At 74.4% G+C, this 47,077-nt stretch carries 58 protein-coding genes; 5 read left to right on the forward strand and 53 right to left on the reverse strand.

Features of this window, described 5'->3' with window-relative positions:
- Positions 1 to 395: 395 nt before the first annotated feature.
- Positions 396 to 698 (forward strand): WhiB family transcriptional regulator, encoded by a 303-nt coding sequence (locus tag AB8M62_RS15910; protein ID WP_369055758.1) that lies wholly within the window; start codon positions 396 to 398, stop codon positions 696 to 698.
- A gap of 130 nt (positions 699 to 828) precedes the next feature.
- On the opposite strand, the gene groL is transcribed toward AB8M62_RS15910, so the two are convergent.
- A complete protein-coding gene (gene groL, locus AB8M62_RS15915) occupies positions 829 to 2,445 on the reverse strand; it encodes a chaperonin GroEL (protein WP_369055759.1) in 1,617 nt (538 codons plus the stop codon).
- 96 nt (positions 2,446 to 2,541) lie between these two features.
- On the reverse strand, positions 2,542 to 2,838 hold the full coding sequence (gene groES, locus AB8M62_RS15920; RefSeq protein WP_369055760.1) for a co-chaperone GroES: 297 nt from the start codon (positions 2,836 to 2,838) through the stop codon (positions 2,542 to 2,544).
- Positions 2,839 to 3,043: 205 nt separating this feature from the next.
- On the opposite strand from groES, the gene AB8M62_RS15925 reads away from it, so the two are divergent.
- Positions 3,044 to 4,297 (forward strand): class I SAM-dependent methyltransferase, encoded by a 1,254-nt coding sequence (locus tag AB8M62_RS15925; RefSeq protein WP_369070180.1) that lies wholly within the window; start codon positions 3,044 to 3,046, stop codon positions 4,295 to 4,297.
- On the opposite strand, the gene rimI is transcribed toward AB8M62_RS15925, so the two are convergent.
- The gene (gene rimI, locus AB8M62_RS15930) at positions 4,277 to 4,756 is read right to left on the reverse strand and encodes a ribosomal protein S18-alanine N-acetyltransferase (RefSeq protein WP_369070181.1); all 480 of its coding nucleotides are present in this window, start codon (positions 4,754 to 4,756) and stop codon (positions 4,277 to 4,279) included. The two genes, AB8M62_RS15925 and rimI, sit on opposite strands and share 21 nt — an antisense overlap.
- A 308-nt stretch (positions 4,757 to 5,064) precedes the next feature.
- Here rimI and AB8M62_RS15935 point away from each other — a divergent pair, with 308 nt between their 5' ends.
- Positions 5,065 to 5,589: a hypothetical protein gene (locus AB8M62_RS15935; RefSeq protein ID WP_369070182.1), complete on the forward strand. Its 525-nt coding sequence runs from the start codon at positions 5,065 to 5,067 to the stop codon at positions 5,587 to 5,589.
- Between the two features lie 10 nt (positions 5,590 to 5,599).
- Here the strand turns inward: AB8M62_RS15935 and AB8M62_RS15940 are convergent, their stop codons facing one another.
- Positions 5,600 to 7,162, reverse strand: a complete 1,563-nt coding sequence (locus AB8M62_RS15940) for a gluconokinase (RefSeq protein WP_369070183.1) — start codon at positions 7,160 to 7,162, stop codon at positions 5,600 to 5,602.
- Positions 7,159 to 8,637, reverse strand: a complete 1,479-nt coding sequence (locus tag AB8M62_RS15945; protein ID WP_369070184.1) for a GntP family permease — start codon at positions 8,635 to 8,637, stop codon at positions 7,159 to 7,161. The genes AB8M62_RS15940 and AB8M62_RS15945 overlap by 4 nt, the downstream gene beginning before the upstream one ends.
- Before the next feature lie 135 nt (positions 8,638 to 8,772).
- On the opposite strand from AB8M62_RS15945, the gene AB8M62_RS15950 reads away from it, so the two are divergent.
- Positions 8,773 to 9,561 (forward strand): FadR/GntR family transcriptional regulator, encoded by a 789-nt coding sequence (locus tag AB8M62_RS15950; RefSeq protein ID WP_373694973.1) that lies wholly within the window; start codon positions 8,773 to 8,775, stop codon positions 9,559 to 9,561.
- 4 nt (positions 9,562 to 9,565) lie between these two features.
- On the opposite strand, the gene tsaB is transcribed toward AB8M62_RS15950, so the two are convergent.
- From tsaB to glmS, 7 genes are all read right to left on the reverse strand, one after another.
- Entirely contained in the window at positions 9,566 to 10,288 is a 723-nt protein-coding gene (gene tsaB, locus AB8M62_RS15955; RefSeq protein ID WP_369070185.1) for a tRNA (adenosine(37)-N6)-threonylcarbamoyltransferase complex dimerization subunit type 1 TsaB, read from the reverse strand.
- A 9-nt stretch (positions 10,289 to 10,297) separates the two neighbouring features.
- Positions 10,298 to 10,855 (reverse strand): tRNA (adenosine(37)-N6)-threonylcarbamoyltransferase complex ATPase subunit type 1 TsaE, encoded by a 558-nt coding sequence (gene tsaE / locus AB8M62_RS15960; protein ID WP_369070187.1) that lies wholly within the window; start codon positions 10,853 to 10,855, stop codon positions 10,298 to 10,300.
- Entirely contained in the window at positions 10,852 to 12,090 is a 1,239-nt protein-coding gene (locus tag AB8M62_RS15965; RefSeq protein WP_369070189.1) for an alpha/beta fold hydrolase, read from the reverse strand. The genes tsaE and AB8M62_RS15965 overlap by 4 nt, the downstream gene beginning before the upstream one ends.
- On the reverse strand, positions 12,087 to 13,361 hold the full coding sequence (gene alr / locus AB8M62_RS15970; protein WP_369070190.1) for an alanine racemase: 1,275 nt from the start codon (positions 13,359 to 13,361) through the stop codon (positions 12,087 to 12,089). The genes AB8M62_RS15965 and alr overlap by 4 nt, the downstream gene beginning before the upstream one ends.
- Before the next feature lie 19 nt (positions 13,362 to 13,380).
- Positions 13,381 to 14,865, reverse strand: coding sequence for an NAD(P)H-hydrate epimerase (locus tag AB8M62_RS15975; RefSeq protein WP_369070191.1), 1,485 nt, complete (start codon positions 14,863 to 14,865; stop codon positions 13,381 to 13,383).
- Complete coding sequence (locus tag AB8M62_RS15980; RefSeq protein WP_369055770.1) at positions 14,862 to 15,221, reverse strand: holo-ACP synthase; 360 nt, start codon at positions 15,219 to 15,221, stop codon at positions 14,862 to 14,864. The genes AB8M62_RS15975 and AB8M62_RS15980 overlap by 4 nt, the downstream gene beginning before the upstream one ends.
- Before the next feature lie 95 nt (positions 15,222 to 15,316).
- Complete coding sequence (gene glmS / locus AB8M62_RS15985) at positions 15,317 to 17,224, reverse strand: glutamine--fructose-6-phosphate transaminase (isomerizing) (protein ID WP_369070192.1); 1,908 nt, start codon at positions 17,222 to 17,224, stop codon at positions 15,317 to 15,319.
- A 220-nt stretch (positions 17,225 to 17,444) separates the two neighbouring features.
- Here glmS and coaA point away from each other — a divergent pair, with 220 nt between their 5' ends.
- The gene (gene coaA / locus AB8M62_RS15990) at positions 17,445 to 18,359 is read left to right on the forward strand and encodes a type I pantothenate kinase (RefSeq protein ID WP_369055812.1); all 915 of its coding nucleotides are present in this window, start codon (positions 17,445 to 17,447) and stop codon (positions 18,357 to 18,359) included.
- Between the two features lie 12 nt (positions 18,360 to 18,371).
- Here coaA and AB8M62_RS15995 read toward each other — a convergent pair whose 3' ends face one another.
- From AB8M62_RS15995 to rpsL, 41 genes are all read right to left on the reverse strand, one after another.
- Positions 18,372 to 19,502 carry a GNAT family N-acetyltransferase gene (locus tag AB8M62_RS15995; protein WP_369070193.1) on the reverse strand — a complete coding sequence of 377 codons (1,131 nt, stop codon included), beginning with the start codon at positions 19,500 to 19,502 and terminating at the stop codon, positions 18,372 to 18,374.
- A gap of 52 nt (positions 19,503 to 19,554) precedes the next feature.
- Positions 19,555 to 20,907, reverse strand: coding sequence for a phosphoglucosamine mutase (gene glmM / locus AB8M62_RS16000; protein ID WP_369070194.1), 1,353 nt, complete (start codon positions 20,905 to 20,907; stop codon positions 19,555 to 19,557).
- A 110-nt stretch (positions 20,908 to 21,017) separates the two neighbouring features.
- Positions 21,018 to 21,515: a 30S ribosomal protein S9 gene (gene rpsI / locus AB8M62_RS16005; protein ID WP_369055774.1), complete on the reverse strand. Its 498-nt coding sequence runs from the start codon at positions 21,513 to 21,515 to the stop codon at positions 21,018 to 21,020.
- A 51-nt stretch (positions 21,516 to 21,566) separates the two neighbouring features.
- Positions 21,567 to 22,010: a 50S ribosomal protein L13 gene (gene rplM / locus AB8M62_RS16010; protein ID WP_369055775.1), complete on the reverse strand. Its 444-nt coding sequence runs from the start codon at positions 22,008 to 22,010 to the stop codon at positions 21,567 to 21,569.
- A gap of 229 nt (positions 22,011 to 22,239) precedes the next feature.
- A complete protein-coding gene (locus AB8M62_RS16015; RefSeq protein WP_369070195.1) occupies positions 22,240 to 23,922 on the reverse strand; it encodes an ATP-binding cassette domain-containing protein in 1,683 nt (560 codons plus the stop codon).
- A 62-nt stretch (positions 23,923 to 23,984) separates the two neighbouring features.
- Positions 23,985 to 24,515, reverse strand: coding sequence for a SixA phosphatase family protein (locus tag AB8M62_RS16020; RefSeq protein WP_369055777.1), 531 nt, complete (start codon positions 24,513 to 24,515; stop codon positions 23,985 to 23,987).
- Between the two features lie 67 nt (positions 24,516 to 24,582).
- Positions 24,583 to 25,524, reverse strand: a complete 942-nt coding sequence (locus tag AB8M62_RS16025) for a tRNA pseudouridine synthase A (RefSeq protein WP_369070196.1) — start codon at positions 25,522 to 25,524, stop codon at positions 24,583 to 24,585.
- Between the two features lie 92 nt (positions 25,525 to 25,616).
- The gene (rplQ, locus tag AB8M62_RS16030; RefSeq protein WP_369070197.1) at positions 25,617 to 26,237 is read right to left on the reverse strand and encodes a 50S ribosomal protein L17; all 621 of its coding nucleotides are present in this window, start codon (positions 26,235 to 26,237) and stop codon (positions 25,617 to 25,619) included.
- Between the two features lie 60 nt (positions 26,238 to 26,297).
- Positions 26,298 to 27,311 carry a DNA-directed RNA polymerase subunit alpha gene (locus AB8M62_RS16035; RefSeq protein WP_369055780.1) on the reverse strand — a complete coding sequence of 338 codons (1,014 nt, stop codon included), beginning with the start codon at positions 27,309 to 27,311 and terminating at the stop codon, positions 26,298 to 26,300.
- Positions 27,312 to 27,468: 157 nt separating this feature from the next.
- Positions 27,469 to 27,876, reverse strand: coding sequence for a 30S ribosomal protein S11 (rpsK, locus tag AB8M62_RS16040; RefSeq protein ID WP_369055781.1), 408 nt, complete (start codon positions 27,874 to 27,876; stop codon positions 27,469 to 27,471).
- Positions 27,877 to 27,967: 91 nt separating this feature from the next.
- The gene (rpsM, locus tag AB8M62_RS16045; RefSeq protein WP_369055782.1) at positions 27,968 to 28,348 is read right to left on the reverse strand and encodes a 30S ribosomal protein S13; all 381 of its coding nucleotides are present in this window, start codon (positions 28,346 to 28,348) and stop codon (positions 27,968 to 27,970) included.
- A gap of 178 nt (positions 28,349 to 28,526) precedes the next feature.
- Positions 28,527 to 28,640: a 50S ribosomal protein L36 gene (gene rpmJ, locus AB8M62_RS16050; RefSeq protein WP_003956441.1), complete on the reverse strand. Its 114-nt coding sequence runs from the start codon at positions 28,638 to 28,640 to the stop codon at positions 28,527 to 28,529.
- A 70-nt stretch (positions 28,641 to 28,710) separates the two neighbouring features.
- The gene (gene infA, locus AB8M62_RS16055; protein WP_166605559.1) at positions 28,711 to 28,932 is read right to left on the reverse strand and encodes a translation initiation factor IF-1; all 222 of its coding nucleotides are present in this window, start codon (positions 28,930 to 28,932) and stop codon (positions 28,711 to 28,713) included.
- A gap of 216 nt (positions 28,933 to 29,148) precedes the next feature.
- Positions 29,149 to 29,961, reverse strand: coding sequence for a type I methionyl aminopeptidase (gene map / locus AB8M62_RS16060; RefSeq protein ID WP_369070198.1), 813 nt, complete (start codon positions 29,959 to 29,961; stop codon positions 29,149 to 29,151).
- 9 nt (positions 29,962 to 29,970) lie between these two features.
- On the reverse strand, positions 29,971 to 30,549 hold the full coding sequence (locus AB8M62_RS16065) for an adenylate kinase (protein ID WP_369055784.1): 579 nt from the start codon (positions 30,547 to 30,549) through the stop codon (positions 29,971 to 29,973).
- Positions 30,546 to 31,847 (reverse strand): preprotein translocase subunit SecY, encoded by a 1,302-nt coding sequence (gene secY, locus AB8M62_RS16070; RefSeq protein ID WP_369055785.1) that lies wholly within the window; start codon positions 31,845 to 31,847, stop codon positions 30,546 to 30,548. Before secY ends, AB8M62_RS16065 begins: the two co-directional genes overlap by 4 nt.
- Before the next feature lie 225 nt (positions 31,848 to 32,072).
- On the reverse strand, positions 32,073 to 32,534 hold the full coding sequence (rplO, locus tag AB8M62_RS16075; RefSeq protein ID WP_369070200.1) for a 50S ribosomal protein L15: 462 nt from the start codon (positions 32,532 to 32,534) through the stop codon (positions 32,073 to 32,075).
- 1 nt (position 32,535) lies between these two features.
- A complete protein-coding gene (gene rpmD / locus AB8M62_RS16080; protein WP_369055787.1) occupies positions 32,536 to 32,718 on the reverse strand; it encodes a 50S ribosomal protein L30 in 183 nt (60 codons plus the stop codon).
- Positions 32,718 to 33,362: a 30S ribosomal protein S5 gene (rpsE, locus tag AB8M62_RS16085; RefSeq protein ID WP_369055788.1), complete on the reverse strand. Its 645-nt coding sequence runs from the start codon at positions 33,360 to 33,362 to the stop codon at positions 32,718 to 32,720. Before rpsE ends, rpmD begins: the two co-directional genes overlap by 1 nt.
- Positions 33,363 to 33,408: 46 nt before the next feature.
- Positions 33,409 to 33,786, reverse strand: a complete 378-nt coding sequence (rplR, locus tag AB8M62_RS16090; protein ID WP_369055789.1) for a 50S ribosomal protein L18 — start codon at positions 33,784 to 33,786, stop codon at positions 33,409 to 33,411.
- On the reverse strand, positions 33,786 to 34,325 hold the full coding sequence (rplF, locus tag AB8M62_RS16095; RefSeq protein WP_369055790.1) for a 50S ribosomal protein L6: 540 nt from the start codon (positions 34,323 to 34,325) through the stop codon (positions 33,786 to 33,788). The genes rplR and rplF overlap by 1 nt, the downstream gene beginning before the upstream one ends.
- Positions 34,326 to 34,338: 13 nt before the next feature.
- The gene (gene rpsH / locus AB8M62_RS16100; protein WP_369055791.1) at positions 34,339 to 34,737 is read right to left on the reverse strand and encodes a 30S ribosomal protein S8; all 399 of its coding nucleotides are present in this window, start codon (positions 34,735 to 34,737) and stop codon (positions 34,339 to 34,341) included.
- Positions 34,738 to 34,819: 82 nt separating this feature from the next.
- Complete coding sequence (locus AB8M62_RS16105) at positions 34,820 to 35,005, reverse strand: type Z 30S ribosomal protein S14 (RefSeq protein ID WP_369055792.1); 186 nt, start codon at positions 35,003 to 35,005, stop codon at positions 34,820 to 34,822.
- Between the two features lie 2 nt (positions 35,006 to 35,007).
- Positions 35,008 to 35,577 carry a 50S ribosomal protein L5 gene (gene rplE, locus AB8M62_RS16110; protein ID WP_369055793.1) on the reverse strand — a complete coding sequence of 190 codons (570 nt, stop codon included), beginning with the start codon at positions 35,575 to 35,577 and terminating at the stop codon, positions 35,008 to 35,010.
- A complete protein-coding gene (gene rplX / locus AB8M62_RS16115) occupies positions 35,577 to 35,948 on the reverse strand; it encodes a 50S ribosomal protein L24 (RefSeq protein ID WP_369055794.1) in 372 nt (123 codons plus the stop codon). Before rplX ends, rplE begins: the two co-directional genes overlap by 1 nt.
- A 2-nt stretch (positions 35,949 to 35,950) precedes the next feature.
- Entirely contained in the window at positions 35,951 to 36,322 is a 372-nt protein-coding gene (rplN, locus tag AB8M62_RS16120; RefSeq protein WP_242126750.1) for a 50S ribosomal protein L14, read from the reverse strand.
- 109 nt (positions 36,323 to 36,431) lie between these two features.
- Entirely contained in the window at positions 36,432 to 36,722 is a 291-nt protein-coding gene (gene rpsQ, locus AB8M62_RS16125; protein ID WP_369055795.1) for a 30S ribosomal protein S17, read from the reverse strand.
- Positions 36,719 to 36,967, reverse strand: a complete 249-nt coding sequence (gene rpmC / locus AB8M62_RS16130) for a 50S ribosomal protein L29 (protein ID WP_369055796.1) — start codon at positions 36,965 to 36,967, stop codon at positions 36,719 to 36,721. Before rpmC ends, rpsQ begins: the two co-directional genes overlap by 4 nt.
- Complete coding sequence (gene rplP / locus AB8M62_RS16135; RefSeq protein WP_369055797.1) at positions 36,967 to 37,383, reverse strand: 50S ribosomal protein L16; 417 nt, start codon at positions 37,381 to 37,383, stop codon at positions 36,967 to 36,969. The genes rpmC and rplP overlap by 1 nt, the downstream gene beginning before the upstream one ends.
- Positions 37,384 to 37,386: 3 nt before the next feature.
- Complete coding sequence (rpsC, locus tag AB8M62_RS16140) at positions 37,387 to 38,235, reverse strand: 30S ribosomal protein S3 (RefSeq protein WP_369055798.1); 849 nt, start codon at positions 38,233 to 38,235, stop codon at positions 37,387 to 37,389.
- Positions 38,235 to 38,615 carry a 50S ribosomal protein L22 gene (gene rplV / locus AB8M62_RS16145; protein WP_369055799.1) on the reverse strand — a complete coding sequence of 127 codons (381 nt, stop codon included), beginning with the start codon at positions 38,613 to 38,615 and terminating at the stop codon, positions 38,235 to 38,237. The genes rpsC and rplV overlap by 1 nt, the downstream gene beginning before the upstream one ends.
- 61 nt (positions 38,616 to 38,676) lie before the next feature.
- Positions 38,677 to 38,958: a 30S ribosomal protein S19 gene (gene rpsS, locus AB8M62_RS16150; RefSeq protein WP_369055800.1), complete on the reverse strand. Its 282-nt coding sequence runs from the start codon at positions 38,956 to 38,958 to the stop codon at positions 38,677 to 38,679.
- Between the two features lie 17 nt (positions 38,959 to 38,975).
- A complete protein-coding gene (rplB, locus tag AB8M62_RS16155; RefSeq protein WP_369055801.1) occupies positions 38,976 to 39,812 on the reverse strand; it encodes a 50S ribosomal protein L2 in 837 nt (278 codons plus the stop codon).
- Between the two features lie 54 nt (positions 39,813 to 39,866).
- Positions 39,867 to 40,178, reverse strand: coding sequence for a 50S ribosomal protein L23 (gene rplW, locus AB8M62_RS16160; RefSeq protein WP_373694974.1), 312 nt, complete (start codon positions 40,176 to 40,178; stop codon positions 39,867 to 39,869).
- Positions 40,175 to 40,879 (reverse strand): 50S ribosomal protein L4, encoded by a 705-nt coding sequence (gene rplD, locus AB8M62_RS16165; RefSeq protein WP_369055802.1) that lies wholly within the window; start codon positions 40,877 to 40,879, stop codon positions 40,175 to 40,177. The genes rplW and rplD overlap by 4 nt, the downstream gene beginning before the upstream one ends.
- 1 nt (position 40,880) lies before the next feature.
- Positions 40,881 to 41,540, reverse strand: coding sequence for a 50S ribosomal protein L3 (rplC, locus tag AB8M62_RS16170; protein ID WP_369055803.1), 660 nt, complete (start codon positions 41,538 to 41,540; stop codon positions 40,881 to 40,883).
- Positions 41,541 to 41,554: 14 nt separating this feature from the next.
- Positions 41,555 to 41,863 carry a 30S ribosomal protein S10 gene (rpsJ, locus tag AB8M62_RS16175; protein WP_012084982.1) on the reverse strand — a complete coding sequence of 103 codons (309 nt, stop codon included), beginning with the start codon at positions 41,861 to 41,863 and terminating at the stop codon, positions 41,555 to 41,557.
- A gap of 458 nt (positions 41,864 to 42,321) precedes the next feature.
- Complete coding sequence (gene tuf, locus AB8M62_RS16180) at positions 42,322 to 43,515, reverse strand: elongation factor Tu (RefSeq protein ID WP_369055804.1); 1,194 nt, start codon at positions 43,513 to 43,515, stop codon at positions 42,322 to 42,324.
- Between the two features lie 135 nt (positions 43,516 to 43,650).
- Positions 43,651 to 45,753 carry an elongation factor G gene (gene fusA / locus AB8M62_RS16185; protein WP_369070202.1) on the reverse strand — a complete coding sequence of 701 codons (2,103 nt, stop codon included), beginning with the start codon at positions 45,751 to 45,753 and terminating at the stop codon, positions 43,651 to 43,653.
- A gap of 56 nt (positions 45,754 to 45,809) precedes the next feature.
- Positions 45,810 to 46,280, reverse strand: a complete 471-nt coding sequence (rpsG, locus tag AB8M62_RS16190; protein WP_369055806.1) for a 30S ribosomal protein S7 — start codon at positions 46,278 to 46,280, stop codon at positions 45,810 to 45,812.
- Positions 46,280 to 46,654, reverse strand: a complete 375-nt coding sequence (gene rpsL, locus AB8M62_RS16195; RefSeq protein WP_012084987.1) for a 30S ribosomal protein S12 — start codon at positions 46,652 to 46,654, stop codon at positions 46,280 to 46,282. The genes rpsG and rpsL overlap by 1 nt, the downstream gene beginning before the upstream one ends.
- Between the last annotated feature and the right edge of the window lie 423 nt (positions 46,655 to 47,077).

Raw genomic sequence — 47,077 nt, forward strand, 5'->3', positions numbered from 1 at the left:
CGGCGGCCCGGCGGCCGCGCCGGGCGCGGCGGCGGCGGCCCCCGCGGCCGCGCCCCCCCCCCCCCCCCCCCCCCCCCCCCCCCCCCCCCCCCCCCCCCCCCCCGCGGCAGCGAAACGCTTCACGAACCGGTCACGCCCCGGTCACCGGTCGTCGCCGCGGGTACCGGCCGGTCACCGGTCGGCCAGGGGCTGTTCACGCCTTCGCCACCGCAGGTCAGCGGCGCCGCACCGACCGGCCGCACCGGCGGCGCCGGCCGGGTGGGACCGCCCCCGTGTGGCGCAGATCGCTCCAGACAGGGCCTTGAACAACTTCTGGCGCGGTTGTAGGTTCATCCACGTCCTCGTGACCACCGCAACCGCGGTGGGAGCACCGCCCCCTCGAAGAGGAGCGCACCATGGCTGAGATCTCCCGCCTCCCCGGTCCCGTCGCCGACATCTGGGAGTGGCAGCTCGACGGCTCCTGCCGCGAGGCGGACCCCAACCTCTTCTTCCACCCCGAGGGCGAGCGCGGGCCGGCCCGCCGCAACCGCGACGCCGCCGCGCAGGCCGTGTGCGCCGCCTGCCCCGTCATCCAGCAGTGCAAGCAGCACGCCCTGAAGGTGCGCGAGCCCTACGGCGTGTGGGGCGGCCTGACCGAGGACGACCGCGAGGCCATCTACGCGGCGGAGCGCCGCCGCACGCTGCGCATCGCCAGCTGACACCCACCCGCTCCGCCCGCGCGCGCGGTGGTGCGGCGCACGGCGCGGAGCGCGCCGGTCCCGCCGGGACCGACGCGAAGAGGCCCGGCCCCCTCGGGGGGACCGGGCCTCTCGCACGTGCGGGGCGGTGTCAGTGGCCGTGCCCGTGGCCGTGCCCGGCGGCCGCCGGCTCCTCCTCCTTCTTGTCCACCACCAGCGTGTCCGTGGTGAGGACCATGGAGGCGATCGAGGCCGCGTTGCGCAGCGCCGAGCGCGTCACCTTCACGGGGTCGATGACGCCCGCGGCGACCAGGTCGACGTACTCGCCGGTCGCGGCGTTCAGGCCGTGGCCCGGCTGCAGGCCGCGGACCTTCTCCACGACGACGTAGCCCTCCTCGCCGGCGTTCTCGGCGATCCAGCGCAGCGGCTCGGTGGCGGCGCGGTGCACCAGCTTGACGCCGGTCGCCTCGTCGCCGGTCAGGCCCAGGCCGTCCTCCAGGACGGACACCGCGTGGGTCAGGGCGCTGCCGCCGCCGGCGACGATGCCCTCCTCGATCGCGGCGCGCGTGGCGGAGACGGCGTCCTCGATGCGGTGCTTCTTCTCCTTCAGCTCCACCTCGGTGTGCGCGCCGACCTTGATGACGACGACACCGCCGGCGAGCTTGGCCAGGCGCTCCTGCAGCTTCTCGCGGTCCCAGTCGGAGTCGGTGCGCTCGATCTCGGCCTTGATCTGGGCGACGCGGCCCGCGACCTCGTCGGACGAGCCGGCGCCGTCGACGATGGTCGTGTCGTCCTTGGTGACCGTGATGCGGCGGGCGGTGCCCAGCACGTCGAGGTCCACCTGGTCCAGCTGCAGGCCGACCTCCTCCGCGACGACCTGCGCGCCCGTGAGGGTGGCGATGTCGCCGAGGATCGCCTTGCGGCGGTCGCCGAAGCCGGGGGCCTTGACGGCCACCGCGTTGAAGGTGCCGCGGATCTTGTTGACCACCAGGGTCGACAGGGCCTCGCCCTCGACGTCCTCGGCGATGATCAGCAGCGGCTTGGAGGCCTGCAGGACCTTCTCCAGCAGCGGCAGCAGCTGCTGCACCGTGGAGATCTTGCCCTGGTGCACGAGCACGTAGGCGTCCTCCAGGACGGCCTCCTGGCGCTCGGCGTCGGTGACGAAGTAGGGCGAGACGTAGCCCTTGTCGAACTGCATGCCCTCGGTGAAGTCCAGCTCCAGCGCCGTGGTGGAGGCCTCCTCCACGGTGATGACGCCGTCCTTGCCAACCTTGTCGAAGGCGTCGGCCAGCAGCTCGCCGACCGTGGCGTCCTGGGCGGAGATGGTCGCGACGTGGGCGATGTCGCCCTTGCCGTCGACGTCGCGGGCCAGCTCGAGCAGCTTGTCGTTGACCGCCTCGACGGCCTTGTCGATGCCGCGCTTGAGGCCGGACGGCGCCGCGCCCGCGGCCACGTTGCGCAGGCCCTCCTTGACCAGGGCCTGGGCCAGGACGGTCGCCGTGGTCGTGCCGTCGCCGGCGACGTCGTTGGTCTTGGTGGCGACCTCCTTGGCGAGCTGGGCGCCGAGGTTCTCGTAGGCGTCCTCCAGCTCCACCTCGCGGGCGATGGTCACGCCGTCGTTGGTGATGGTGGGGGCGCCCCACTTCTTGTCGATGACGACGTTGCGGCCGCGGGGGCCGAGCGTCACCTTGACGGCGTTCGCGAGCGCGTCGACGCCGCGCTCCAGGGACTTGCGGGCGGAGTCGTCGAACGCGAGCTGCTTGGCCATGTCGTTCCTTCCTCGGGGTCTTCCGGCTGTGCTGCGGAACGCGGGACGCCCCGGGCCCGGGTCACGGGCGCCGGGGCGTCGGGGTGCTGCCGCTGCTTACTTGGCGACCTTGGCGAGCACGTCGCGGGCCGAGAGGATCAGCAGCTCGTCGCCGCCGTACTTGACCTCGGTGCCGCCGTACTTGGAGTAGATGACCTTGTCGCCGACGGTGACGTCGACCGGCACGCGGTTGCCGTTGTCGTCCACGCGGCCGGGGCCGACCGCCAGGACCTCGCCCTCCTGGGGCTTCTCCTTGGCGGTGTCCGGGATGACGAGACCGGAGGCGGTCGTCTGCTCCGCGTCGAGCGGCTTGACGACGATGCGGTCCTCGAGCGGAGTGATGGAGACCGACACTGAGCGGCCCTCCCCTTCTGCTGTCGCGAACTCTGTACGGGGTGGTCGGTGGACGGGGTGGTGCGCGACCGTCGTCGCGGGTGCCGGCGGCACCGCCCCGCCGTTGGCACTCCCTGGTGCGGAGTGCCACCCGACGCTGGGCGTGACGCTAGCACTCCCGCCCCCTGAGTGCCAGGCGCCCTCCCCCGGGCGGCGCTGCGGCAGCATGGGCGCGGTGGAGACCGTCGAGGACGTGCGGGAGCTGACGTCGCCCGCCGGCCGGGCGCTGCTCGCGCTGCTGGCCGGCGACGCCGCCGCGGGGCCCGGCGGCGACCCGCTGGCCCTGGGGCAGCGGCTGCGCCGCGAGGGGCACGAGCCGCGCCTGGTGGCCCTGGCGATGACCCAGGACCGGCTGCGGCGCAAGGCCGTCGCCAAGCTCGGCCCGCGCGGGCGCGAGCTGCTGCTGACCCCCGCCGGCGTCGAGCAGGCCACCCGCGCCGCCGTCGCCGCCGCCCACGCCGCCCGGTACGCGGGCGCCGGGGTGCGCCGGGTGGCCGACCTCGGCTGCGGGATCGGCGCCGACGCGCTGGCGCTGGCCGACGCCGGCCTGGACGTGCTGGCCGTGGACGCCGACCCCCTCACCGCCGCCGTCGCCACCGCCAACCTCGCCGGCGCGGGCCCCGGGCGCGCGAGCGTGCGCTGCGCGGACCTCACCGCCGGCGTCGTCGACGAGCTCGGCCCCGGCGACGGCGCCTGGTTCGACCCGGCCCGGCGCACCGCCCGCGGCAGGCGCCTGTTCGACCCCGAGGCCACCAGCCCGCCGCTGTCCTTCGTCCTGGCCACCGCGGGGCGGGTGCCCGCCACGGGCGCCAAGCTCGCGCCGGGCCTGCCGCACGAGCTGGTGCCCGCCGGCGCCGAGGCCCAGTGGACGTCCGTGGCCGGCGACGTCGTCGAGTGCGCGCTGTGGTGCGGGCCGCTGGCCCGGCCGGGGGTGCGGCGCAGCGCCCGGCTGCTGGCCGCGGACGGCGCCGCGCACGAGGTCGACGACCGCGACAGCCCGCCCGCCGCGGTCGGGGGGGTGGGCGCGTGGCTGCACGAGCCCGACGGGGCCGTCGTGCGCGCCGGGCTCGTCGGCGCCGTCGCGGAGCGGGTCGGCGGCCGGCTGGTCGACGAGACCATCGCCTACGTCACCACCGACGAGCCCGCGACCACCCCGCTGGCGAGCGCCTTCGCCGTCCACGACATCCTGCCGTTCGGCCTCAAGCCGCTGCGCGCGTACCTGCGCGCCCGGGACGTGGGCCCGCTGACGGTGAAGAAGCGCGGCACGGCCGTGGACCCCGACGAGCTGCGGCGGCGGCTGGGCCTGCGCGGCTCGCGGGCGGCGACGCTCGTGCTGACGCGGGTGGCCGGGCGCCAGAGCGTCCTCGTGGTCTCCCCCGCCGGGACCGCGGCGGGGTCCTCAGCGCCCGCCGCCGGCTGAGCCGCGCAGGTCCGCGCGCAGGACCAGCGCGTCGACGTCGCCGGGCTGGTAGTAGCGGGCGCGGCGGGCGATGCGCCGGAAGCCCTCCGCCAGGTAGAGCGCCTGCGCGGGCTCGTTGTCGGCGCGCACCTCCAGCAGCAGGTGGGTGGCGCCGCCGTCGCGGGCCGCGGTCACCAGCCGCCGCAGCAGCGTCCGGCCCAGGCCCCGCCGCTGGGCGCCCGGGGCGACGCCGAGGGTCTGCACGTCGGCGTCCGCACCGGGCACGACGACCCCGCCGTAGCCCAGCAGCTCCTCCGGGCCCCCGTCCGCGGCGGGCTCCACCGCGACGAGGTAGGTGCGGCCCGGGTGGGCCAGCTCGCCCCAGAAGGTCTCCGCCGACCAGGCCGTGGGGCCGAACAGCTCCTGCTCCAGCCGGTGCACGGCGGCCACGTCCCACCACCGCATCGCCCGGACCTCCACGCCCGCGAGGCTACGCGGCGGGGCGCCGGGGCGGCCGGGGCGGCCGTCCCGGGCTGCGCGCGAGGCCCACCGCGGCGACCACCCGTGCACGGCGCCCGCACCGACCGCGACGACCGTCCGGCCGCCACGGCCACCCCCGGCGCGACCGGCGGTCCCGCCGTCGAGGTGCCCGAAGTGGCGCCCGTGGAGGTCGCCACCACCGACGACGTCGAGACGTCCGGCGACCCGCTGGCCCGCTGGGCCGCCGAGACGGACGCCGAGCCGGTGACGGTCGTCTCCAGCGTGGACAGCGCCGCGCAGGACGTGCTGTGGCAGCCGCCCGCCGAGGAGGGCGCGCCGCTGCTGGTGGCGGTGCACTCCTGGAGCAGCGACTGGACGCAGGAGAACGGCATCCCTACGCGCAGTGGGCCCGGCGCGCCGGGTGGGGCTTCGTGCACCCGGACTTCCGCGGCGTCGACGAGCGCCCCGAGGCGACCGGCTCGACGCTGGCCACGTCCGACGTGGTGGACGCCGTCGACTTCGCCGGGGCGGTCTCCTGGGTGCCGATCGACGACCTGACCCGCTGGTACGCGTACAACCGCGACGAGCGGCCGGAGGAGGACTACGCCGACCAGGTCGCCGCCTCCTGCGGGGGCGACCCGACGGCCAGCGGCGAGGCGGCCGCCTCGTGCGCCGGGCGCGACGAGGCGGACGCCCGCTTCGGCGAGGGCGACCCGCCCTTGCTGGCGACCCTGGCGTCGGCCGCCGTCACCGCGGTGGTCTTCGACGACGGCCACGCCGTGGTCCACGACCCGGGGCTGCGCTGGCTGCTGGAGCTGGACGCGGCGCGCTGAGCGGACGCGCTCAGCCCGCCGGCTCCCGGTCCAGCGGCAGCGACGGCGCCAGCCGCCGCAGCGTGCGGTAGGTGGGCACCAGCGCCTCGTACAGCTCGGCGAACACCGGCCGCAGCGAGGCGTAGACGGCGGCGTCGGCCGGGTCGGGGCGCAGCCGCGACTCGACCTCGACGAGGTCGGCGGCCACCTCGACGCCGGGCACCAGCCCCAGGGCCTGCATGCCCAGCAGGGCCGCGCCGAAGCTGGAGCCCTCGTAGCCGCCCGCGAAGCCGATCTCCGTGCCGAGGGCGTCGGCGAGCATCTGCCGCCACAGGGGGCTGCGGGCGAACCCGCCGGTGGCGCGCAGCTCGGTGATCTCCAGCCCCGCGGCGCGCAGGGACTGCAGCACCGTGGCCAGCTGCAGGCACACCCCCTCCACCGCGGCGCGCACCAGGTGCTCGCGCCGGTGGGCGCGGGTCAGGCCGACGTAGGCGCCGCGCGGCAGGGAGCTCCAGTGCGGCGCCCGCTCGCTGAGCAGGTACGGCAGCATCAGCAGCCCGCCGGAACCGGCCGGCACGCTGCCGGCCAGCTCCATCAGCGCCTCCTGCGGCTCCTCGCCCAGGTCGGGCGCGAGGGTGTCCCCCGCCCAGCCGAGGACGACGCCGCCGTTGTTGATCGCCCCGCCCACGACCCACAGGCCCGGGGTCAGGGCGTAGCAGAACACCTGCCCCAGCGGGTCGACGACGGGACGGTCCACGACCACCCGCAGCGCCCCGCTGGTGCCGATCGAGCAGGCCGCGACGCCGGGGCGCACGGCGCCGACGCCGACGTTGGCCAGCGGCCCGTCGCTGGCGCCGACGACGACGGGGACGTCCTCGGGCAGGCCGGTGGCCGCGGCCCCCTCGGCGCTCAGGCCGGGCAGCACGTGCGTGGTGGGCACCGGCTCGGGCAGCTGCTCCAGCTGCACCCCGGCGAGCATCAGCGCCTCGGCGTCCCAGCGCAGCGACGCCAGGTCCAGCAGGCCCGTGGCCGAGGCCACGGAGTGGTCGACGACGAGCGCGCCGGCCAGGTGCAGCAGCACCCACTCCTTGACGCCGATCCAGAAGCTGACCCTCTCGCAGAGCTGGTGCTCCTGCTCGTGGAACCACACCAGCTTGGGCAGCGGCGACATCGGGTGCAGGGGCGTGCCGGTGCGCCGGTGCAGGGCCAGACCGCCCGTGCTCGCGCGCAGCCGCTCGGCCTGCTCGGCGGCGCGGGTGTCCGCCCACGTCACCAGCGGGGTCAGCGGCCGGTGCTCGGCGTCGATGCCCATGAGGTTGTGCATGGCGGCGCTGAAGGACAGCGCCGCCACCCGCCCGGCGCCGACCTCGGCGACCACGGCGCGCACGGACTCCTGCACGGCCCGCAGGATCAGCTGCGGGTCCTGCACGGCGTGCCCGGGGTGCGGCTCCTCCAGCGGGTAGCCGGCCGCGTGCTGGGCCAGCGCCTCGCCGCGCACGTCGAAGGCGACGACCTTGGTGCTGGTGGTGCCGATGTCGACGCCCAGCACCACGTCCCGGGCCCCGTCGCCGGCGCCCCCCGGTGCGCTGCTCACAGGACCAGGTAGCCGATGAACGCCAGGCCGAAGCCGATGAACCCGAGGAGGGTCTCCATGACCGTCCAGGTGCGCAGCGTCGTCGGGACGTCCATGCCGAGGAAGCGGCCGACCAGCCAGAAGCCGGAGTCGTTGACGTGGCTGAGGGCCGTGGCGCCCGCCGCGATGGCGATGACGATGAAGCACAGGTCGAGCGTGCTGAGCCCGCCGGTGGCCTCGACGGTGGGGGCGATGAGGCCCGCCGTCGTGGTCAGCGCCACCGTCGCCGAGCCCTGCGCCACGCGCAGGCCCAGGGAGATGATGAAGGCCGCCACGATGACGGGCAGCCCGGTGGCGGCCAGGGTGTCCGCCAGCGCGCCGCCGATGCCGCTGGCGCGCAGGACGCCGCCGAACATGCCGCCGGCGCCGGTGATGAGGATGACCGCGCACACCGGGCCGAGGGCCCCGTTGGCCAGGTCCTCGACCTTCCCGCGGCTGAAGCGGCCGCGGCCCAGGACGAGCATCGCCACGAGCACGGCGATGAGCAGCGCGATCGGGGTCTGGCCGACGAGCCGCAGGGTCTGCACCCAGGCGGCCTCCCCGTCGACCGCGCCCGCGGTGGCCAGGGTGTTCAGGCCGGTGTTGAGGAAGATGAGGACCAGCGGCAGCAGCAGGATGAACAGGACGGTGCCGAAGCTGGGCGGCGGGCCGGGCAGGTCGCCGCTCTCGCTGGCCGCGGGCCCGCCGCCGGTGCCGTCGGCCGTGCCGGCGCCACCGGTGCCGGCCGAGCGGCCCTGGCCGCCGCCGACGTTGGCGGCCACGCGCCCGGCCCACTCCGCGGGCAGGGGCACGTCGATGCGCTTGGCCGCCCACAGGCCGAAGAGGTAGGAGGCGACGAACCACGTCGGCACGGCGATCACGGTGCCGACGATGATGAGCAGGCCGATGTCGGCCCCCAGGCCGAGCAGCTCGCCGGCGGCGACCGGGCCCGGGTGCGGCGGCACGAAGCCGTGCATGACACCGAAGGCGCCCGCCGAGGGCAGGGCGTACTTCAGGACGGAGCCGCCGAAGCGGCGGGCCACGGCGAAGATGATCGGCAGGAAGACGACGAAGCCGGCGTCGAAGAAGATCGGGAAGCCGAACAGCAGCGAGGCGATGCCCAGCGCGAGCGGCGCGCGGTGCTCGCCGAAGCGGGTGATGAGGGTGTCGGCGAGCACCTGCGCGCCGCCGGTCACCTCCAGCAGCTTGCCGATGATGACGCCGAACCCGACGAGCAGGGCGACGCTGGCCAGCGTGCTGCCGAACCCGCTGGTGAGGGTCTCGACGACCTCCCCGGTGGGGACGCGGGTGGCGACGGCCGTCAGGGCGCTGACGAGCACGAGCGCCGGGAAGGCGTGCAGCTTGAAGCGGATGATGAGCAGGAGCAGCAGGGCGACGGCGGCGGCGGCGATGAGCAGCAGCACGCCCGTGCCGTAGGCGGGTTCGACGGTCTCCACGGGGCCTCCAGGGACGGCGGTGTCTCGGCGGCGCACCCTAGCCCACCCTGCGGGCCATTCGTCGTACTTGTCGAGTCCGACGCGGTCATTCGTGTACGGACGGGACGTGGCGGACGGGTCCGGCAGGATGTCCGGGTGCCTGACGCCGACGAGCCTCCCACCGGGACGCCCCCCGGTCACGGGGACGCGCACGAGCACGCCGATCTGCACGGCCGCGTCCTGGACCGCCTCGGCCGGCGCGTCGTCGACGGCGAACTGCCCCCCGGCACCGTCCTGGGCCTGGAGCGCATCGCCGGCGACCACGGCGTCTCGCGCACCGTCGCCCGCGAGGTGGTCCGCGTCCTGGAGTCCCTGCACCTGGTCGCCAGCCGCCGCCGCGTCGGCGTCGTCGTCCAGCCGCCCGAGGGGTGGACGGTCCTCGACCCGCGCGTCGTGCGCTGGCGCCTGGCCGGCCCGCAGCGCCCCGCCCAGCTGCTGGCCCTGTCCGAGCTGCGGCTGGCCGTCGAGCCCGTCGCCGCCGCCCTGGCCGCCGACCGCGCCACGCCCGAGCAGTGCGGCGCCCTCGTCGAGGCCGTCGTCGGGATGAGCGTCACCGCCCGCGTCCCGGACCTGGCCGCCTACCTCGAGCACGACGCGCGCTTCCACCGCACGCTGCTCGCCGCCACCGGCAACGACGCCTTCGCCGCCCTCGCCGGGACCCTCACCGAGGTGCTGTCCGGGCGCACCCAGCACCGGCTCATGCCCGCGCGGCCGGTGGCGCGCGCCATCGGCTGGCACCGCGAGGTCGCCGAGGCCGTCGGCGCCCGCGACGCCGCCGCCGCCGAGCGGGCGATGCGCGAGATCGTCACCGAGTCCACCGCGGCGATGACCGCGGCCTTCGCCGCGCCCGCCGCGCCCCCCGCCCCGGCTCCTCCGGGGAGCTGAGCCGTCAGCCGGTGACGCGCTTGGGGCCGGCGGGCACCACGGCGTCCGGCCGGCGCAGGTACAGCGGCTCCACGGGCAGCAGCGGCAGGTGCGCGCGCCCGGCCAGCGCGAGCACCGCCAGCCGCGCCAGCGCCCCGGCGTCCACGTCGAACGGCTCCGCCGCCGGGCCCAGCGCGTCCGGGTGCAGCAGCGTCCCGCGGCCCACCACGGGCAGGGTGCCGCGCTCGACGGCCGCCGGCGCGACCACGTCCGGGCCGGCGGTGCGGCGCAGACCGGTCAGCGGCTCCCCGTCGACCTCGGGCGCGTCCAGGCGGTAGCGGGCGGTGTGCACCTCGCGGCGGCGCGCGTCGGTGGCGACGAGGAACTCCACCGGCTCCCCCGACCCGGCGCGCGCGGCGGTCACGGCCCCGCGCTCCACGGCGTCCGCGGCGAGCGCGTCCAGGGAGCACACGCCGTGCAGGCGCGCCCCCCACGCCAGCGCCAGCGCCTGCGCGGTGACCAGCCCGACCCGCAGCCCCGTGTACGGGCCCGGGCCCACCCCCACGGCCACGTCGGTCACGTCGGCGCGCGCCGCGCCGGCCTCGGCCAGGACGGCGCCGACCGTGGGCGTCAGGACCTCGTTGTGGTGGCGGGCGTCGCCCGCGCGCCGGGAGGCGAGCAGCCGCTCGCCGTCGCAGACGGCCACGGCCACGCCGTCGGTCGCGGTGTCCAGGGCGAGCAGCAGCACGCGGGGAGTCTAGGGAGCCGCCTGCGGGCCGGGGTCGAGCAGGGCCGCGAGGTCCACCCCGGCCCAGCGGGCTCCGACGGCCCGCAGCCGGACCGCGCGCGGCTCGACCGGCACGTCGAGCTCCGCCCCGGCGTCCCCGGCGTCCCCGGCGTCCCCGGCCGTCGCGCCGTGCGGGCGCAGCAGGTCCACCTCCAGGCGGTCCTCGGCCAGCTCCTCCACCATCCCGCTGCCCCACTCCACGACCGTCACGGCCTCGCCCGCCGAGGCGTCCAGGTCCAGGTCGTCGACCTCGGCCAGCGAGCCGAGCCGGTAGGCGTCCACGTGGACCAGCGGCGGGCCGCCGACCAGGGAGGGGTGGACGCGGGCGATGACGAACGTCGGGGAGGTCACGGGCCCGCGCACGCCCAGGCCGTCGGCCAGCCCGCGCGTGAACGTCGTCTTGCCCGCGCCCAGGTCGCCGGACAGGACGACGAGGTCGCCGGCGCGCAGCAGCCCGCCCAGCCGCCGGCCCAGCGCGGTCGTCGCCGCCGGGGTGGGCAGCTCGCCGGTGCTCGTGCGCTCGCTCACGGGTGCCTCCCGGGGGCCCGGACGTCGGGGACGACGACCTCGTGCGGGGCCGGGCCGCCCCGCTCGACGTGCCCGGTGCCGGGCGGGCCGCCGGCGGGGCGCCCGGCCACGTGCCCCACGTGCCCCACGTGCCCGCGCCCGCCCGGCACGTGCCCGGCGTGGCGGACCTCCCCCGCGCGGGGACCGGCGGGGCGGGCGGCGCGCGCGGGCGGGACGACGGCCCGGCCGGCGACGCGGGCCAGCAGCCGCTCCAGGCGCGCGGTGACGATCCCCGGGTGCTCCAGCATGACCAGGTGCCCGGCGCGGCGGACGAGGACGTGCTCGGCGCCCTCGACCGCGTCGGCGATGCGGCGGCCGTGCTCGGCGGGGGTCATGAGGTCCCGGTCGGCGGTCACGACGAGGACCGGGCGGCCGGACAGCGCGGCCAGCGACCCGTGCAGGTCCAGGGTGCTGAACGCGGGCAGCAGGTCGGCGATGACCTCCACCGTCGTGCCGGCCATCATCCGCGCCGCGAACCGCGACACCTCCGGCGGCACGGGCGAGGCGAAGGACCAGTGGTGGACCAGCCGCTGCTCCACGTCGGCGCCGACCCTGCGCCCGCGCTCCAGCAGCGCGGTGCGGCCGGCGGCGCGGGCCAGCAGCAGCTCGGCCCAGCGCACGAGGTGGCGGCCCAGCAGCGGCAGGCCGTGGTCGTAGCCGGCCAGGCCGCCGGCGCTGGTGGCGACCAGCGCGACCCCGCGCACGCGTTCCAGCAGGTCGGGCCGGCGCACCGCCAGCGCCATGACCGTCATCCCGCCCAGGGAGTGCCCGACGAGCACGAGGGGGCCCTCGGGCACGACGGCGTCGAGGACCTGCCCGAGGTCGTCGGCCACGCGCTCGACGGTGACGGGCCCGGCCGGCCCGCGCCCGGAGCGCCCGTGCCCGCGGTGCTCGGGCAGGACGAGGCGGTAGCGCCCGCGCAGCGCGCGGCGCTGGAAGTGCCAGGCGTCGGCGGACAGCCCGTAGCCGTGCAGCAGGACGACGGTCGGCGCGAGCTCCTCCCCCGGCGCCCGCCCGGGGTCGGGCGCCCCCGCCCCGCGGGTCCCGCCGTCCTCGTCGAGCTCGTCGACCTCCACGTGCAGCAGGGCGCCGTCGTCGGTCCGGACCCGGTGCGCCGTCCCGGTGAGGGGTGTGATGTCGCGCCCGCGCCGCGGTCGGGCTGGCAGCAGCCGCAGGCGCCGGGAGGCCAGGCTCACGCGCCCGCCCCCGCGCCGGCGGCGAGCCCGGCGAGGCGGCCGGCGTACCGGCGGGGCACGCGCGGGCCCAGGCGGGTGACCACCTCGTAGGAGATGGTGCCGGCGGCCTCGGCCCAGTCCTGGGCGGTGGGCTCCAGCGGGCGGCCCGCGGCGGCCCCGGCGCCGAAGACGACGACCGGGTCGCCCGCGGCGGCGTCGTCGCCGGGGCCCAGGTCCACCACGAACTGGTCCATGCACACGCGCCCGGCGACGGGGCGCCGCCGACCGCCGACGAGGACCTGACCGCCCGCGGGCGCGCCGTCGGCGCCGGTGCGGGAGGAGGCGTGCCGCGGCACGCCGTCGCCGTAGCCCAGCGGCACCAGGCCCAGGGTCGTGGCGCGCGGCGCCGTCCACGTCGTGCCGTAGGACACGCCCGCCCCGGCGGGCACCCGCCGCACGTGCGCCAGGCGCGCCGTCAGCGTCATGGCGGGCACCAGCCCCAGCTCCGCGGCGCTCGCGCGCGCCGGGGCGGGGGTCAGGCCGAACAGCGCCAGCCCGCAGCGGGCCAGGTCGAAGCGCGAGCGCGGCAGCAGCAGCGCGGCCGCGGAGTTGGCGTGGTGCAGCAGGCCTGGGTCCACGCCGCGGGCACGGGCGGTGGCGACCGCGGCGGTGAAGGCGTCCAGCTGGGCGTCCACGGTGGCGGCGTCCGGGTCGTCGGCGTCGGCGAAGTGCGCCCACGTGCCGACGACCTCCACGGCGCCCTCGGCGACGGCGGCGGCCACGGCGTCCAGCAGCGGTGGCCACTGGGCGGGCGACGCCCCGCCGCGGGACATGCCGCTGTCGACCTCCAGGTGCAGGCGGGCGGCGCGGCCGGTGGCGCGGGCCGCGGCCACGGCGGCGGCGAGGGTCCGGTCCGCGGCCACCGACAGCTCCACGCCCGACGCGACGGCGGGGCGCAGGTCGGTGCCGGGCACGAGCAGCCACGCGAGGACGGGCGCCTCGATCCCGGCGGCCCGCAGCGCCAGCGCCTCGGCGACGTGCGCGACGCCGAGGCGGGTGGCGCCCCCGGCCAGCGCGGCGCGGGCGGCGGGGACGGCGCCGTGCCCGTACCCGTCGGCCTTGACGACGGCCATCAGCTCGGCGCCGCCGAGGCGCCCGCGCAGCAGCGCCGCGTTGGCGGCCACGGCGTCGAGGTCGACGACCGCCTCGGCGGGCAGCCCGGGGGACGGCTCGGGCGAGCGCTCGGACGGCCCCGCGGACGGGCCCGCGGGCGCGGCGGTGGACGAGCTCACGCTGCGACCGTACCCGCGCTCACCAGCCGGGCAGCGAGGTGAGCGCGGCGGGCAGCGCCTCGGCGACGTCGGCGGCGGCCACGGGTCCCCCGGCGCTGGCCAGGGCCGCGGCCCGCCCGTGCAGCACGGCGGCCGCGGCGGCGACGTCGGCGGCCCGCTGCGGGTGCTCGCCCAGCTCGGCGGCGCGGGCGGCGAGCATCGTGCCCAGCAGCCCGGCCAGCACGTCGCCGGCGCCGGCGGTGGCCAGCCACGGCGGCGCGGCGGCCGCCGTCAGCAGCCGCCCGTCGACCGCGGCGACGGTCGTCACCGTCCCCTTCAGCAGGACGGTCGCGCCGGTCAGGTCCGCGGCGCGGCGGGCGGCGGCGGCCGGGTCGGCCTCCACCGCGGCGCGGTCGGCGTCCTCGCCGAGCAGGCCCAGCAGGCGGGCCAGCTCCCCCGCGTGCGGGGTCAGCACGTGCGCCGCTCCCAGCTGCGGGGGCAGGCCCGCGAGGGCGCCCGCGTCGACGACGGCCGGCTCCCCGGAGGCCAGCGCCTCGCGGACGCGGGCCTGCTGCTCCCCGTCGTCCGGGGACACCCCCGGCCCCAGCACCCACGCCTGGACGCGGCCGGGCCCGGGGACGGCCTCGGGGCGGTGGTGGCGCACCAGCTCGGCCGGGTGCGCGGGGCCGAGGTAGCGGACCATCCCGGCACCGGCGCGCACGGCCGCGTCCACGGCCAGCAGCGCCGCGCCGGTGTAGTCCGGCCCGCCGGCGACGACACCCACGACCCCGCGCGAGTACTTGTCGTCGCCCGGCACGGGCCGGCGCCACGCGGCCGCGACGTCGGCCGGCTCGACGCGGCGCACGACGGGCTCGGGCAGCTCGCCGGCCACGCCGATGTCGGCGACGACGAGGCGCCCGCAGCGCCCGGCGGCCGGGCCGAGCAGGTGGGCGGGCTTGGCGGTGCCGAAGGTGACGGTGAGGTCGGCGCCCAGCACGGCGCCGGTCACGGCGCCCGTGTCGGCGTCCAGCCCGCTGGGCAGGTCCACGGCCACCACGACGGGACCGCCGCTCCCGTCGAGGGCCGCCGCCAGCGCGTCCAGCGGGGCGCGCAGCCCGCCGCGCCCGCCGATCCCGGCCACCCCGTCGAGCAGGAGGTCGGCGCCCGCGCAGGCGCCGCCGGGCGCGGTGTCCTGGGCGGTCAGCGCCCGGACGCGGCACCCGGCGGCGCGGGCGGCGGCCAGGCCGGCGGCGTGCGAGCGCTCCGAGGTCAGCAGGACGAGCACGCCGGCGCCGCGGCGGGCCAGCAGGGCCGCCGCGAACAGCGCGTCCCCGCCGTTGTCGCCCGCCCCGGCCAGGACGACGACGCGCCGCCCGGCGACCCCGCCGGCCGCCGCGCGCAGGGCCCCGGCGCACTCGACCGCGAGCGCCGTCGACGCCCGCTGCATGAGCGTGCCCGCGGGCAGCCGCGCGGCGACGGCCGCCTCCGCGGCGCGCACCTGCGCAGCGGTGGCGGCGCCGATCACGGCAGGCCGCCCTCGGCGACGACCACCGCCGAGGCGATGCCGGCGTCGTGGGACAGGGACAGGTGGAAGCGCTGCACGCCCAGCTCGGCGGCGCGGGCGGCGACGCTGCCGCGCACGACGACCTCGGGGCGGTTGCCGTCCTCGCGCTCGACGCTGCAGTCGGTCCACACCAGCCCGACGGGGGCGCCCAGGGCCTTGGCGACGGCCTCCTTGGCGGCGAACCGCGCGGCCAGCGACTCGGCGGGCAGCCCGCGCTCGCCGTCCCCGAACAGCCGGTCGACCAGCCGGGGCGTGCGCTCCAGCTGCCGCGCGAACCGCGCGACGTCGACGACGTCGATCCCCACTCCGACGATCATGCTCGCCCCCTCCGGCAGGGCAGCACCGTCCCACGCGGGCATGGTGCCCCCGCCGCCGGGGTCCGGGGACCGGACCCCGGCGGCGGAGCCCGGCCTCACTCCACGGTGACGGACTTGGCCAGGTTGCGCGGCTGGTCGACGTCCAGGCCCTTGGCGGTGGCCAGCTCGCAGGCGAACACCTGCAGCGGCACGACGGCCAGCAGCGGCGACAGCAGCGTGGACGTCTGCGGGATCCGGATGACGACGTCGGCGTACGGCTCGACGGCCGTGTCGCCCTGCTCGGCGATGACGAGGGTGCGCGCGCCGCGGGCCCGCACCTCCTGGATGTTGGAGACGACCTTCGCGTGCAGGGAGTCGCGCCCGCGGGGGCTGGGCACGACGACGAACACCGGCTGGCCGGGCTCGACGAGCGCGATGGGCCCGTGCTTGAGCTCGCCGGCCGCGAACCCCTCGGCGTGGATGTACGCCAGCTCCTTCAGCTTCAGCGCCCCCTCCATCGCCACCGGGTAGCCGACGTGCCGGCCCAGGAACAGCACCGAGCGGGTGTCGGCCATGTAGCGGGCGATCTCGCGGACCTGCTCCAGGCCGTCGAGGACCTGGCGCAGCTGGTCGGGGACCTCCTGCAGCTGCTCCAGGACGACGCCGACCTCGTCGGCGAACTTGTTCCCCCGCAGCTGCGCCAGGTACAGGCCCAGCAGGTAGCAGGCGGTGATCTGCGCGAGGAACGCCTTCGTCGAGGCGACCGCGACCTCCGGGCCGGCGTGCGTGTACAGGGCCGCGTCGGCCTCGCGCGGGATGGTCGAGCCGTTGGTGTTGCAGATCGCCAGGACCTTCGCGCCCTGCTCGCGCGCGTGCCGCACCGCCATGATCGTGTCCATCGTCTCCCCCGACTGGGAGATCGCGACGACGAGCGTGCGCTCGGACAGCACGGGGTCGCGGTAGCGGAACTCGTGGGCCAGCTCCACCTCGACGGGGATGCGGCACCAGTGCTCGACGGCGTACTTGGCGACCTGCCCGGCGTAGGCGGCCGTCCCGCACGCCACCACGACGATCTTGTCGACGCTGCGCAGGTCGGCCTCGTCGATCTTCATCTCGTCCAGGACGAGGCGGCCGGAGGGGTCGGTGCGGCCCAGCAGCGTGTCGGCCACGGCCTGCGGCTGGTCGTGGATCTCCTTGGCCATGAAGCTGGGGAACCCGCCCTTCTCGGCGGCGGAGGCGTCCCAGTCCACGTGGTACCGCTTTCCCTGCGCGGGGCGGCCGTCGAAGCCGGTGACGACGACGTCGTCGGGGGTGATGGTGACGACCTGGTCCTGGCCCAGCTCCAGCGCGTCGCGGGTGTGCGCGATGAACGCGGCCACGTCCGAGCCCAGGTAGTTCGCGCCGTCGCCCAGGCCCACGACGAGCGGGGAGTTGCGGCGCGCGCCGACGATGGTGCCGGGGTGGTCGGCGTGCACGGCCAGCAGCGTGAACGCGCCCTCCAGGCGCTCGCAGGTGCGGCGCATGGCCTCCGCCAGGTCCCCGGGACCGTCGCCGGAGCCGTCCCCGGTGCGGGTGCCCTCGTAGGCGGCGGCCAGCAGGTGCGCGACGACCTCGGTGTCCGTCTCGGACGCGAACTCGGCGCCGGTCTCCTCCAGCTCGGCGCGCAGCACGGCGAAGTTCTCGACGATGCCGTTGTGGATGACGGCCACGCGCCCGCCGGTGCCGACGTGCGGGTGGGCGTTGACGTCGGTGGGGCCGCCGTGGGTGGCCCAGCGGGTGTGCCCGATCGCGGTCGGCGAGGACGGCAGCGGCTCGACGTCCAGCGCCTCGACGAGGTTGGCCAGCTTGCCGGCGCGCTTGCGCACGTCCACCCCGTCGGGCGTGACGACGGCGATGCCCGCGGAGTCGTACCCGCGGTACTCCAGGCGCCGCAGCCCCTCCAGGACGACGGCGCACCCCTCCAGCTGCTCGCCCGAGGTGGTGGCGCCCGCACCCGGCCCGACGAAACCCACGATCCCGCACATGAGGGGCAGCGTACGGCGGGGCACCGTCCCTCACGGTCCGTCGCCGCCGGGGGCACCCGCTGGGCGCAGCGGGTGAGCGGTGCGCTGCTCCGGACGGGGTACCGTGCCGCCGGTGAGCACCGCCGGCCGCACGTCCGACGTCCCGGCCGCCGAGGACCACGGCCACGGGCACGGGAACGGGCAGGCGAACGGGCACGGGCAGGCGCCCTCGCCGTACGTCGTGCTCGACCGCGACGAGTGGAGCCGGCTGCGCGACTCCACCCCCATGACGCTCACCGCGCAGGACCTGGCGCGCGTGCGGGGCCTGGGCGACCGCATCGACCTGCGCGAGGTCGAGGAGGTCTACCTGCCGCTGAGCCGGCTGCTGACGCTGTACGACCGGGCCACCGGCGGCCTGCACGCGGCGACCTCCACGTTCCTGGGCGAGCGGGCCCAGCGCACCCCGTTCGTCATCGCCGTCGCGGGGTCGGTGGCCGTGGGCAAGTCCACGACCGCGCGCATCCTGCGCGAGCTGCTGTCGCACTGGCCGGAGACCCCGCGCGTGGAGCTGGTGACCACCGACGGGTTCCTGCTGCCCAACGCCGAGCTGGAGCGGCGCGGCGTCCTGCACCGCAAGGGCTTCCCCGAGTCCTACGACCGGCGCGCGCTGCTGCGCTTCGTCTCCGCGGTCAAGTCCGGCGCGGCGGAGGTGCGCGCCCCGGTCTACTCGCACCTGACGTACGACATCGTCCCCGGCGAGGAGGCGGTCGTGCGCCGCCCCGACGTCCTCATCCTCGAGGGCCTGAACGTGCTGCAGCCGGCGCGGGTGCGCGCCGACGGCACCCAGGGCGTGGCCGTCAGCGACTACTTCGACTTCTCCCTGTACGTCGACGCGCGCACCGACGACGTGCGCAGCTGGTACGTGTCGCGGTTCCTGGAGCTGCGCCGCACGGCGTTCTCCCGGCCCGAGTCGTACTTCCGCCGCTACGCCGCGCTCAGCGACGAGCAGGCCGTCGAGCGCGCCGAGCGCATCTGGGCGGAGATCAACGGCCCCAACCTCGCCGAGAACGTGCGGCCCACCCGAGGCCGGGCCACCTGCGTGCTGCGCAAGGGGCCCGACCACGCCGTGCAGCAGGTGCGGCTGCGCAAGCTCTAGGCGCCGGGCGCCTCAGGCCGGTGCGCCGGCGGCCGTGCGCGCGCTCGTGCGCGCGGCCAGGGCCGCCCGGACGGTCGCCAGCGGCGCCTCGAGGTCCACGCTCGTCTCGTCCCAGCGGAAGCCCATCGCCTCGTTGACGGCGATCATCGGCGTGTTGGACACCGCGTTCCACGTCGAGACCCGGCGCGCGTCCGGGGCGTCGGCCGTCGCCGCCCGCAGGCAGGCGATCTTGAGCAGCAGGCCCAGCCGGTGGCCGCGGTGCTCGCGCAGGACGAGGGTGTCCCACTGCAGCAGCCGCTGCGGCTCGTGCTCGGAGCGCACCAGCATCGTGTACCCGGCCAGGGACCCGTCGGGCGCCTGCGCCAGCGCCAGCCACTGCCGCCGCCCCTGCGCGGCGCGCAGCGCCTCCCCCTCGCGCACCCGGGCGGCGTCCCAGCTCTCCGGCTCCACGGTCAGCTCCCCCTGCGGGGCGTCGGTGCTCATCCGCGCCATGAGGGCGGCCACGGCGTCCACGTCGGCCTCGTCGACCGGCCCGCGCACGGTGCGCACCGCGTAGCCCGCGGCGTGCGGCAGCGCCTGCTCCTCCAGCCGGTGCAGCACCTCCTCGGGCACGGGCAGGTCGAGCTGGCGGCGGGCCTCCTCCAGGCCGGGGACGAAGCCCCACGCGCGGGCGGCGAGCATCCCCGGCCACGTGGCCGCGACGCGCTCGCGCTCGGCGGCCGGGCCCGCGGCGGGCACGTCGACGTCGGCCTGCAGGACGTCGCGACCGGCCGCGGCGGCGACCTCGACGGCCTCGGCGAGCAGGCGGGTGCCCAGGCCGCGGCGCCGGTGCGCCGGCGCGGTCACCACCGCGACGTACGCGGTGCCCGTGTTGTCCAGCGAGGGCAGCAGCAGCTCCGCGGACGCGACCGGCTCGCCGCGCTCGCGCAGCAGCAGCCGGTGCACGACGGCGTCGGCGCGGCCCCGCTCGGTCTCGGCGCGCAGCTCCGCGCGCTGCCAGGGGGCCGGGTCGGTGCGCCCCACGGCCTCGCCGGCGACGAGCACGTCGTACCAGTCGTCGAAGGAGGCGGCGAGCCACGCGCCGCGGTCGGGGTCGTCGGTGGCGGTGCGCTCCACGCGCAGCGCGGGATCGGTGGCGTCCACCCGCCCAGGGCACCACCGCGGCCGCGGCGGCACCACCGGTTTTCCGCGCGCCTCAGAGCGCGAGGCGCTCCCGCACGACGACGGCCAGCCGGTCGGCGACGGCCTGCGCCTGGGCCTGCTCGGCGGCCTCGACCATGACCCGCACGAGCGGCTCGGTGCCCGAGGGGCGCAGCAGGACCCGGCCGGTGGAGCCCAGCTCCTCCTCGGCGGCGCGCACGGCCGCCAGCAGCTCCGGGTCGCTGCCCGCGCGGGACTTCTGCACACCCGGCACGTTGACGAGCACCTGCGGCAGGCGCTGCACGACCCCGGCCAGGTCGGCCAGCGACCGGCCCGTGGCGGCCGCGCGGGCCAGCAGGTGCACGGCGGTCAGGACGCCGTCGCCGGTGGTGGCGTGCGCGGGCAGGACGACGTGGCCGCTCTGCTCCCCGCCGATGCTCCAGCCGCCGCGACCGAGGGCCTCGAGCACGTAGCGGTCGCCCACGGCGGTCTCCACCAGCGCGACGCCCTCGCGCTGCATCGCCAGGCGCAGCCCCAGGTTGCTCATGACGGTGGCGACGAGGGTGTCCTCGCGCAGCTCGCCGCGCTCCTTCATCGCCAGCGCGAGCACGGCCATGATCTGGTCGCCGTCGACGACCTCGCCGGCGGCGTCCACGGCCAGGCAGCGGTCGGCGTCCCCGTCGTGGGCGATGCCGGCGTCGGCGCCGTGCTCCAGGACGGCGCGCCGCAGGGGGCCGAGGTGGGTCGAGCCGACCCCGTCGTTGATGTTCAGCCCGTCCGGGGACGCGTTGATCGCGGTGACGCGGGCCCCGGCCTCGGCGAGCACGCGCGGCGCGACGGTGCTGGCCGCGCCGTGGGCGCAGTCGACGACGACGTGCAGGCCGGACAGGTCGTGCGGCAGGGAGGCGACGACGTGCGCGACGTAGGTGTCCACGGCCTCGCGCTCGACGGCGTCGCCGCGGCGCACGCGGCCGACCTCGGCGCCGGTGGGCCGGTGCTCCACACCCGTGCGGTACTCGGCCTCGATGGCGTCCTCGACGCGGTCGGGCAGCTTGGTGCCGCCGCGGGCGAACACCTTCAGCCCGTTGTCGGGCATGGGGTTGTGCGAGGCGGACAGCATCACGCCGAAGTCGGCGCGCCAGGCGTCCACGAGGTGGGCCAGCGCGGGCGTGGGCACGACGCCGACGTCGCGGACGTCGACCCCGGCGCTGGCCAGCCCGGCGGTCACGGCCGCGGACAGGAACTCCCCCGAGGCGCGCGGGTCGCGCGCCACCAGGGCCGTGGTCCGCCCGCCGCGCTCGGCGCCGAGCACCCCGGCCGTGGCCACGGACAGGCCCACCGCCATCTCGACCGTGAGGTCGACGTTGGCCAGCCCCCGCACGCCGTCGGTCCCGAACAGTCGTCCCACGCCGTCGTCCTCCCCCACACGGTCCAGTACCTGCCGACACGAGAACGGCCCCGGGGGACGAGCCCCGGGGCCGTTCTCGCTGCTGCGGCTCCCGCTGCTGCGGGAGCGGATCAGCGCTTGCTGAACTGCGGCGCCTTGCGGGCCTTCTTCAGACCCGCCTTCTTGCGCTCGGTGGCCCGCGGGTCGCGGGTCAGGAAGCCGGCCTTCTTCAGGGCCGGGCGGTTCGCCTCGAGGTCGATGGCGTTCAGCGCGCGGGCCACGCCCAGGCGCAGGGCGCCGGCCTGGCCGGAGCTGCCGCCGCCGGAGATGCGGGCGATGACGTCGAAGGAGCCCTCGAGCTCGGTGACGCGGAACGGCTCGTTGACGAGCTGCTGGTGGACCTTGTTGGGGAAGTACCCCTCCAGGTCGCGCCCGTTGATCGTCCAGCGGCCGGTGCCGGGGACGATGCGCACGCGGGCGATGGCCTCCTTGCGGCGGCCGGTGGCCGCGCCGGGGGCGATGATGCTCGAACCGCCGGTCCGCGGCTGGGCGGACTCGGTGGTGTAGGTGCCGGTGAAGTCGTCGGACTCGGTGACGTCCTCGACGGTCTCGGTCGTGTACTCGGCCACGGTTCTCCTCGGTGGGTCTGCGTCAGCGGTGTCGCGGTGGGCGTGCCGCGACTACTGCGCGACCTGGGACAGCTCGAAGGCCTGCGGCTGCTGGGCCGCGTGCGGGTGCTCGGGACCCGCGTACACCTTGAGCTTGGACAGCATCTGGCGGCCGAGGGTCGTCTTCGGCAGCATCCCGCGGACGGCCTTCTCGACGGCGCGCTCGGGGTTCTTCTCCAGCAGCTCGGTGTAGCCGGTGGCCTTCAGGCCGCCGGGGTACCCGGAGTGGCGGTAGGCCAGCTTCTGGTCGCGCTTGGAGCCGGTCAGGGCCACCTTGGCGGCGTTGACGATGATGACGTGGTCACCGTTGTCGACGTGCGGGGCGAAGGTCGGCTTGTGCTTGCCGCGGAGCAGGATCGCCGTCTGCGACGCCAGGCGGCCGAGCACGACGTCCTCCGCGTCGATGACGAGCCAGCGGCGGTCGATGTCGCCGGGCTTCGGGGTGAACGTGCGCACGGGGCTTGCCCATCTCCTCGAGACGATTACCGGACGGCCCCCGCCTGGGGCCTCGCCGGGAAGGGCGGGCAACTGCGCGGGCACAACGGCCAGTGACGATACCCGCCGCCCCGGCGCCCGGTCAAAACGGCTGCACGGGCGGCCCCCCGGGCGGCCCGGACCGCCCCGGGAGCGCCCCGGGAGCGCCCCGGGAGCGCCCCGGGAGCGCCCCGGGAGCGCCTCCGCGCCGTCAGCGGGCGCGCGCCACCCGGGCCACGTCCCAGACCGGCTCGGCGCTCTCCACGACCCGCCCGTCGGCGCCGAAGACGAGGAAGCGGTCGAAGCCGCGGGCGAACCAGCGGTCGTGCGTCACCGCCACCACCGTGCCCTCGAAGGCGGCCAGCGCGCGCTCCAGCGCCTCGGCCGAGTGCAGGTCCAGGTTGTCGGTCGGCTCGTCCAGCAGCAGCAGGGTGGCCCCCGACAGCTCCAGCAGCAGCACCTGCAGCCGGGCCTGCTGCCCGCCCGACAGGTGCTCGAAGCGCTGCTCGGCGGCGGCGGCCAGCCCGTAGCGGTCCAGCGCCCGCGCGGCCGCCTCGCGGTCCAGCCCCGCCCGGTGGGCGGTGCCGCGGTGCAGCACGTCCAGGAGGGTGCGCCCCACCAGCGCCGGCTGCTCGTGCGTCTGGGCGAACCAACCCGGCCGCACCCGGGCGCCCAGGCGGGCCGAACCGGTGTGCGGCACGGGCGCCGCGGCGTGCTCGTCGACGGGGGCGTGCTCGGGGTCCGGGTCGGAGCCGCCGGCCGCCAGCAGCCGCAGGAAGTGCGACTTGCCCGAGCCGTTGGAGCCCAGCACCGCCACCCGGTCGCCCAGGTGCAGCTCGGCGTCGAAGGGCGCCATCAGCCCCGTCAGCTCCAGCCGCTCGCACACCACCGCCCGCTTGCCCGTGCGCCCCCCGCGCAGGCGCATCCGCACGTCCTGCGCGGCCGGCGGCGCCTGCGGCGGGCCGGCCTCCTCGAAGCGGGCCAGGCGGGTCTGCGCCGCCGCGTAGCGCGAGGCCACGCCGTCGTTGAACTTCGCCTTCTCGCGCAGCGACAGCACCAGGGCGCGCAGCTTCGCGCGGTCCTCGTCCCAGCGCCGGCGCAGCTCCTCCAGGCGCTCCCCGCGCGCGGCGCGCGCCGCCCCGTAGGTGGTGAAGGAGCCGCCGTGCACCCAGGAGACGGCGCCCAGCGGGCCCGGTTCCAGGGTGACGACGCGGTCGGCGGCCGCGGCGAGCAGCTCGCGGTCGTGGCTGACCAGCAGCACCGACTTGGCGGTGGCCCGCAGCTGCTCCTCCAGCCACCGCTTGCCCGGCACGTCGAGGTAGTTGTCCGGCTCGTCCAGCAGCAGCACCTCGTCGGGGCCGCGCAGCAGCGCCTCCAGCACCAGGCGCTTCTGCTCGCCGCCCGAGAGGGTGCGCACCAGGCGGTGCCGGCACCGCTCGAACGGGACCCCCAGGGCCGCGGCGGTGCACTCGTCCCAGCCGACCTCGGCCTCGTAGCCGCCGACGTCGCCGAAGTCGGCCAGGGCCTGCGCGTAGCGCAGCTGCTCGCGCTCGGCGTCGGTCTCGAGCATCGCCAGCTCGGCCGCCTCCACGGCCGCGGCCGCCGCGCGCAGCGGCGGCGGGGCCACCGACAGCAGCAGCTCGCCGACGCTGGTGGCGTCGCGGACCGAGCCGACGAACTGGCGCATCACGCCCAGGCCACCGCTGCGGGCCACGGCACCGGACTGCAGCGGCTCGTCCCCGGCGACCAGGCGCAGCAGCGTCGTCTTGCCGGTGCCGTTTGGGCCCACCAGCGCGGTGGTGGTGCCGTCGGCGACGCGGAAGGACACCTCGTGCAGCAGGGGCCGCCCGTCGGGCAGCTCGTGGCTGACGGCCTGGACGTCGACGTGACCCACGGGCGGTCAGTCTGCCGGGCCGCGCCCGCCGGGCGCCCCGCGTTTCCCGGCCCGCGCCCGGCTCACGCGCGCGGGGTGGCGGTGGCGCGCAGGGAGCAGCTGGTGGTGTCGGCGTCGGCCCACGGCCCGGCCACGTCGACGACGGCGATCCCGCAGGTGCGCAGCTGCAGCACCTCGCCCGTCAGGGCCTCGACGAGGTCGCTCAGGCCGGGGTTGTGGCCCACGAGGACGACGGTGCCGTCGGGGCCGGACAGGCCGCCCGGGGCCCCGGGAGCGGGCGCCGGGCCGTCACCGGGGTCGGCGTCCAGGCCCCGCACGACGCGCAGCAGGTCGCCCAGCGTGGCCTCGTACAGCCGCTCCTCGTCCACGACGGGCGGCTCGGCGTCCCAGGCGTCCAGGACGCGCGCGGTGGTCTCCTCCGTGCGGCGCGCCGGGGAGGTGACGACCAGGGAGGGCAGGCCCACGTGCTCGGCCAGCCACCGGCCGGCCGCCTCGGCGTCAGCGCGGCCGCGCTCGGCCAGGGGGCGGGCGATGTCCTGCAGCCCCGGAGGGGTGTCGGCCTTGGCGTGGCGGAGCACGACGAGCGTGGGCACGGGCCCACAGCCTGCCGGACGCCCGCGCGCCCGCGGTCCCCGGGGGTGCGGTCCCCGGGGGTGCGGCTCAGCAGCAGGGCGGGGCGGCGGGGAGACCGGTCGCACCGGTCGCACCGGGCGCACCGGGCGCGGTGCGCACGGCGCGGGCCTGGGCCGCGCGGGCGGCCAGGCCGGCGTCCGCGGGGTAGACGACCTCCTCGAGCACGAGGCCGTGGGGGGCCACGACCGCGACGCCCGGGTCGCGCCGTCCGGCGGCGAGGACGCGGGCGGGCCAGTCGACCTCGCGGCGCCCCTCCCCCACCGCCAGGGCGGCGCCGACCAGGGCGCGGACCATGGAGTGGCAGAAGGCGTCCGCCTGCACGTCCGCCTCCAGCAGCCCGTCGGGGCGGCGGGTCCAGGCGTAGCGCAGCAGGGTCCGCACGGTGGTGGCGCCCTCGCGGGGCCGGCAGTACGCCGCGAAGTCGTGCAGGCCCGTCAGGCGGGCCGCCGCCGCGTCCATGGCGGCCGCGTCCAGCGGGCGCCGGTGCGCCAGCACGTGCGAGCGCAGCAGCGGCGGCGCACCGCCGGGCGCGTCGCTGACGCGGTAGGCGTAGCGGCGGCGCAGGGCCCCGAAGCGGGCGTCGAAGCCGGCCGGCGCCTCGCGGGCGCCGTGCACGCGCACGTCGGGCGGCAGGACGCCGGCCAGGCGGCGCACGAGCGCCGCGCCGGGCGGGGCCTCGGAGCGGCCGGGCGCGGCCAGCCAGGCGGCGCGGGGCACGTCGACGTGGCAGACCTGGCCGGTGGCGTGCACGCCCGCGTCGGTGCGCCCGGCCACCACCAGGCGCGGCGGCTCCTCCAGCCGCAGGACGCGCTGCAGGCCCGCGGCGAGCACGCCCTGGACGGTGCGCAGTCCCGGCTGCTCGGCCCAGCCGGAGAAGGCGCCGCCGTCGTAGCCCAGGTCCAGGCGCAGGCGCGCGGTCGCGGCGGCCGGAGCCCCGGCGGGGTCCGGCGCGCCCGCGGGTCCCGGCACGCCCGCGGGGTCCGGCGCGGCCTCGGGCACGACGGCGACGAGCCCGCCCTCCCCGGTGGGGTGGGCGGGCTCGTCGTGCGGCGGGGAGGCGGTCAGGCCTTCTCCTCGCCGGTGCCCTCGGCGTCCGTGGACGTCTCGGGCGTGGTGCCGGTGGACTCGTCGCTCGGGTCCGCCTCGGCGGCGTCGAGCTCGACGCCGGTGTCGGCGCCGGCGTCACCCTCGGGGAGGGTGTCGGGCTGGTCGACCGAGCCGGGCTCGACGTCGGCGGCCTCGGCGGCGGCCGCGGCGGTGGCGGCGGTCGCCGCACCCGCGGTGGCGCGCTCGGCCTCGCGGACGGTGGCCTGCTTGGCGCTGACCGGCTCCATGACGAGCTGGATGACCGCCATGGGGGCGTTGTCGCCCTTGCGCGGGCCGATCTTCACGATGCGGGTGTAGCCGCCCTGGCGCTCCGACATCGCCGGGGCGATCTCGGTGAACAGGAAGTGCACGACGGACTTGTCGCGGATGGTGCGCATGACCTGCCGGCGCGAGGCGAGGTCGCCCTTCTTGGCGAAGGTGACCAGCTTCTCCGCGAACGGGCGCAGGCGGCGGGCCTTGGCCTCGGTCGTGGTGATGCTGCGGTGCTCGAAGAGCTGCGTCGCCAGGTTGGCGAGGATGAGCTTCTCGTGGGCCGGCCCGCCGCCGAGCCGCGGTCCCTTGGTGGGCGTGGGCATGGTTGTCGATCTCCTCGGGGTCGCCGCCGCCCGCTGGTGCGGGCGGCGGTCAGCGGACGGTCAGAGCTGCTCGTCCTCGGCGAAGGACGTGTCGTCCTCCTCGAAGTCGTTGACGACGGCGCTCGGGTCGAACCCGGGCGGGGAGTCCTTCAGGTGCAGGCCCATGCCGGCGAGCTTGGCCTTCACCTCGTCGATGGACTTCTGCCCGAAGTTGCGGATGTCGAGCAGGTCGGCCTCGCTGCGCGAGACGAGCTCCCCGACGGAGTGGATGCCCTCGCGCTTGAGGCAGTTGTAGGAGCGGACCGTCAGGTCCAGCGCCTCGATCTCCAGCGCCAGGTCGGCGGCCAGGGCCGCGTCGGTCGGCGAGGGGCCCATGTCGATGCCCTCGGCCTCGACGTTGAGCTCGCGGGCCAGGCCGAACAGCTCGGTGAGCGTCTTGCCGGCGGAGGCGACGGCGTCGCGCGGGGTGATGGCGCGCTTGGTCTCGACGTCGACCACGAGGCGGTCGAAGTCGGTGCGCTGCTCCACGCGCGTGGCCTCGACCTTGTACGTCACCTTCAGCACGGGCGAGTAGATGGAGTCGACCGGGATCCGGCCGATCTCCTGCTCGCCGCTCTTGTTCTGCGCCGCGGAGACGTAGCCGCGGCCGCGCTCGACGGTCAGCTCCATCTCGAGCTTGCCCTTGCCGTTGAGCGTGGCGATGTGCAGGTCGGGGTTGTGCACCTCGACACCGGCCGGGGGCGCGATGTCGGCGGCGGTCACGGCGCCGGGGCCCTGCTTGCGCAGGTACATGACGACCGGCTCGTCGTGCTCGGAGGAGACGACGAGGTTCTTGACGTTGAGGACGAGCTCGGTGACGTCCTCCTTGACCCCGGGGACGCTGGTGAACTCGTGCAGCACGCCGTCGATGCGGAGGCTGGTCACGGCCGCGCCCGGGATGGAGGACAGCAGGGTCCGGCGCAGCGAGTTGCCGAGGGTGTAGCCGAAGCCCGGCTCCAGGGGCTCGATGACGAAGCGCGAGCGGTACTCGTCGACGACGTCCTCGGTGAGGGTGGGGCGCTGTGCGATCAGCACGGAGTCTTCCTTCCCGCGGGCGTCCGCCATATGACGCCCCGCACGCCCGTCAGCATCGGTCCACCGACGGGGTCTGGCTCGATCGAGGGTGAGGTTCGACCGGGACGGACCGCAGCGCCCGCCGCCCGTGGGGGCGGGGGCGCTGGGTCCGGGGAGGTCAGACGCGCCGGCGCTTGGGGGGCCGGCAGCCGTTGTGCGGGCTGGGGGTGACGTCCTGGATCGCGCCGACCTCCAGGCCGGTGGCCTGCAGCGAGCGGATCGCGGTCTCGCGGCCCGAGCCCGGGCCCTTGACGAAGACGTCGACCTTGCGCATCCCGTGCTCCTGCGCACGGCGCGCGGCGGCCTCGGCGGCCATCTGCGCGGCGAACGGCGTCGACTTGCGCGAGCCCTTGAAGCCGACCTGGCCGGCGGAGGCCCACGCGATCACGGCACCGGTCGGGTCCGTGATCGAGACGATGGTGTTGTTGAAGGTGCTCTTGATGTGCGCGTGGCCGTGGGAGACGTTCTTCTTCTCCTTGCGGCGCGGCTTGCGCGTCGCCGTGGCCTGACGGCTCTTGGGAGGCATGGTGTCCGGACTCCAGTGGACGAGGGGGCGGGTGTACGAGGGCGGGGCGTGACCCCGGCAGCGGCGCCCGGTGCGGGCGGCGCGTCAGCGCTTACTTGCGGCCGGCCTTCTTCTTGCCGGCGACCGTGCGCTTCGGGCCCTTGCGGGTGCGGGCGTTGGTCTTCGTGCGCTGACCGCGCACGGGCAGACCGCGGCGGTGCCGCAGGCCCTCGTAGGAACCGATCTCGACCTTGCGGCGGATGTCCGCGGCCACCTCGCGCCGCAGGTCGCCCTCGACGCGGTAGTTGGCCTCGATGTGGTCGCGCAGCGCGACCAGCTCGTCGTCGGACAGGTCGCGGACGCGGCGGTCCGGGCTGACGCCGGTGGCGGTCAGGGTCTCCAGGGCGCGGGTGCGTCCGACGCCGAAGATGTAGGTGAGCGCGATCTCCAGCCGCTTCTCGCGGGGGAGGTCGACGCCGACGAGACGTGCCATGCGGGTTCGTGTCCCTCGTTCGTCGGAGGTCTGCCGCACCACCTGCCCCGGCCTCGTCAGACGGGTCCCCGGCCTCCGACCGGGGGTGTCACCGCACCGGTCCGGGGACGTGCCCCGGGAGCGGTGCGGCGGGTAGTGCGATGGTCCGGCCGCCGTGCGGCGGCCGGGTGGTGCTGCGTCAGCCCTGGCGCTGCTTGTGGCGCAGGTTGTCGCAGATGACCATGACCCGGCCGTGGCGGCGGATCACCTTGCACTTGTCGCAGATCTTCTTGACGCTCGGCTTGACCTTCATCGTGTCTCCGGTCGTGCGGGCCGCGAACAGCCCGCGGGCGCGGGAGGTCGACGGCCGGCGGCCAGTGGGCTCACTTGTAGCGGTAGACGATGCGCCCGCGGGACAGGTCGTACGGGCTGAGCTCGACGACGACCCGGTCCTCGGGGAGGATCCGGATGTAGTGCTGGCGCATCTTCCCGGAGATGTGCGCCAGGACCTTGTGGCCGTTGCTCAGCTCGACGCGGAACATCGCGTTGGGCAGGGCTTCGACCACGGTGCCCTCGATCTCGATGACGCCGTCCTTCTTCGGCATAGCCTCCGCTTCCATGTGTGGGGTTCGTGCCCGCCCCCACCGACGTGCGGGTGCACGGCGGAGGCACGGCGGACCGACGGTCAAGCTTACGCGACGGCGCGCCGGATCCGAAATCGGCCCCGCCGTCCCCCGAGGTCGGGTGTGTCGCAGCGCTTCCGGGCGACCGCCCGCGGCGCGCCCGCGGGCGGCCGGGACGCCCGGGACGCCGGCGGGGCGCTACTCCTGCGGGACGGTGACCCCGAGGGGCCCGAGCTCCGCGGCCCCGCCGTCGGGCGCGGTGAGCACCCACAGCGCGTCGTCGAGCACGGCGACGGTGTGCTCCCAGTGGGCCGCGCGCGAGCCGTCGGCCGTCACCACGGTCCACTCGTCGGCCAGCACCTCGGTGTCGACCCCGCCGCGGGTGCACATGGGCTCCACGGCCAGGCACATGCCGGTGCGGACCTTGGGGCCGCGGTCGCGCGTGCGGTAGTTCAGGACGTCCGGCGGCATGTGCATGGCGGTGCCGATGCCGTGGCCGGTGTAGCCGTCCACGATGCCGAAGCGGCCGTCCACCGCGTCCTCGACGGCGTCCCCGACGTCGCCGACGCGACCGCGGCGGGCCAGCGCCGCGATCCCCCGCCACAGCGCCTGCCGCGTGACCTCCACGAGCTCGACGTCGGCGGCCTCGCGCGGCTCCCCCACGATCTGCGTGAAGGCGGAGTCGCCGTGCCAGCCGTCCACGACGCACCCGCCGTCGATCGAGACGACGTCGCCCTCCTCGAGCACCTGGTCACCGGGGATGCCGTGCACCACCACGTGGTTGACCGAGATGCACAGGGTGGCCGGGTAGCCGTGGTAGCCGAGGAAGTTGGGCGTGCCCCCGCCGGAGCGGATGACGTCCTCGGCGAGCGCGTCCAGCTCGCGGGTCGTGACGCCCGGGCGCAGCGCGGTGCGGGTCGTGTTGAGGGCCGCGTACGTCAGCAGCCCCGCCCTCCGCATCGCGAGCACCTGCTCGGGCGTCTTGAGCTCGATCTTCTCCCGGCCCAGCACGAGCGCTCCTCAGACCTCGTCGGTGCGCCCGAGCGCGTCGAGCAGGCGGGCCGTCACGGCGGGGACCTCCCCCAGGCCGTCCACGCTGCGCAGCAGGCCTCGCTCGGCGTAGACCTGCACCAGCGGGGCCGTCTGCTCCCGGTAGACCTCCTGGCGGGTGCGCACGACGTCCTCGGTGTCGTCGCTGCGGCCCTCCAGCTGGGCGCGCCGGGTCAGCCGGCGCACGAGCTCGTCGGTGTCCGCGGTGATCTCCAGGACGGCGTCCAGCTTGCCGCCGCGCTCGGTGAGCATGTCGTCCAGCTCGCGCACCTGGTCGGTGGTGCGCGGGTAGCCGTCGAGGATGAAGCCGTCCTGCGCGTCGCCCTCGGCCAGGCGGTCGCGGACCATCGCGTTGGTGACGGTGTCGGGCACGTAGCGGCCCGCGTCCATGTACTCCTTCGCGGTGCGGCCCAGCTCGGTGCCCTGCGCGACGTTGGCGCGGAAGATGTCGCCGGTGGAGATCGCGGGGATGCCCAGCCGGGTCGACAGGAGCTTGGCCTGGGTGCCCTTGCCGGCACCGGGGGGACCGAGGAGCACGAGACGCGTCATCGCAGGAACCCTTCGTAGTTGCGCTGCTGGAGCTGGGACTCGATCTGCTTCACGGTCTCCAGACCGACGCCGACGATGATGAGGATCGACGTGCCCCCGAAGGGGAAGTTCTGGTTCGCGTTGAACGCGACGAACGCGATCAGCGGCAGCAACGAGATCAGGCCAAGGTACAGCGACCCCGGCAGCGTGATGCGCGTGAGGATGTAGTCCAGGTACTCCGCGGTGGGCCGCCCCGCCCGCACGCCGGGGATGAAGCCCCCGTACTTGCGCATGTTCTCCGCGACCTCGTCCGGGTTGAACGTGATCGCCACGTAGAAGAACGCGAAGAAGATGATCAGCAGGAAGTACACGGCCATGTAGACCGGGTGGTCGCCGCGCGTGAAGTGCTCGTTGATCCACAGCACCCAGCCGGCGTTCTGGTCGGCGGCGAACTGCGAGACCAGCGCCGGCAGGTACAGCAGCGACGAGGCGAAGATGATCGGGATGACGCCGGCCATGTTGACCTTGAGCGGGATGTAGGTGCTGCTGCCGCCGTACACGCGGCGGCCGACCATCCGCTTGGCGTACTGCACCGGCACGCGGCGCTGGGACTGCTCGACGGCCACGACCGCGGCCACGACGACCAGGCCGATGGCCAGGATGCCGGCGAAGGTGACCCAGCCCTGCTCGCGCCCGATCGCCCACAGCGACGTGGGGAAGGTGGCGGCGATCTGCGTGAAGATCAGCAGCGACATGCCGTTGCCGACGCCGCGCTCGGTGATGTTCTCGCCCAGCCACATGATCAGGCCGGTGCCGGCGGTCATGGTCAGCACCATGAGCGCGATGGTCGGCAGGCTCTGGTCGGGCACCACCTGGGCGCAGTCCACCTGGAAGAGCCGGACCGGGTCGCGGGCGATGGACACGTAGGTCGTCGACTGCAGGACCGCGAGGGCGATGGTGAGGTAGCGGGTGTACTGCGTGAGCTTGGAGGTACCCGCCTGCCCCTCCTTCTTCAGCTCCTCGAAGCGCGGGATCACGACCGTCAGCAGCTGCACGATGATGCTCGCCGTGATGTACGGCATGATCCCGAGCGCGAAGACGGACAGCTGCAGGAGCGCGCCGCCGGAGAAGAGGTTGACGAGGCCGAGCAGGCTGTTGCCCGTCTCGGCCTGCGCGATGCACTGCTGCACGGCGGCGTAGTCGACACCGGGCGTCGGCACGAAGGAGCCGAGGCGGACGAGCACGATGATGCCGAGCGTGAACAGCAGCTTGCGGCGCAGGTCCGGCGTGCGGAACGCGCGGCCCAGAGCGGTGAGCACTTCAACCTCCTGCACCGCCCTCCTCGCGACGGGCGCGGGAGACGGGGTGGGGACTGTCGGACGGGGCGAACGGGTGGTGCCGGTGGTGCGGTGGTGCCGGGCGGGGACGTCACCGCCCCTCGGGGGAACCCTACCGTCCCCCACAACGACCACGCGGCGGTAGCGGACGATCACTCGTCGCTACCGCCGCGTGGCGGAGGGCCCGGAGGCCGGTGGTGCGCCTGCTCAGACCGTGGTGGCCGAGCCGCCGGCGGCGGCGATCTTCTCGGCCGCCGAGCCGGAGAACTTGTGCGCGCTGACCTGCAGCGGCACGGACACCTCGCCGGTGCCGAGGACCTTGACCAGGTGGCCCTTGCGGACCGCGCCCTTGGCCACGAGGTCGTCGACCGTCACCGCGCCGCCCTCGGGGAAGAGCGTCGCGAGCTCCCCCACGTTGACGACCTGGTACTCGACCCGGAAGGGGTTCTTGAAGCCGCGGAGCTTGGGCAGCCGCATGTGCAGCGGCATCTGCCCGCCCTCGAAGGCCTCGGGCACCGAGTAGCGGGCCTTGGTGCCCTTGGTGCCGCGGCCCGCGGTCTTGCCCTTGCTGGCCTCACCGCGGCCGACGCGCGTCTTGGCCGTCTTCGCGCCCGGGGCGGGGCGCAGGTGGTGCACCTTGAGGACGTGCTCGCCCGAATCGTTCGCCATGTCAGTCAACCTCCTCGACCGTCACGAGGTGCTCGACGGTCTTGGCCATCCCGCGGAGCTCGGGCTTGTCGTCCTTGACGACGCTCTGCCCGATGCCGCGCAGCCCGAGGCTGCGCAGCGTCTCCCGCTGGTTCTGCTTGCCGCCGATGGCGGACTTGACCTGCGTCACCTTGAAGCGGCCCATCAGGCGCTCACCCCCGCGGCGCGGGCGCGCAGCAGCGCGGCCGGGGCGACGTCCTCCACGGGCAGGCCGCGGCGGGCCGCGACCTGCTCGGGACGCTCGAGACCGCGCAGGGCCTCGATCGTCGCCTGCACGATGTTGATCGCGTTGTCCGACCCGAGCGACTTGCTCAGGACGTCGTGGACGCCCGCGCACTCCAGCACGGCGCGCACCGGGCCGCCGGCGATGACACCGGTACCCGGGGAGGCCGGGCGCAGCATGACCACGCCGGCCGCCTTCTCGCCCTGGATGGGGTGCGGGATGGTGCCCTGGATGCGGGGCACGCGGAAGAAGTTCTTCTTGGCCTCCTCGACGCCCTTGGCGATCGCCGCGGGCACCTCCTTGGCCTTGCCGTAGCCGACACCGACGGTGCCGTCGCCGTCGCCCACGACCACGAGGGCCGTGAAGCTGAAGCGGCGGCCGCCCTTGACGACCTTGGCCACGCGGTTGATGGTCACCACGCGCTCGACGAAGTTGCCGCGGTCGCCCGCGTCACCCCGTCCGCGCTGGTCGCGGCCGCCGTCGCGGCGGTCCCGACGGTTGTCGTTGCGGTCACCGCCGGCGCCGGCCGCACCGGCGCCGGCGCCTCGGCGCTGGGGTCCAGGCATCAGACGTTCCTCATCTCGATCGTCGTCGTCATGACGGGGCGGGTCGTCACAGGGACAGCCCCGCCTCGCGGGCGCCGTCGGCGATGGCCGCCACGCGCCCGGCGTACCGGTTGCCGCCGCGGTCGAAGACCACGGCCTCGATGCCGGCCGCCTTGGCGCGCTCGCCGACGAGGACGCCGACGGCCTTGGCCTTGGCCGACTTGTCGTCGCCGCTGGCGCGCAGGTCGGCCTCCATGGTCGAGGCCGACACCAGCGTGTGACCAGCGGCGTCGTCGATGACCTGCACGAAGACGTGCCGCGTGGAGCGGGTGACCACCAGGCGCGGCCGCACGGCGGTGCCGACGACCTTCTTGCGCACGCGGACGTGGCGGCGCTTGCGAGCGGCCGCGGTGCCCTTCTGGGTGCGCTGCACGGAGAGAGCCATCACTTACCAGCCTTCCCGACCTTGCGGCGGATCTGCTCGCCGGCGTAGCGCACGCCCTTGCCCTTGTACGGGTCGGGCTTGCGCAGCTTGCGGATGTTGGCGGCGACCTCGCCCACCTGCTGCTTGTCGATGCCCGCCACCGAGAAGCGGGTGGGGTTCTCGACCGCGAAGGTGATGCCGTCCGGGGCCCTGACGACCACCGGGTGGCTGAAGCCGAGCGCGAACTCGAGGTCCGAGCCGCGGGCCGTGACGCGGTAGCCCGTGCCCACGATCTCCAGGCGCTTCACGTAGCCGTTCGTGACGCCCTCGACCATGTTGGCCAGGAGCGTGCGGGTCAGGCCGTGCAGCGCGCGGGACGAGCGCTCGTCGTCCGGGCGCGAGACCTGCAGGGCGCCCTCGTCCGTGCGCTCCACCGCGATGGGCGCCGGGACCGTGTGCGACAGGGTCCCCTTGGGGCCCTTGACCGTGACGGCGGGGCCGTCCACGGTCACGTCCACGCCCGAAGGCACCTGGACGGGGAGTCGACCGATGCGCGACATGAGTCCTCCTCCCTCACCAGACGTAGGCGAGGACTTCCCCGCCCACGCCCTTCTTGTTGGCCTGCCGGTCGGTCAGCAGCCCGCTGGACGTGGACAGGATCGCCACGCCGAGGCCACCGAGGACGCGGGGCAGGTTCGTCGACTTCGCGTAGACCCGCAGACCGGGCTTGCTCACGCGGCGCAGGCCGGCGATCGCACGCTCGCGGTTGGGGCCGAACTTGAGGTTCAGCGTGAGCTTCTTGCCGACCTCGGCGTCCTCGACGGTCCACGAGGCGATGTAGCCCTCAGCCTGGAGGATCTCGGCGATGTGCGACTTCAGCTTGCTGTACGGCATGGAGACGGTGTCGTGGTACGCCGAGTTGGCGTTGCGCAGACGCGTCAGCATGTCCGCGATGGGATCGGTCATCGTCATCGGGCTCGTCCGCCCTTCCTCGCCGGGGTTTCCGCACCGCGGGGCGCGGTGCGGACCTTCGGCGTCGTCGTGATGTTGGAGGTCACCAGCTGCTCTTGGTCACACCGGGCAGCTCGCCGCGGTGCGCCATCTCCCGCAGGCAGATGCGGCAGATGCCGAACTTGCGGAACACCGCGTGCGGGCGCCCGCAGCGCTGGCAGCGGGTGTAGGCGCGGACAGCGAACTTCGGCTTGCGCGCGGCCTTGGTAACGAGAGCGGTCTTCGCCACGGTCAGTTCTCCTTGAACGGGAAGCCCAGCGCGCGGAGCAGCGCGCGGCCCTCGTCGTCGGTCTTGGCAGTCGTCACGACCGTGATGTCCATGCCGCGGACGCGGTCGATCTTGTCCTGGTCGATCTCGTGGAACATCGACTGCTCCGTGAGGCCGAAGGTGTAGTTGCCGTTCCCGTCGAACTGCTTCGGCGACAGACCGCGGAAGTCCCTGATCCGGGGCAGCGCGAGCGACACCAGGCGGTCCAGGAACTCCCACATCCGGTCGCCGCGCAGCGTGGTGTGCGCGCCGATCGGCATGCCCTCGCGCAGCTTGAACTGGGCGATGGACTTGCGGGCCCGGGTCACCTGCGGCTTCTGACCGGTGATCACGGTCAGGTCGCGCACGGCGCCGTCGATGAGCTTGGAGTCGCGGGCGGCCTCGCCGACACCCATGTTCACCACGACCTTGACCAGGCCGGGGACGAGCATGACGTTGGCGTAGCCGAACTGCTCGTGCAGCTGGCCCTTGATCTCGTCGCGGTAGCGCTGCTTCAGGCGGGGAAGGGCGCGGGTCTGGGTCTCAACAGTCATCAGATGTCCTTGCCGGAGCGCTTGGCGACGCGGATGCGCTTGGTCTTCGTGCGCCCGTCGCGCTCCACCTGCTCGGTGCGGATGCCCACGCGGGTCGGCTTGCCCGTCTCCGGGTCCACCAGCTGCACGTTGCTGATGTGGATCGGGGCCTCGCGGACCTCGATGCCGCCGGCCACGCCGGGGCGGGCCTTGGTGTGCCGCTTCATCTGGTTGACGCCCTCGACCAGCACGCGCTGCGTGTCGGCGAAGACCTCCAGGACCTTGCCCTGCTTGCCGAGGTCGGACGTCTTGGTGCCGTCGTCGTTGCGGCGACCGCGCACGCGGGTGATGACCTGGACCAGGTCACCCTTCTTGATGCGGATCTTCCCCATGGTCAGAGCACCTCCGGAGCCAGCGAGATGATCCTCATGAACTTCTTCTCGCGCAGCTCGCGACCGACGGGCCCGAAGATGCGGGTCCCGCGCGGGTCGCCGCCGTCGGCGCGGAGGATCACGGCGGCGTTCTCGTCGAAGCGGATGTAGGAACCGTCGGCGCGGCGACGCTCCTTCTTGGTGCGGACGATCACGGCCTTGACCACGTCGCCCTTCTTCACGTTGCCACCGGGGATCGCGTCCTTGACCGTGGCCACGATCACGTCACCGATGCCCGCGTAGCGGCGGCCGGAACCGCCGAGCACGCGGATGCACAGGATCTCCTTGGCACCCGTGTTGTCGGCGACCTTGAGCCGCGACTCCTGCTGGATCACTCTCTACTCCTTCGTCGCGCCGGTTCTCGGCGCCCCGCGAGGGGCGCCGAGCCTGGCCGAACGGACATGGGGTACGGGGGGCGGTGCGCGCGGGGCGCTCCGCCCGAGGTCACTTGGCGCGCTCGAGGACCTCGACGACGCGCCAGCGCTTGGTGGCGGACAGCGGCCGGGTCTCGGCGATGAGGACGAGGTCGCCCACACCGGCCGAGGAGGCCTCGTCGTGCGCCTTCACCTTGGTGGTGCGGCGGATGACCTTGCCGTAGAGCGCGTGCTTGACGCGGTCCTCGACCTCGACCACCACGGTCTTCTGCATCTTGTCGCTGACGACGTAGCCGCGGCGGGTCTTGCGGTAGCCGCGCTCCGTCGCCGGCGTCGCGCTCGTGGCGCTCTGCTCGCTCACTGGGCGACCTCCTCGCTGGTCGGCGCGTCGCTGATGCCGAGCTCGCGCTCGCGCATCGTCGTGTAGATGCGGGAGATGTCCCGCTTGACCGCCTTCAGCCGGCTGTTGTTCTCCAGCTGCCCGGTCGCGGACTGGAAGCGGAGGTTGAACAGCTCCTCCTTGGCCTTCCGCAGCTCCTCGACCAGCTTGGCGTCGTCGAACCCGCGCAGCTCGTCGGCGCTCAGGCCCTTCGTCCCGACGGCCATCACTCACCACCCTCGCGGCGCACGATCTTGCACTTGACGGGCAGCTTGTGGATGGCGCGGGTCAGCGCCTCCGAAGCCACCTTCTCGTTGGGGAACGACAGCTCGAACATCACGCGCCCGGGCTTGACGTTCGCGATCCACCACTCGGGCGAGCCCTTGCCGGAACCCATGCGGGTCTCGGCCGGCTTCTTCGTCAGCGGACGGTCCGGGTAGATGTTGATCCAGACCTTGCCGCCACGACGGATGTGCCGGGTGATGGCGATACGAGCCGACTCGATCTGCCGGTTCGTGATGTACCCGCCCTCGACGGCCATGATCCCGTACTCACCGAAGGTGACCCGGGTGCCGCCGGTGGCCGCGCCGCGGCGCGTGGGGTGGTGCTGCTTGCGGTGCTTGACTCGGCGTGGGATCAGCACGGGTCAGGCCTCCGTTCCGTTGGTGCCCTTGCCGGTGGCGGGCTGCTGGGCGGCCTCGCCGGTCGGCGCGCCGGCACCCGCCGCGGCCTCGGCCACGGGAGCGCTGGCGGTCTCCTGCGTCGGACGGCGACGCCCGCCGCGCTCACCGCGCTCGCCGCGCTCCCCGCGACGGGGGGCGCGCGGAGCCGCGGCCTGCGACTGGGCCAGCTCGCGGCTGGTCACGTCACCGTGGTAGATCCACACCTTCACGCCGATGCGGCCGAACGTGGTGCGGGCCTCGTAGAAGCCGTAGTCGATGTTCGCGCGCAGCGTGTGCAGCGGCACACGGCCCTCGCGGTAGAACTCCGACCGGCTCATCTCGGCGCCGCCCAGGCGGCCGGCGCAGTTGACGCGGATGCCCTTGGCGCCCGAGCGCAGCGAGGTCTGCATGCCCTTGCGCATGGCGCGCCGGAAGGACACGCGGCTCGCGAGCTGCTCGGCGATGCCCTGGGCCACCAGCTGCGCGTCGACCTCGGGGTTCTTGACCTCGAGGATGTTCAGCTGCACCTGCTTGCCCGTGAGCTTCTCCAGCTCGCCGCGCAGGCGGTCGGCCTCCGCGCCGCGGCGGCCGATGACGATGCCCGGCCGGGCGGTGTGGATGTCGACGCGCACGCGGTCGCGGGTGCGCTCGATCTCCACCTTCGAGATGCCGGCGCGCTCCATGCCCTTGGACAGGAGGCGGCGGATCGCGACGTCCTCCTTGACGTAGTCGGCGTAGCGCTGACCCGTCTTGGTGGAGTCCGCGAACCAGCGGCTCTTGTGGTCGGTGGTGATGCCCAGTCGGAACCCGTGCGGGTTGACCTTCTGTCCCACTATCGGGTCCTCCTCGTCTTCTTGGCGCCGGGAACCTTCGGCGCGACGACCACGGTGATGTGGCTCGTGCGCTTCAGGATGCGTCCCGCGCGGCCCTGGGCGCGGGGACGGAACCGCTTCATCGTCGGGCCCTCGTCGACGTGGATCGCCTGGACGACGAGCGTGTCCGGGTCGAACGCCTCCGAGTGCTTGTCGGCGAGGAAGCGCGCGTTGGCGATCGCGCTCTCGACGAGCTTGCGCACCGGCTCGGCCGCCGACTGCGGGGCGAACGTGAGCACGGCGACGGCTTCGGTGGCCTGCTTGCCCCGGACCATGTCGACGACTCGGCGCGCCTTCTGGGGCGTGACGCGGAGGTACCGCGTCTGCGCCTTGGCTTCCATCCCTGTCCTGCCTTCTGGTCTCAGTCTCGGTGACTGCTGTTCGTGTCGCGGACCCGGAGGGTCAGCGGCGACGGCCCTTGCGGTCGTCCTTCTCGTGGCCGCGGAACGTCCGCGTGGGCGCGAACTCGCCGAGCTTGTGCCCGACCATCGACTCCGTCACGAAGACGGGGACGTGCTTGCGACCGTCGTGCACCGCGAACGTGTGGCCCAGGAAGTCCGGCGTGATGAGCGAACGGCGGGACCAGGTCCGGATGACGTTGTGCGTGCCCGCTTCGTTCTGGGCGTCCACCTTCTTCTGGAGGTGGTCGTCGACGAAGGGACCCTTCTTCAAGCTGCGAGGCATGGGTGGCCGGTCTCCTGTCAGCGCTTCTTGCCGGTGCGGCGGCGACGGACGATGAGCTTGTCGCTCTCCTTGCCCGGGCGGCGCGTGCGACCCTCGGCCTGGCCCCACGGGCTGACCGGGTGACGGCCGCCGGAGGTCTTGCCCTCACCACCGCCGTGCGGGTGGTCGATCGGGTTCATGGCGACACCGCGGACGGTGGGACGACGGCCCTTCCAGCGCATGCGGCCGGCCTTGCCCCAGTTGATGTTCGACTGCTCCGCGTTGCCGACCTCGCCGATGCTCGCGCGGCAGCGGACGTCGACGTTGCGGATCTCGCCCGACGGCATGCGCAGCTGGGCGAAGCGGCCCTCACGCGCCACGAGCTGGACGCTCGCGCCGGCGGAGCGGGCGATCTTCGCGCCGCCGCCGGGGCGGAGCTCGATCGCGTGGATCACGGTGCCGACGGGGATGTTGCGCAGCGGCAGGTTGTTGCCCGGCTTGATGTCGGCCGTGGGGCCGTTCTCGATCCGGTCGCCCTGCTTCAGGCGGGTCGGCGCGATGATGTAGCGCTTCTCGCCGTCGGCGTAGTGCAGCAGCGCGATGCGCGCCGTGCGGTTGGGGTCGTACTCGATGTGCGCGACCTTGGCGGGCACGCCGTCCTTGTCGTCACGACGGAAGTCGATGACGCGGTAGGCGCGCTTGTGGCCCCCGCCGATGTGGCGGGTGGTGATGCGGCCGGAGGCGTTGCGGCCACCGGTCTTGGTCAAGGGGCGGACGAGCGACTTCTCCGGCTCGCTCCGCGTGATCTCGACGAAGTCGGCGACGGACGAGCCGCGGCGGCCCGGCGTCGTCGGCTTGTACTTGCGGATTCCCATGGCGTCGTTCCTCGGGTTCGAAGGTTTCTACGGCAGTCGTGCGAGCCCGGGGGCTCAGGCGACCGAGCCGCCGAAGATGTCGATCGTGCCCTCGCGCAACGTCACGATGGCCCGCTTGGTGTCCTTGCGGCGGCCGGTGCCGGTCCGCGTGCGGCGGGCCTTGCCCTGCCGGTTCGCGGTGTTGACCGACGCCACCTTCACGCCGAAGACCTTCTCCACGGCGATCTTGATCTCGGTCTTGTTCGCGCCCGGGTCCACGACGAACGTGTACTTGCCCTCGTCGATGAGCCCGTAGCTCTTCTCGGAGACGACGGGCGCGATGAGGATGTCGCGCGGGTCCTTGCGGGTTCCGCCGATGGCGCTCACAGGGTGCTCCCTTCGGACTCAGCGGCCACCGCGGTGGCGCTGCGGCCCGTGGGCGGGCCGGCGACGAACGCGTCCAGCGCGTCGCGGGTGAACACGACGTCGTCGGACTTCAGGACGTCGTAGGTGTTGAGCTGGTCCGCCGGCAGGACGTGCACGCCGGCGATGTTGCGCAGGCTCTTCACCGAGACCTCGTCGGCGCGGGTGAGCACCACGAGGACGTTCTTGCGGCCCGAGAGCGCCTGCAGCAGCTTCACGGCGGTCTTCGTCGAGGGGGCGTCCCCGCCGACGAGGCCCTCGACCACGTGCAGGCGGTCGTGGCGCACGCGGTCGGAGAGCGCACCGCGCAGCGCGGCCGCCTTCATCTTCTTGGGCGTCCGCTGCGAGTAGTCCCGCGGCTGCGGGCCGTGGACCGTGCCACCGCCGGTGAACTGCGGGGCGCGCAGCGAGCCCTGGCGGGCGCGGCCGGTGCCCTTCTGCTTGTAGGGCTTCTTGCCACCACCGCGGACGTCGCCGCGGGTCTTGGTGGCGTGCGTGCCCTGGCGGGCCGCGGCCAGCTGCGCGGTCACGACCTGGTGGATCAGCGGGATGTTGACCTGGCGGCCGAAGTCCTTCGCCGGCAGCTCGACGGTCCCGTTGGTGCCACCGTCGGCCGTGCGCAGCGGGACGGTGATCGCCTGGGCGGCTTCCGTCGTCGCAGTCATCTCAGGCCTCCTTCACGCGCGCCTTGGCGGCGCTCTTGACGAGGACCACGGCACCGCGGGGGCCGGGGACGGCGCCCGTGATGAGCAGCAGGCCCTTCTCCGCGTCGACCGCGTGGACCGTCAGGTTCTGGGTCGTCTGGCGCACGGCGCCCATGCGCCCGGCCATCCGCATGCCCTTGAAGACGCGGCCCGGGGTGGCGCAGCCGCCGATCGAACCGGGCTTGCGGTGGTTGCGGTGGGCGCCGTGGGAGGCGCCGACACCGGCGAAGCCGTGGCGCTTCATGACACCGGCGGTGCCCTTGCCCTTGGTGGTGCCCACGACGTCGACCACGACGCCGGAGTCGAACACCTCGGCGGTGACCTCCTGGCCGAGCGAGTACTCGGCCGCGTCGGTGGTGCGCAGCTCCACCAGGTGGCGGCGCGGCGCCACGCCGGCCTTCGCGAAGTGGCCGGCCGCGGGCTTGTTGGCCTTGCGGGCGGCGATCGCCGTGGTGGCGATCTGGACGGCCTCGTAGCCGTCGGCGTCCGTGGTGCGGACCTGGGTCACGACGTTGGGCTCGACCTTGACGACCGTCACGGGCACGAGGCGGTTCGCCTCGTCCCACAGCTGCGTCATGCCGAGCTTGGTGCCGAGCACCCCTCGCACTTGCCTGTCGCTCATCGTCGTTGAGTCCCTCAGAGCTTGATCTCGATGTCGACGCCCGCCGGCAGGTCGAGGCGCATGAGCGAGTCGACCGTCTTCGGCGTCGGGTCGATGATGTCGATGAGGCGCTTGTGGGTGCGCATCTCGAAGTGCTCGCGGCTGTCCTTGTACTTGTGCGGCGAGCGGATGACGCAGTAGACGTTCTTCTCGGTCGGCAGCGGCACGGGCCCGGCCACCGAAGCGCCCGTCCGGGTCACCGTGTCGACGATCTTGCGCGCCGAGCTGTCGATGACCTCGTGGTCGTAGGCCTTGAGCCTGATGCGGATCTTCTGTCCCGCCATGGCGTCGTCTGACTCTCTCTCTTCGTCCCGCTACTGACTCGCGCGCGGCGCGGGGCCCTGCGGCCCCGACCCCCGAGGTCGGGCGTGTCGCGCTCTCGCACGTTCTGCACCCTCACCCGGCTGCCCGGTGTGGTCTCGCCGTGGCGTGCCACGACTGTCGTCCTGTTCAGGTAGACCGTCCGCCGCCCGCCCCGGGCGGTCAGCGCCGGTGTCGTTCGACGTTCGCGGTCGCCGGCTACCAGGCGGGAAGGACCCGCGGCGGCACAGCAACCCCGACAGTCTGCCAGACAGCACGGCCACCGGTCCAATCGGGCCCGGGCGGCACCGCGGCCGCCGGACCGCTCCCCCGCCGCGCGCGGGGTGGCCCCGCACGACGGCGGGGCGGGTCCCGGTCAGGACCCGCCCCGCAGCGCCGAGCGGTCCGGCGGGGGAGCTGGACGCTCCCCCGCCGGCACGGCTCACTTGATGATCTTCGTGACCCGACCGGCGCCGACGGTGCGGCCACCCTCGCGGATCGCGAACTTCAGGCCCTCTTCCATCGCGATGGGCTGGATGAGGTCGACCTTCATCTCGGTGTTGTCACCGGGCATGACCATCTCGGTGCCCTCGGGCAGCGAGACGACGCCCGTGACGTCGGTCGTCCGGAAGTAGAACTGCGGACGGTAGTTGTTGTAGAACGGCGTGTGACGGCCACCCTCGTCCTTGGACAGGATGTACGCCTGGCCCTCGAACTCGGTGTGCGGCGTGATCGAGCCGGGCTTGGTCACGACCTGACCGCGCTCGACGTCGTCGCGCTTGAGACCGCGCAGCAGCAGGGCGGCGTTGTCGCCGGCCTGGCCGGTGTCCAGCATCTTGTTGAACATCTCGATGCTGGTCACGGTGGTCTTGGTGGACGCCGGGCGGATGCCGACGACCTCGACCTCCTGGTTGACGTTCAGGACACCGCGCTCGATGCGGCCGGTCACGACGGTGCCGCGGCCGGTGATCGTGAAGACGTCCTCGATCGGCATCAGGAAGGGCTGGTCGATCGCGCGCTGGGGCTCGGGGATCGCGGTGTCGACCGCGTCCATGAGCTCCATGAGCTTGTCGCCCCACTCGGCGTCGCCCTCGAGGGCCTTGAGCGCGGAGACGCGCACGACCGGCACGTCGTCGCCCGGGAACTCGTAGGACGAGAGGAGCTCGCGCACCTCCATCTCGACGAGCTCGAGGAGCTCCTCGTCCTCCACCATGTCGGCCTTGTTCAGGGCGACGACGATGTAGGGGACGCCGACCTGGCGGGCCAGGATGACGTGCTCCTTGGTCTGCGGCATCGGGCCGTCGGTGGCGGCGACCACCAGGATGGCGCCGTCCATCTGCGCCGCACCGGTGATCATGTTCTTGATGTAGTCCGCGTGACCCGGGCAGTCGACGTGCGCGTAGTGGCGCGCCTCGGTCTGGTACTCGACGTGCGCGATCGAGATCGTGATGCCGCGCTGACGCTCCTCGGGAGCCTTGTCGATCTGGTCGAACGCCGAGGCCTTGTTCAGGTCCGGGAACTTGTCGTGCAGCACGCGGGTGATCGCCGCCGTCAGCGTCGTCTTCCCGTGGTCGATGTGACCGATCGTGCCGATGTTGACGTGCGGCTTAGTCCGCTCGAACTTCGCCTTCGCCACTGGGGGTCCTCCTCGGGACTGTCGCTTCTGCCCCGACCCGGTGGGTCGGGTGGGTGGGTGTCCGGCCCACCAGTGTGGTGACCCGGGGTTCGTCTGTCCCGGGGGCGCGTGGCCCCCGGGACGGCCGCAGCGGGCTTACTCCCCGCGCACCTTCTTGACGATCTCGTCCGCCACGTTCCGCGGGACCTCCGCGTAGTTGGCGAACTGCATCGTGTAGACGGCGCGACCCTGGGTCTTGGACCGGAGGTCGCCGACGTAGCCGAACATCTCCGACAGCGGGACGCTGGCCTTGACGACCTTGGCGCCGCTGACGTCCTCCATGGACTCGATCTGACCGCGGCGGGAGTTCAGGTCGCCGATCACGTCGCCCATGTAGTCGGCGGGCGTGCGCACCTCGACGGCCATGACCGGCTCGAGCAGGACCGGGTCCGCGCGCTTGACGGCCTCCTTGAGGACCATCGAGCCGGCGATCTTGAAGGCCATCTCGGAGGAGTCGACGTCGTGCGCCGCACCGTCGAGCAGGGTGGCCTTCACGCCGACCAGCGGGTAGCCGGCCACGACGCCCAGCTGCATGGCGTCCTGGATGCCCGCGTCCACCGACGGGATGTACTCGCGCGGGACGCGCCCACCGGTGACCTTGTTCTCGAACTCGTAGAACTGGCCGTCGGAGGTGTCCAGCGGCGCGATGGTCACCTGCACCTTCGCGTACTGGCCCGAGCCACCCGTCTGCTTCTTGTGGGTGTAGTCCATCTTCTCGACCGCGCGGCGGATGGTCTCGCGGTAGGCGACCTGCGGCTTGCCGACGTTCGCCTCGACCTTGAACTCGCGCTTCATGCGGTCGACGAGGATGTCGAGGTGGAGCTCGCCCATCCCCTTGATGATCGTCTGGCCCGTCTCCTGGTCCAGCTCGACCTGGAAGGTCGGGTCCTCCTCGGCCAGGCGCTGGATCGCGGTGCCCAGCTTCTCCTGGTCGCCCTTGGTCTTCGGCTCGATCGCCACGGAGATGACGGGCTCGGGGAACGTCATCGACTCCAGGACCACCTGGTCCTGCGGGTCCGACAGCGTGTCGCCGGTCGTCGTCTCCTTGAGGCCGATCATCGCGTAGATGTGGCCCGCGCGGGCCTCCTCGACCGGGTTCTCCTTGTTGGAGTGCATCTGGAAGAGCTTCCCGATGCGCTCCTTCTTGCCCTTGGTCGAGTTGACGACCTGCGAGCCGGCGGCGATGCGCCCGGAGTACACGCGGACGTAGGTCAGCTTCCCGAAGAACGGGTGCGCGGCGACCTTGAAGGCCAGGCCCGAGAACGGCTCGTCGGCGTCGGAGTGGCGGATGATCTCCACCGACTCGTCGCCGACCTTGTGGCCGACCATGGGCTTCACGTCCAGCGGCGAGGGCAGGTAGTCCAGCACCGCGTCGAGCATGGGCTGCACGCCCTTGTTCTTGAACGCGGAGCCGCAGAAGACCGGGTAGACCTCGCTGTTGATCGTCAGCTGGCGGACGCCGGCCTTGATCTCCTCGGGGGTCAGGTCCTCGCCGCCCAGGTACTTCTCCAGCAGCGCCTCGTCGGTCTCGGCGACGCGCTCCACGAGCTTCTGGCGGTACTCCTCGGCCTGCTCCTGCAGCTCGGCCGGGATCGGGCCCTTCTCGTAGGCCTCGCCCTTGGCCGCGTCCGCGCTCCAGGTCAGGGCGCGCATGTAGACGAGGTCCACGACGCCCTGGAAGTCGTTCTCCGAGCCGATGGGGATCTGCATGACCAGCGGCTCGGCGCCGAGGCGGTCGACGATGGTGCGGACGGTGAAGAAGAAGTCCGCGCCGAGCTTGTCCATCTTGTTGACGAAGCAGATGCGGGGGACGTCGTACTTGTCCGCCTGCCGCCACACCGTCTCGGACTGGGGCTCGACACCCTCCTTGCCGTCGAAGACGGCGACCGCGCCGTCGAGGACGCGCAGCGACCGCTCGACCTCGACCGTGAAGTCGACGTGGCCGGGCGTGTCGATGATGTTGATCTGGGTGCCCTCCCAGAAGCAGGTGGTGGCGGCGGAGGTGATGGTGATCCCCCGCTCCTGCTCCTGCTCCATCCAGTCCATCGTCGCCGCGCCGTCGTGGACCTCGCCGATCTTGTAGTTGATCCCCGTGTAGAAGAGGATCCGCTCGGTCGTCGTGGTCTTGCCGGCGTCGATGTGGGCCATGATGCCGATGTTGCGGACCTTGGTCAGGTCCGTCAGCACGTCCTGTGCCACGGTTTACTGCCTCTTCCCTGGGATCGAGGGGGTGCGTCGGCGAGGTGCCGCTGGGATCACCAGCGGTAGTGCGCGAAGGCCCGGTTCGACTCGGCCATCTTGTGGGTGTCCTCGCGGCGCTTCACCGCGGCACCCAGGCCGTTGGAGGCGTCGAGGATCTCGTTGAGCAGGCGCTCGGTCATCGTCTTCTCGCGGCGCTGCCGGGCGTAGCCGACGAGCCAGCGCAGCGCGAGCGTGGTCGAGCGGCTCGGGCGCACCTCGATCGGCACCTGGTAGGTCGAGCCGCCGACGCGGCGGGAGCGGACCTCGAGCGCCGGCTTCACGTTGTCCAGCGCGCGCTTGAGGATCACGACGGGGTCGTTGCCGGTCTTCGTGCGGGCGCCCTCGAGCGCGCCGTACACGATGTTCTCGGCGACGGACTTCTTGCCGTCGAGCAGGATCTTGTTGACGAGCTGCGTCACCAGCGGCGACTGGTAGACGGGGTCGACGACCAGGGGACGCTTGGGAGCGGGACCCTTGCGCGGCATCAGCTCTTCTCCTTCTTCGCGCCGTAGCGGCTGCGGGCCTGCTTGCGGTTCTTCACGCCCTGCGTGTCGAGCGAACCGCGGACGATCTTGTAGCGGACACCGGGCAGGTCCTTCACGCGACCGCCGCGGACCAGGACCATCGAGTGCTCCTGGAGGTTGTGGCCGACGCCCGGGATGTAGGCGGTGACCTCGATGCCGCTGGTGAGCTTCACGCGCGCCACCTTGCGCAGCGCGGAGTTGGGCTTCTTGGGCGTGGTCGTGTAGACGCGGGTGCACACGCCGCGTCGCTGCGGGCTGCCCTTGAGCGCGGGCGTCTTGGTCTTGACGACCTTGTCCTCCCGGCCCTTGCGGACCAGCTGCTGGATGGTGGGCACCCTGTCTCCGTGTTCTTTCTCGATCTGGCGTGTCGGCTCGGTGGTTCACCGGGTCGTCCCCGGCCGCGCCGCCCGTCCTGGGCCGGCGCTCGACACCCCGCCGACCCACGAGGTCGGGCGTGTCGTCCGTGCGAGGGCCCGGGGAGGCGACGTCCTGTCACCTGGTCGCGGGCACTCTCGTGTCAAGCGCACACGAGCCTACCCGCCGCGTTTCTGACGGTCAAAACGGCTCCGCGCCGCCGGGCGGCGCGGCCGCGGGCGCCGGTGAGGGTCCTCACCGGCGCCCGCGGGGGCCCCGTCCCGGGGGGGGGGGGGGGGGGGGGGGGGGGGGGGGGGGGGGGGGGGGGGTGGGGGGGGGGGGGGTGGTGGTATACTACCACGGGCGCGGCTGGGGGGTGGGCGCCGCCGACTGGGGGGTGTGCG

This window comes from Kineococcus terrestris, from assembly GCF_041020755.1.
GTDB lineage: Bacteria > Actinomycetota > Actinomycetes > Actinomycetales > Kineococcaceae > Kineococcus > Kineococcus terrestris.

Coding starts and splice junctions, on each gene's coding strand:
- rpsG (WP_369055806.1), bottom strand. CDS start 46,280: ATGCCGCGCAAGGGTCCCGCTCCCAAGCGTCCCCTGGTCGTCGACCCC.
- rpsK (WP_369055781.1), bottom strand. CDS start 27,876: ATGCCTCCCAAGAGCCGTCAGGCCACGGCGACGCGCAAGCCGCGCCGC.
- rplX (WP_369055794.1), bottom strand. CDS start 35,948: ATGGGGAAGATCCGCATCAAGAAGGGTGACCTGGTCCAGGTCATCACC.
- infA (WP_166605559.1), bottom strand. CDS start 28,932: ATGCCGAAGAAGGACGGCGTCATCGAGATCGAGGGCACCGTGGTCGAA.
- glmS (WP_369070192.1), bottom strand. CDS start 17,224: ATGTGCGGGATCGTGGGTTTCGTCGGGCCGGGTGCGGGCGCCACCACC.
- rplC (WP_369055803.1), bottom strand. CDS start 41,540: ATGAGCGACAGGCAAGTGCGAGGGGTGCTCGGCACCAAGCTCGGCATG.
- rpmC (WP_369055796.1), bottom strand. CDS start 36,967: ATGGCCGTCGGGACGAAGGGCCTGAGCGCCGACGAGCTGCGCGGGTTC.
- rplE (WP_369055793.1), bottom strand. CDS start 35,577: ATGACTGTTGAGACCCAGACCCGCGCCCTTCCCCGCCTGAAGCAGCGC.
- AB8M62_RS15980 (WP_369055770.1), bottom strand. CDS start 15,221: ATGATCGTCGGAGTGGGGATCGACGTCGTCGACGTCGCGCGGTTCGCG.
- AB8M62_RS15910 (WP_369055758.1), top strand. CDS start 396: ATGGCTGAGATCTCCCGCCTCCCCGGTCCCGTCGCCGACATCTGGGAG.
- rplB (WP_369055801.1), bottom strand. CDS start 39,812: ATGGGAATCCGCAAGTACAAGCCGACGACGCCGGGCCGCCGCGGCTCG.
- rpsM (WP_369055782.1), bottom strand. CDS start 28,348: ATGGCACGTCTCGTCGGCGTCGACCTCCCCCGCGAGAAGCGGCTGGAG.
- rpmJ (WP_003956441.1), bottom strand. CDS start 28,640: ATGAAGGTCAAGCCGAGCGTCAAGAAGATCTGCGACAAGTGCAAGGTG.
- rpsE (WP_369055788.1), bottom strand. CDS start 33,362: ATGCCTGGACCCCAGCGCCGAGGCGCCGGCGCCGGTGCGGCCGGCGCC.
- groL (WP_369055759.1), bottom strand. CDS start 2,445: ATGGCCAAGCAGCTCGCGTTCGACGACTCCGCCCGCAAGTCCCTGGAG.
- rplF (WP_369055790.1), bottom strand. CDS start 34,325: ATGTCGCGCATCGGTCGACTCCCCGTCCAGGTGCCTTCGGGCGTGGAC.
- rpsS (WP_369055800.1), bottom strand. CDS start 38,958: ATGCCTCGCAGCTTGAAGAAGGGTCCCTTCGTCGACGACCACCTCCAG.
- rpsJ (WP_012084982.1), bottom strand. CDS start 41,863: ATGGCGGGACAGAAGATCCGCATCAGGCTCAAGGCCTACGACCACGAG.
- rplO (WP_369070200.1), bottom strand. CDS start 32,534: ATGGCGAACGATTCGGGCGAGCACGTCCTCAAGGTGCACCACCTGCGC.
- rpmD (WP_369055787.1), bottom strand. CDS start 32,718: ATGGGCCGCTTCAAGGTGACGCAGGTCAAGTCCGCCATCGGCGGCAAG.
- rplD (WP_369055802.1), bottom strand. CDS start 40,879: ATGACTGCGACGACGGAAGCCGCCCAGGCGATCACCGTCCCGCTGCGC.
- rplQ (WP_369070197.1), bottom strand. CDS start 26,237: ATGCCCACGCCCACCAAGGGACCGCGGCTCGGCGGCGGGCCGGCCCAC.
- rplR (WP_369055789.1), bottom strand. CDS start 33,786: ATGGCTCTCTCCGTGCAGCGCACCCAGAAGGGCACCGCGGCCGCTCGC.
- rpsH (WP_369055791.1), bottom strand. CDS start 34,737: ATGACGATGACCGATCCCATCGCGGACATGCTGACGCGTCTGCGCAAC.
- AB8M62_RS15925 (WP_369070180.1), top strand. CDS start 3,044: ATGGGCGCGGTGGAGACCGTCGAGGACGTGCGGGAGCTGACGTCGCCC.
- AB8M62_RS16065 (WP_369055784.1), bottom strand. CDS start 30,549: ATGACGCGTCTCGTGCTCCTCGGTCCCCCCGGTGCCGGCAAGGGCACC.
- rplV (WP_369055799.1), bottom strand. CDS start 38,615: ATGGAAGCCAAGGCGCAGACGCGGTACCTCCGCGTCACGCCCCAGAAG.